Below are 43,447 nucleotides of genomic sequence, written 5' to 3'. Positions count from 1 at the left end.
CCGACCCTCGAGAGGGCACAGATCCGCCCGAGGGGACGGAAAAACCGATATCGGGCACACCCTGCGTCGAACTCCTCCTCCGCCGCCCCGGTATCGAATGTTGTTACGGAACAATGAATCAACTCGATATCGCACCCTTGTCTTGGCTCACCGGGCACCGCCGGCTGACCATCCGCTATGAACGCCATACCGAACACTTCGCCGGCTTCCTCCACCTCGCCGCCGCCGTCACCTGCTTCAAGAAACTCCCCACATGAGACATGCTCTCAGCCTGAATCCGTGGAGTCGTCGTGGGAGCGGCGGCGTGCGAACAGCGAAAGCGCCTACCGTCCTAGAGCTGCTCGGATCGCCGACGAGCGAGCTCGACGCGCACCGCGGCGTAGATGAGGACGGGATGACCCGAATCCGCGGGTGTCCCACCCTCACGCTCGCACTCCTCCAGGAACTCCTCGAGCCGGTCCATCGTCCACTTCTCCAGTCCGGCGCCGCAGCGGTAGTCAGGCATGGCCTCCACTATCCACTCCGCTCCGAAATCCGTCGCACCGAGGAGCCTCCGGCAACTCGGGAACGCAGATACGCGGATACGCGAAGGCCGGTATAGCGTGCAGTGCCGGTATCGGCACCAACCCTTGCTATTCCCGATCGCCGACCGGATCGCCGCACCCGTACTCGCCGCTGCCGACAGGTCGATCACCTCCGCGCGCCCGTCCAGATCCATCCACACCGCCGTCATGTTGTTCCTGTGCTTGTTCACGTGGTTCGACGGGCTGTGGCCGGCGACACCCGTGCCGTCGCACTGGGGCCAGCCGCCGATCTCGCTATCGGTTCCGGACGCTGACCTTGGGTCACGCACGGAGGGCGGATCAGCGTCGAACGAGAGCAGCCTCCGGGAGGTGGTTCCCCTCGAGGAATATGCGTTCGTGCTCGCGTACGACGGAGGCAAGCCGGCGATGGAGAGCTCGTCCGCGGGTGCTCAGATAGACGCGAACCTTGCGTCTATCGACCGCATCGACCTCGCGATAGACGGCTGCAACGGACACCAGCCGGTCGACGATGCGGGTCAACGTCGCACCGTTCGCACCGGTCCGGACAATCAGGTCCGCCATCGTCAAACCACGCTCTCGAGCGAGGGCCTCGAGCACCAACCAGTGATCGATGGCAAGACCATCCGGTTTGAGTGCCGCTTCGATATCGGCAGCGAGGCGTCGAGACGCGCGGGTCAGCGACACCGCCAGGGACTCCGGCAGTTCGTCGTTCGGAATCTGTCTCTTCGCCATCTCAATCCTCCCCTATTGCCGAAACTGCATTCATGGCAAATACTTTTATTTGAGATGATATACGTACCCGGACGTACCCGGTCGCCGGACTGGACAATCGCGATGGTGGTACCCCTGCAGGGGCCCGCCGGCCTTTTCGGGCCCTCATGTGAGGCGATGAGCGAGCTGGTTGCCCGCGACCTGAACGACGCGGGCGGCATTCTGGGCCGCGAGGTCCGGATAGAAGTGGTCGACGGCGGTGGTGATCCCGCGCGAGTTGCGGCCGAAGTGGGTGCGCTGGTCGATCAGGGACGCATCGATGCCGTCACCGGCTGGCACATTTCCTCCGTACGCCACACTCTCGCGCCGGTGCTCGCGGGCCGCGTTCCCTACGTCTACCCGGCGTTGTACGAAGGCGGGGAACACCGACCTGGTGTCTACTGCAGCGGTGAAACGCCACGACTACAGATCGAACCCGCGTTGCGCTGGATGCGCGAACACATGGGAATGCGGCGGTGGTATGTCGTCGGCGACGACTACGTCTGGCCGCGACGCTCCTCGGCGGCCGTGCACGCGTTCGCCGACGAAATCGGACTGGACATCGTCGGTCAGTCCTTTGTCGGCCTCGGTGGCCGGAACATCGGGCGCGTCGTCCGACAAATCGCCCAGACCGAGTGCGATGGAGTGTTCATGCTCCTGGTCGGACAAGACGCTGTGGCCTTCAACCGTAGTTTCGCCCGCGCCGGCCTTCAGGACCGACTGATCAGGTTCACGCCCTTCATGGAAGAGAACATGATGATCGCGAGCGGAGCCGGCGCGTTGGTGGGAATGTTCGCGGCCGCGTCCTACTTTCGGTCGAGGGTGGATGCGAACTCGATGGCTCTGCTGGGCAGGTACGTCGACCTCCACGGACCGGACGGCCCACCGATCAGCGCTGTATCGGAGTCCTGTTATGAAGGCGGGCAGACCCTGGCGCACCTCATCGGTCGCGCCGGCAGCCCCTCGATCGCCGCCATCGACGCTGCGATCGACGGGACCGCGTACGAGGGCCCCCGCGGCACCGTCGAATTCAAAGGCCGCAGGGCGCACCAACCGGTACACCTCGCGGTCGCCAATGGGCTCGATTTCGACATCCTCACGACCTTGCAGCCTGCAAAGCGGCCTGGCTGACTCTCGCGCAGCGAAGGTCTCCACCGCAGGCCGGCGACAGTCGGCGGTCTCGACGACGACTCGCGCATCGGCGTGACCTACACACGTCTCTGACGACGACGCCGCTCTGCCCGACCACATCGTGCCAGTGGCATTGGACCGGCTCACATCGTCGTCACCGGCGGCCGCGCACTGCGAAACAGACGCCCTGGGGGAGAGACGTGCACTCCCCACCGAATGCGTTAACAACCCGAAGGACGCCAGTCGATTGACGCAGGTTCACACTCGGTATATTTTTATGTGAGAATGTTTCGGTTTTCCGCTCGCTCGGTCACGCTCCTGGCATCCTTGCCGATCGCGCGTGCCCGGAACATTCCCCCAACTCGCGGGACGACGATGTCCACACTCCCTCGATGACCAATCAGGAGAATCATGCGACACGGCGACATAACCTCCAACGACGACACTGTCGGTGTAGCAGTGATCAACTACAAGATGCCGCGGCTTCACAGCCGGGCCGAGGTGCTCGAGAACGCCGCCAAGATCGGCGAAATGGTCCGGGGCATCAAATCCGGCCTGCCCGGCCTGGACCTGTTGATCTTTCCGGAATACTCCACGCACGGAATCATGTACGACCAACAGGAGATGTTCGACACCGCTACAACGATTCCCGGTCCCGAAACGGCGATCTTCTCCGCCGCGTGCCGCGACGCGGGCACCTGGGGTGTCTTCAGCATCACCGGTGAGCAACACGAGGATCATCCGAACAAACCCCCGTACAACACCCTCGTGTTGATCAACGACCGCGGGGAGATCGTGCAGAAGTACCGAAAGATACTGCCGTGGACTCCCATCGAGGGGTGGTACCCGGGCGGGGAAACATACGTCGCCGACGGCCCGAAAGGCCTCAAGGTTTCGTTGATCGTGTGCGACGACGGCAACTACCCGGAAATCTGGCGCGACTGCGCCATGAAGGGCGCCGAGCTGATCGTGCGCTGCCAGGGCTATATGTATCCCGCCGCAGAGCAGACGGTCACGATGGCCAAAGCTATGGCTTGGGCCAATAATTCGTACGTTGCCGTGGCAAACGCCGCCGGTTTCGACGGTGTTTACACCTACTTCGGCCACTCGTCCATCATCGGGTTCGACGGCCGCACCCTCGGGGAAACCGGCACCGAGGAGTACGGAATGCAATACGCGCAATTATCGGTGTCCGCAATCAGAGACGCCCGACGGAACGATCAATCCAGCAATCACCTCTTCAAACTGCTTCATCGTGGGTATTCCGGCGTGCTCACTGCGGGCGAGGGCGATAGGGGAATCGCCGACTGTCCCTTCGATTTCTACAAACTATGGGTCACCGACGCCCAGAAGGCGCGCGAACAGGTCGAGGCCATCACCCGCGACACGATCGGCGTCGCCGACTGCCCCGTCGGCGAGATCCCCCACGCGAAGGTCCTCGGCGCGTAGCAATCCGAAGCAATGATGGGCGGCCACGAGCTTTCCGCACAGGAACTTCCCCCGGTGCGCGCCGCCGGGCGTTGACCGTGTCCCGGCCTGCCTGTGGCGTCAGAGCTGCGCGGCAGCGTCTGGGTTCGGCTTCAGGATCCGCGCCGGGCCACCACCGCCTCGACGATCGCGACGAGACGTTCGCCGACGCGGTCCACGCTTCCGTTCTGCGCACTCACCTGTGCCCCTTCCAGGGCGAAGGTGACCTCCGCCGCCGCGCCCTCGGGGTCGGTGAGGCCGGCCGCCGAGCACATAGCGGCGATGCGGCGGAACTGCCGCGCCTTGTGCGCTTCGATCACCTGGCGCGCCGGGTGCGAGCGGTCGGGTAGCTCGGCGATCGAGTTGATGAAGGGGCATCCGCGATGCGAGATCGCCGACAGTCCGTCGGCGATGAACGCCGCCACACCGAGAATCTGGGCCCGGGGGTCGTCCGGCCACCGCTGCTCGATCTTGTCGAACGCGGCGGCGTAGTCAGCCGCGACGATCGAAAGCCATTGCGCCACCAGTGCGTCCTTGGTACCGAAATGCCGGTACAGCGCGGCCTTGGTGGTCCCGGCCTTGTCCGCGACGGCCTGCACGCCGACCCCGCGGATTCCCTCGGAGTAGAACAGTTCCTCCGCCGCGTCGAGGATCCGCTCGCGCGGCGGCAGGGTGGCCACCCTGTCCGCGCGGCTGGGCCGCACTGTGTCCTCCATGCCCACTCCTCCTGTTCGAATCGCTCCCGGCAATTTCCGGTGATGCGCCGCCACCCACAATACGGTACCGTTCAGTGTCATGCGATACCGAGCGGTATTGCATGACACTGATCGGTTCCATTTGTTGGAGGAGTTCTCATGAAGTTGTCGGAGTACGTCAAGCACGACGCCGTCGGGCTGGCGGCGCTGGTCGCCCGCGGCGAGGTGACCCGCACCGAGCTGGAGACGGCCGCCCTGGAGGCGGTCGCCGCGGTCAACCCCCTGATCAACGCGGTCGTCGAGACCTGGCCCGCCGAGGGCGGGGAGGAGCCGGACTCGGGGGCGTCCTCCGACGGGGCGGTGCTGGCCGGGGTGCCCTTCCTGATCAAGGACCTGGGCGTCTCCATGGCCGGCAAGCGGGTCGAGCTGGGCAGCCGGCTGGCGGCCGGAAATATCGCGGCGGAGGACTCCTCGCTCATGCGGCGGTTCCGCCGGGCCGGGCTGGCGACGTTCGGCCGGACCTCGACCCCGGAGTTCGCCTACAGCACCACCACCGAGCCCGTCCTGTACGGGCCGACCCGCAACCCCTGGGATCCCGCCCGCACCCCGGGCGGCTCCAGCGGCGGCTCCGCGGCGGCAGTCGCCGCCGGCATCGTCCCGGTCGCGCACGCCACCGACGCCGCCGGCTCGATCCGCATCCCCGCCGCCAGCACCGGCCTGTTCGGCCTCAAGCCCACGCGCGGGCGAGTCTCCATGGGCCCCGACGTCGACGAGATCTTCAACGGCCTCGCGGTCCACGGCTCCGTCAGCCGCACCGTCCGCGACAGTGCAGCCCTGCTCGACCACATCCGCGGCCCCGAGACCGGCGACCCGTACTTCGCCACACAACCCGACCGCCCCTATTCCGAGGAGATCACCCGCCAGCCGGGCAACCTCCGCATCGGCGTCCTCACCCAGGGCGGCGGCCGGCGCCGCACCGACGGCCCGGTCGCCGACGCCGTGTCCCGGACCGCGGAACTCGTCGCCTCGCTCGGCCACCACGTCGAGGAGGCCACACTCGACCTCGGGGTGAGCTGGGAGGAGTTCGTCCTGGCCAACGCCCGGATCTGGACGTCCAACCTGGTCCCCTGGCTCGACGCCCTGGCGGCCGCGTTCGACCGCCCCATCGACCCCTCCACCGTCCAGACCGAGATGCTCGCCAGCTACGCCTTCGGCCGCCAGGTCACCGGCGCCGACTTCGTCAGCGCGCTCGGCGTGCGCAACACCGTTGCCCGCAGCATCGGCCGTTACTTCACCCAGTACGACCTGCTGCTCACCCCCACCCTCCCCGAACTGCCGCCGCTCCTGGGCGTCTACGCCGAGGGGGTCGAGAACCTCGACGGCCTCGGTTGGCTCGACCGCCTCTTCGACCGCTCCCCCTTCACCGCCGGCTTCAACGTCGCCGGCACCCCCGCGATGTCCGTACCGCTCTCCACCGACCCCGCCACCGGACTCCCCATCGGCCTGCAGTTCGCCGCAGGCTACGGCCGCGAGGACACCCTCTTCCGCCTCGCCGCCCAACTCGAACAGGCCGCACCCTGGGCCCACCGGACCCCCGCCATCTGGGCAGGCACCCACTCCGCAGGGGCCTGACAAGGCCGCGCGATATCCCTGGCGAGCCGTCGGCAGGGATATCGCAGAACCACGCGCCGAGGCCTGGCCTGCACAAGTGCCACCTGAGCTCACGCTCGGCTTGCGGCGCCGTCCGTGGCTGCGATACCTTGATGGTTGATCCGTCGTAGGACTATCGAACCATTGTGTGTGGAGGAGGCTCCGTCATGGCCCGTGACGCTCCGGTTCCATTGGACACCCAGGTGGAGTTGTTCAAGGCCATGGCCGACCCGGTCCGTCTGGATCTGCTCAAGCGCATTGCTTCGGTGCCCGAGATGGCCTGCACTGATCTGGTCGAGGAATCGCATGTTGCGAAATCGACCGTCTCGTACCATATGAAGGCTCTCCGTACCGCAGGCCTGATCGAAGTGCGCAAGGAGGGCAGGAACTTTCACTACACCTACCGTCCTGACGCAATGAAGATGCTGGCATCGACACTTGGGGAGATCGGACGATAAGGATCCGTTGGCCACCCGTCGGAGTGGTCGGCACGGACGCGTGACCTCAGTTCGCGCCGCTCCCCGGGGCACCAAGATCGGTCCCCGGCGACATCCACCGTGGCCCACGCCTGTCGGACATTTTGAGAACTGGTGCCGCATCCGGGCACCGCGATCGCCGCTCGAGGGGCGGCGCCGCATCGTTCAGTGCGGCTTAGGGTTCGGCTTCGCCGGCAAGGGCAGCGCCGAGTCGGTTTCTCGGCCACGCCGCCGTACCGCGTTGGGATTCGTCGAGCGACCACATCGGATGGCAGGACCTGCCCTGGTTCCGGTCGGTTCGGTGGCGAATCAGTGACCTCGGCGCTGCTCGCATCGATCGAGGTAATCGCCGAGTAGTTCTGCTGTTCTGGTGGGTTGTTCGTCGACGAAGAAATGTCCACCATCCACGGCGGCTGTTTCGAGCTCGGCGCATCGGCGCTGCCAGGTTGCCGTGATGTCGTATTTGCGGGCCATCAGTCCCCGCGTTCCCCACATGGCGAGGGTGGGGCAGGTGATCGTGCGGTGCAGATCGGCAGCATCGTGTTCGAAGTCGATCGTCAACGCTGCGCGGTAGTCCTCACAGGAGGCGCGGATCATCTCGGGGTTGTTCCAGCAGCGGCGGTATTCCGCGAGTTGCGCCGGGTCGAACTTGTCGATGGAGCCCGCTCCCCAGGTTGCCACGCTGTTGGTGAAGAAGAGGTCGGGATCGTGGCCGATCAGGGTTTCGGGCGTCGGGCTGGGCAGACTGAGGAAGAACCAGTGCCAGTATCCAGCCGCGGTCTGGTGGTCGATCGATGTGATCAACGTGTGGGTCGGGATGATGTCGAGTACAGCCAGTGATCGAATGACATCGGGATGGTCCAGCGCTGCTCGGTGTCCGGCCCGGCCCCCGCGATCATGGCCGACGAGGTGGAAGGTGGTGAATCCGAGGCCCCGCATCAGTTGGACCTGATCGGCGGCCAGGGCGCGAAACGAATACGTCGAGTGGTCGGGTTGGGAAGCGGGCTTGCTCGAGTCGCCGTACCCGCGGAGATCGCTGCAGACGACGGTGAACCGACGAGCGAGTATCGATGCGATCGGAGCCCACATTGCCGAGGTCTGCGGAAGCCGGGCAGGAGAAGTACCGGGGGTCCGTCACCGGCGACACGGCAGTGTATTTCGGCTCCGTCGACGGAGAGCGTGAGGTCCTGAAATTGCGCAAACAAGACCATTGATCCGATCGCCTCATCTCTGAGTAGGTACCGGCCGTCGCCGGCACTTGCATCGCGCGGGTACTGCAATCGCTCCCTGACCCGGCCGAGAGGATTGCCCGCGGTGAACGTCTAGGCCCGGACAGGGCCGACGCCTCGAGATTGCTGTTTCAGCCCCGGGAACGGCGCCCATTCGATGCGAGCAGAGCACGGAAACTGCAGTCGACGACTGCTCCTCGCCTTGGACGGTGCATCTTCGCCGGTGGGAACCCGCTCGACGCGGGATCCGGCCCGGCAAAGGGGGCCTGGAACCGGCGCTCGGGGACGGTTGTGGAGCTTGCGATCCTGGAATTTGGTGACCACCGCAAAGGGGAGGACTGGCCGCGTGCAGGCGAGTTCGAGAACGGCGAACCGCCGACGGGAGCGCCGGTAGTGACACCGGCGCTCCCGTTGACCTCAGACGGTGTGACACCGAGCGCGGTTACTCCGACGCGCCGGATCGGTGCCGTCGTCGTTCGCTATCAGGCTTCGTGGGACTTCTCGTGGGGGAGCTGTCCCACGGGGCAGTCGGCGACGCCGATCGTGCCACGCGTGATTTCTTCGACCTTCTCCCGCGCCTTCTCGGCGTCGGTGACCCACAACCGGTAGAAGTCGAAGGGGCATTCTGCGACGCCACGATCCCCGTCGCCGGCCGCATTGACACCGGAGTAGCCGCGGTGGAGCAGTTTGAACAAGTGGTTCGTCGACTGATCGCTTCGGCGAGCCTCGCGAATGGCCGACACCGACAGTTGCGCGAACTGCATGCCGTACTCCTCGGTCCCGGTTTCGCCGAGGGTCCGGCCATCGAAACCGATGATCGACGAGTGCCCGAAGTACGTGTAGATGCCATCGAAGCCCGCCGCGTTGGCTACCGCAACGTAGGAGTTGTTCGCCCATGCCATCGCCTTCGCCATGGTCACGGTCTGCTCGACGGCTGGGTACATGTAGCCCTGGCAACGCACGATCAGTTCCGCACCCTTCATCGCGCAGTCCCGCCAGATCTCGGGGTAGTTGCCGTCGTCGCAGATGATCAGCGAGACCTTCAGCCCCTTCGGTCCCTCGACAACGTAGGTTCCGTCGCCGGGATACCAGCCCTCGATCGGTGTCCACGGGAGGATCTTGCGGTACTTCTGGACGATTTCGCCCTGATCGTTGATCAGGATGAGGGTGTTGTACGGAGGCTTGTGGGGATGGTCTTCGTGTCGCTCGCCGGTGATGCTGAACACTCCCCAGGTTCCCGCGTCGCGGCAGGCCGCGGAGAAGATTTCGGTTTCCGGCCCGGGGACGGTTGTTGCCGTGTCGAACATTTCCTGCTCGTCGTACATGATTCCGTGGGTGGAATACTCCGGGAACACGATCAGATCGAGTCCGGGAAAGCCCGACTTGATGCCGCGCACCATCTCCGCGATCTTGTTCGCGTTGTCGAGAACCTCCGCACGGTTGTGCAACCGGGGCATCTTGTAGTTGATGACCGCGACGCCTACAGTGTCCGGGCTCGAGGTGATGTCTCCGTGGCGCATCTACTTACTCCTTTGTTGGGTTTCTCTGTGGCCCTGAACTATTGGTGTAATGACGAACGTTGAGCGAATCGTCTATTCCGCGTGCGCAAAATTGTTGCGTGTCGCAAGTGCCGGTTTGACGGAAGACCGTGCGCTCACCGCCGCTGCGATACCGACGAGACCGAGGACCGCAACAGCGGAAACCGCTGCGGTAGCCGGTGGCGGTTGGTATCCGGCCAGCAAGGCCAGCGCGGGGATCGTGCAGGTGGGCTGACTCAGGAGGATGGTGGTCCACCCGGTGAATTTCTGAATTCGCGTGCGACCGAGTGCAAAGAGCATGAAGAACAGCGCCCAGAGCAGCGCCCAGCTCAACCACAAGACACCGAAGAGGGAATCGTCGAGCAGTGTGAAAGATATCCAGGCGTAGACCGAGGCCACAACGGATACGAAGAGCGAGAACCACCCGATTCCGGTGGGGTCCAGGCCGCTCAGCCCGGCGATTCCCACGTAGAGGTAGGTGAATCCGAAGAGGTACAGGCCGGAGGCCTGCAGCAGGAGCCCCGGGTCATTGTCGGCCTGAATGATCAGCATGGTCGGGATCAGGCACTGCAAGGTGCCGACGAAGAGATTGAGAGGAGCAGCTGCACGCAGAGTGATCACCTCCAGGAGTACCAGCCCGTTCAGAAGTAGGACTGCCCCGACGTATAACAAACCGATAGTTGCCATCTCGTGCCACCTTCAGGGACTTTTCCCCATTTGAGTTTGTTTCAAATGAAAATATGTGACCCCTGCCACGCTGTCAAGGGGCTCCCGCCCCCGCCCTGCGTCACCACGGGGCGTGAGGGTCACAACGTTCGCAACGGCAACGTTTTCTTCGCGATTCGGTTCAGCCGTGGAGGTGGAGGTCGTTCGCGCAGTGGAGAATTCGACGCTTGCCTCGTGGGGTGTACGGTCGGCGCCGCGCCGGCCACTCGGCTCGGTCGGCGACGAATACGGGCGTCGGGTACCGCGGCTATCGCGGCGAGGCGCGCGCCCACCTCGCCGACGGGCAGTGGAGCAGCCACCTCGAACGCGGGGGCGCCGAGGGGGTAGCAGCGGCGGACGGGAGCCTCGGTGGCCGCAGGTAGCGAAACTCGGAGATCCATGTTCGCCCTAATTCTGCCTCGCAGCAATACTTTTGAGCCATCCCGGCCGCACACCAGCACCGCCCGGCAGGAAGGATTCCTTGCGGCATCAGCAACCCGTATGGTTCCATAGTTCAAATCCCTTCGAACTATTTCTTCAGGAGAGTTCTCCGTGACCCTGCTCGACGACCAGCGTCAACCCGTTTCCGATCCTCACGTCGACATCCCCGATGTCGGGCACCTGCCGCCCGTGGGCGTCGTGCCCCCGACGATGCACGCACAGGTCATCCGGCCCGGCCACTACGGCGATCCCGCGACCGCGTTCCGCCGGGAGGTCGTACCGACACCGCAGATCGGTCCCGGCGAGGTACTGATCGCCGTCATGGCGGCCGGGATCAACTACAACAACGTGTGGGCCGCGCGCGGTTACCCGGTGGATCAGGTCGCCACCCGCCAGAAGCGCGGCGAAACCGAGGACTTCCACATCGGCGGCTCGGACGCGTCCGGGATCGTGTACGCCACCGGCGAGGGTGTCGAGACCGTCAACGTCGGCGACGAGGTAATCGTCCACCCCGGCGTCTGGGACGAGCACGACCCGTGGATCACCGCCGGCCGCGACCAGATGATCGCCCCGAGCGCCCGGATCTGGGGATACGACACCAACTACGGGTCCTTCGGGCAGTTCGCGCGCGTGCAGGCACACCAGGTACTCCCGAAGGCCCCGCACCTGTCCTGGGCAGAAGCAGCCGCACCCACCCTGGTCGGCACCACCGCGTACCGGATGCTGCACGGCTGGCAGGGCAACACCGTCCAGGACGGTGACCTCGTTCTCGTCTGGGGCGGTTCGGGTGGTCTGGGGACCCAGGCCTGCCAGCTCGTCCGTGAGGCGGGCGGCCGGGCCGTCGCCGTCGTCTCCGACGACGAGCGCGGCGCGTACGCGATGAAGTACGGCGCCATCGGCTACATCAACCGCCGCGAATTCACGCACTGGGGCATCCCACCGCTGGTCGACGACAAGGACGGCCAGAAGGCGTGGACCGCCGGCGCCCGCGCGTTCGGGAAGAAGCTGTGGGAGATCGCCGGGGCGAAGGAAGACCCCGCGATCGTGTTCGAGCACCCCGGCGCGGCGACCATCCCCACCAGCATCTTCCTGTGCCGTCCCGGCGGCATGGTCACGATCTGCGCGGGCACCACCGGCTTCGACGCCATGGTCGACCTGCGCTACCACTGGACGCGGCAGAAGCGCCTGCAGGGCTCACACGGCACCAACGACGAGCAGGCCATCGCCTACAACCGGCTGGTCGTCGACGGGCGCATCGACCCCTGTGTCGGCCGCGTGCTGACGATGGACGACATCCCGCGCGCGCACGCCGAGATGGGGCGCGGCGAAGAGGTCTTCGGCAACACCGTCATCCTCATCGGCTCCAGCACGCCGGACCTCGGCAAGCACTGAGATCGGCGGTGCCAGCGATGCGCTCGTGGCATGTACAGCGGCACGGTGACCCGCGCACGGCTCTGCTGTTGCGGGACACCGAGCCGCCGCAACCCGCGCCCGGACAGATCCGGGTCCGGGTCGGTGCGACCTCGTGCAATTTCGCCGACGTGCTGCTGTGCCGCGGGAAGTATCAGGCCAAGCCCGATCTCCCGTTCACGCCGGGGCTCGAGACCTGCGGCGTCGTCGATTCGGTCGGCGACGCCGCCCAGGCGGATCTCCTCGGCGCCCGCGTCGTCGGGCAACCGGTGCTGCCCTACGGCGGATTCGCGGAGTTCGCGGTCATGGACAGCGCCGCAGCGCTCACGGTGCCGCCCGGCATCCCCGACGCGTCGGCGGCGACGTTGCACCTGACGTATCTCACCGCGTGGCTCGGCCTGCACCGGCGTGGCGCGATGGCGGCCGGGGACGTGGTCGTCATCACCGCCGCGGCCGGCGGTGTCGGCTTCGCCGCCGCGCAGGTGGCGATGGCCGCCGGCGCCACCGTCATCGGGATCGTCTCCGGTCCGGAGAAGAAGGCCCTGCTCGAGGCGCACGGTGTACCGGTGGTCATCGATCGGACCGACGGAGATGTCGTGGAACGGGTACGGGCTGAATCCCCCCGCGGGGGCGCCGACATCGTCTTCGAATCCGTCGGCGGCGACGCGTACCAGGAGGCGACGAAATACATCACCTTCGAAGGTCGCATCATCGTGATCGGCTTCGCCGGCGGCACGATCCCCCAGCCGCGGCTCACTCACGCGTTCATCAAGAACTACACGATCGCCGGGCTGCACTGGGGGTTGTACTGGAAGCACCGCCCCGACGTCCTACACGAGGCCCAATCCGACATTTTCGAACTCTTCCGACATCGGACCATTACGCCGCTGATCTCGCGCACCATTCCGATCGACGACGTCGCGGACGCGCTCCAAGACCTCGCTGACGGCCACACCCATGGCAAGTCAGTGATGATGCCGTAACCGCATTGCTCGAACGCCGTCTCGCCCCCTCACCAAGGAGGAATCCCCGTGCACCCCACCGCGGAACTGACCCGACCGAAATTCGCTGACTACCAACACTTGCGGGTCGAACCGCACGGCTCGGTAGTGCTGATCACCCTCGACCGACCGGCGGCGCTCAACGCGCTCTGCGACGCGCTGACCGTCGAGTTGACCCACGCGCTCGATGTCACCGAGGCCGACGACAGCATCGGCTCCGTGGTGCTGACCGGCAGTGCCAAGGCCTTCGCCGCGGGTGCGGACATCACGGAGATGCAACCGAAGTCGTTCACCGACGTCTACCTCGAGGACTTCATCACCGCGAGCTGGGAACGGGCCTCGACGACCCGCAAGCCGATCATCGCCGCCGTGGCCGGGTACGCACTCGGCGGCGGCGCCGAACTCGCGATGAGCTGCGACTTCATCATCGCCGCCGACACCGCGAAGTTCGGTCAGCCCGAGATCACCATCGGGATCCTGCCCGGCGCCGGCGGCACCCAGCGGTTGACCCGTTCGGTCGGCAAGTCCAAGGCGATGGACATGGTGCTGACCGGGCGGATGATCGACGCCGAGGAGGCGGAGCGGATCGGGCTGGTGGCCCGGGTGGTGCCGGCCGACCGGCTCATCTCGGAAGCGCTCGACGCCGCGAAGAAGATCGCCGGTTTCTCCCGCCCCTCGGTGCTGCTGGCGAAGGAGGCGGTCAACTCCGCGTTCGAGACCCCGCTGCGGGAAGGGCTGCGGTTCGAGCGGCGCCTGTTTCACGCCGCGTTCGCCACCGACGGCCAATCCGAGGGCATGACCGCATTCCTCGAGAAGCGCGACCCCGAGTTCAACAATCGCTGAAAGGCCTACGTGCGCATTATGTCCTCTATCCCCCTCCCCCGCCTGATGCGGACCGGCAGCGGCGCGGTCGACCAGATCGGTGACGTCGTCGCCGGTCTGGCGCCGCCGCGGCCGTTCTACACCCGGCAGATGACTGCCACCACCCGCTGGCAGAACGACACCCCGGTCCGGGCCGACTTCTCCATGCCGACCCATGAGTGAAATCGACCAGGTCACCTCGGCGCCCGGGACCGCTGCGGTGTGCACCGTCCCGGACGCCGAGCGGCACGTCCTCACCGCGGTCGAGGGGTCGATTGGGTCCATCCGGCTCAACCGGCCGCGTGCCCTCAACGCCCTCACCTCGGAGATGGTGGCCGACATCGATGGTGCGCTGCACGCATGGGCGAGCGAATCGCTGACCGCGGTGGTCATCTCCAGCACGAACCCGAAAGCGTTCTGCGCCGGCGGGGACATACGCGCTGTGCAGGAGAACACGCTGGCCGGGGACTACGCGGCCAGCGCACGGTTCTTCTCCACCGAATACGCGCTGAACCTGTACCTGGCCCGGTACCAGAGTCCGCTCGTGGCCCTCATCAACGGCATCTGCATGGGCGGCGGCCTCGGTGTGTCGGTCCACGGCGCTTTCCGGGTCGTCACCGAGAACGCGGCGCTGGCGATGCCGGAGACCACTATCGGGTTCTTCCCCGATATCGGTGCCAGCTATTTCCTGTCCCGGCTGCCCGGTGGGCTCGGCGCCTACATCGGTCTGACCGGCTATCGGCTCGATGCCGCGGATGGGCTCTACACGGGTCTGGCCACCCACTTCGTGCCGTCCATGGACATCGACTCGGTCCCCGGCTTCCTGGCCGCGTCGCCGCGGGCGCCGATCGACGAGTGTCTTCGCCGGCTGGCCCCGCACACGCTGCCGGCCGACAGTTACCTCGCCGCACACCGCCCCGGCATCGACCGGTGTTTTTCGGCGCCGACCGTCGCGGAGATCACGCGGCGGCTGCGCGCCGAGTCGAGCACCTGGGCGAGGCAGACCCTGGAAGTTCTCGAGACAAAGTCGCCGCAGAGCCTCGAGGTCACCAGTGCGTTGCTGGCCTGGGGACGCCAGCACGATCTGGGACGGTGCCTGGACGCCGAGCTCGACGTCGCCCTCGAGATGACCCGCACCGCGGATTTCGTCGAAGGTGTCCGCGCGGCGCTGGTCGACAAGGATCGGACGCCGCGGTGGTCGCGGACGCAGTTCTCCGGTTTCGACGCGTTCGGCAAAAGCCAGTGGGTCGACGTCAGTTGACCGGCTGGGCGGCGGCCGGCCCGCTGGGCACCCGGCGTCCTCCGACCGCCACACGGACAGGACGGGAGGTCAATACCCAGATGGCACATCTGATTTGGGCGGGAGCGCACCTGCTCACAGGCGGCGAGGGCACGCTGCTTCTGAGCGAGTGGGCCGGACCGACGGGCGGGGCCGGCAGGTCGGAGGCGCCGGCCGTATCGGCGGAGCTCTACTCGGATCGACACTCGTGGCGACCGGGACCCTGGCGTGCGCACGGGCGCGACCACTGTCGGGGTAGCAGTGCTGACCCGTCGGCGAGGCTGTCAGCGACATGAGTATTCGAGCACCACTGCACCCCAGGGAAGGACACGTGAGCGATCGAACCGGACATGACGAGCCGGCACCGCGCTCGACCGGTAGCTCCCGCGTCGGCGCGGACAGCCAGGCAGAGCTACCCCCTCGCTCCTCGCTGCCGGCGGCCTCCCGGGGTGCCTCACTGCAGGGCATGACGATCATCGGCCGGACTCTGGTGCACATGAGCGGATGGTGCTGGGTCCTGACGGGGGCACACGCCGCCCTCGAGAGTGCACCGACGCTCAGACGCCGGGTGGACCCCGAACGCGTCGTCGTCGGCGCGGGCCTGCTCGGCTGCGACGCCGCCGGCGCACTGCCCGCGCAGGCCCCGATACCCGGACAGCGCCTCCTGGTCGTCGAGTTCGCCGACGGGAAGATCATCCTCACTCGGATCGTTCCCAGCCAGATGGTGGTGGCAGAGAGTTTCGTCCACAGAATCAACCACACCGGACCGCACCAATCCCCGCCCTAGCTCACCGCGCACCCCGCAGAGGTGCGCACTGCAGTGCTCGACCCCGGCGCATCCAGGGCATCGGGCTGCGAGAGAAAGAACTACGCCAGAAAGCCGGTTTCCATCATGACCGTATCCGCATACCAGCACATGCATCGCCGCAGCCTGCACGATCCCGAATCCTTCTGGGCCGACGCCGCCAAGGACATCACGTGGATCACCGCGCCGACCAAGACCCTCGAAACCACCTCGGGCACACCCGGGTACACGTGGTTCGTCGACGGCACCCTCAACACCAGCTTCAACACCCTGGACCGGCACGTCCAGCTCGGGCGCGGGTCGGCGACCGCACTGATTTACGACTCACCCGTCACTGAGACCCGGGAGACCTACACGTACTCCGAATTGCTTGCCATGACGGAGACGTTCGCCGGGGCGCTGCGCTCGCTCGGCGTCGGGCGGGGCGACCGGGTGCTGATCTACTTCCCCATGATTCCCCAGGCAGTCGTGGCGATGCTGGCGTGCGCGCGGATCGGCGCAGTCCACGTCGTCGTCTTCGGTGGCTTCGGGGCCGCCGAGCTGGCCACCCGCATCGACGATGCGCAACCGAAGGTGATCGTCGCCGCGTCCTGCGGGGTCGAACCCAAGCGCGTCATCGAGTACAAGCCGCTGCTCGATCACGCCCTCGAGCTCGCCACCCACACCCCGCAGCGGTGCGTGATCCTCCAACGCCCGCAGGCTCCCGCCGAGCTGACAGACCGCGACATCGACTGGAACACACTGTTGTCCTCCCCTGATATCGAACCGGCCGGCTGCGTCGAACTGGACTCGACCGACCCGTTGTACATCCTCTACACCTCCGGCACCACCGGAAAACCCAAGGGCATCGTCCGCGACAACGGCGGACACGCCGTCGCGCTGCAGTGGTCGATGAACAACATCTTCGCCATCGGCCCCGGCGACGTCTTCTTCGCAGGCAGCGACATCGGCTGGGTGGTCGGCCACTCCTACATCGTCTACGCACCCCTGCTCGCCGGGGCCGCCACCGTCCTCTACGAGGGCAAACCCGTCGGCACCCCCGACGCCGGCGCATTCTGGCGACTCGTCTCCGACTACCGGGTCAACGGCCTGTTCACCGCCCCCACCGCGATCCGGGCCATCAAACGCGACGATCCGGACGGGAACGCGATCGGCGACTACGACCTGTCCACACTGCGCGGGCTGTTCCTCGCCGGCGAACGCCTGGACCCCGACACCTACCAGTGGCTGACCCAGATGCTCGACGTTCCGATCGTCGACAACTGGTGGCAGACCGAAACCGGCTGGCCGATCGCCTCCTGCCTGCTCGGCCTCGAACCCATGCCCACCAAACCCGGCTCGGCCACGGTGCCGGTCCCCGGCTACGACGTGCAGATCCTCAACAGCGACGGCACCCCCGTCCCGGCCGGCGAGGAGGGCGCGGTCTGCATCAAACTGCCCCTTCCCCCCGGTGCTCTCGCCACGGTGTGGGGCGACCACGACAGGTTCGAACGTTCCTACCTGAGCACCTATCCCGGCTACTACCTCACCGGCGACGGAGGCTACATCGACTCCGACGGCTACCTGTTCATCCTCGGCCGCACCGACGACGTCATGAACGTCGCCGGCCACCGGCTCTCGTCCGGACAGATCGAAGCGGCCGTCGCCGAACACCCCGGCGTCGCCGAATGCGCCGTCATCGGCGCACACGACGAGCTGAAGGGACAAGTACCGCGCGCACTCGTGGTCCCGACGACCCTCTACTCCGATCGCGTCGACACCCTGCCGGCCGAGCTCAGTGACCTGGTCCGCGCGAAGATCGGCGCCATCGCCTCCCTCTCCGGAGTCGACATCGTCCCCGGACTGCCGAAGACCCGATCCGGCAAGATCCTGCGCCGCACGCTACGGCAGATCGTGGACGGGCAAACACCCGATATCCCCTCGACGATCGAGAATCCCTCCGTCGTGGGGGAAATCGTCAAGGCCCTCCGCCCCTGACACCGCCCTCCGAGGGAGCGAGAACACCACGCATCGGCTCCCCGGCCTCGGCACCCGCCGCAACCACGCCGAAAGCAGCGCCAGGTGATCATCCGCCGAGGTCACCTCCATCCGTGCCTTCGCCAATGATAGTTCGGCCCAACACACAGAATCGACCACGATGCCGCTTCCCGTCTTCGCACCACACAACTGCACCACACCCGATCCACCGACAGCACAGGCCAGCACAGTGATCCTGCTACTGCACGGCCTGACCGCCGTGTTCCGGCTCATCGCCGGCGCCTATGCACCACGGCGGAGCTTCGAGCACTGGTCCGCGATGAACAGTGCAAACCCTGTCGACCACTGACACCAGAACCCACCACCACCCCCTCACCCCGGGAATCCACGATGACCACTGCCGGCACCCCACGCGCCGCGAACACCACACGCCGCACCCCAACCCCCGAAGAGATGAATCGACCGACCCGCACCTACGGGGTCAGGCCAGAACAACATTCCCGGAAGAACCAGCTCCACAGCGCCTTTCGCACTCCTTCCCGCGAGATACGCGAGGCCCAGAAGACCATCGAACTCGCCCACACCTGGGTCCCCTACGGAGGAGTGCCCGCCGAACTAACGTTCCAGACATTCGGGATCACCACACGCCAGTTCGTCGACAGACTCTGGCAAGCCGTCCAGGCCACCAACTGCAGCTATCCCGTCGTGCGCGATCTGAGCCCGGTCTACCCCCGCAACGGGCATCGCGCCATGCGCCTCTCCGACAGCTGACACCCTCCACTGAACTGCGGCAACGACACCGCCCCCGGGGATCCGGGTCCACGTCCGCCCGTACCACGAAAGACTATCGGCGGCACCCGGGCGATCTCCTCGGCGGTCAGGATCTCCCCGAGCGGCGACGATGTGGGTGCTGCATTCTCGGTCAATTGCATCTCCCCCATTGTCAGAACTCGGACGTTGTGGACAGTATCGCGTTGTGTGCGTGTCCCTTCGGACGTCGCGGGACATGTCATCTGCTGAGGTCAGCAGGTTGAGATGCCTCCGCGAGACAGCAGGCCTCGGCCGCATCTGATGTTCGGAAGCCGATCGCCATCCGGTGCCTCGATAGGCGATCTCTACTCGCGCCGGCGCAATCCGTCGAGGACGATGCTGAGCAGGTGCCGGGCTCGAGTGTCCCATTCGTTCTCGTCGAGCCGGGACAGGTAGCCGATGAGGAGGATGACGTCACGAGCGTCGACATCGGAGCGGATCGCTCCGGCGGCTTTGCCGGCCGCAAGGAGCATTGTCACCGCATCACCGATCGGACCGAGGCTGTGCGCGGAGAGGTCCCGCCATACCGCCGTCTCGACTGCGGCGAACACTCCACGCTTGATTCGTGCATAGTCCGCCACCCGGTTGAACCAGCAAGCCAGCGCCTTGAGCGGCTCATGCTCGGCGAGGAACGCCGGCGCGGCCGCAACGAGCTGTTCGACATCGTTGCGATAGACCTCGGCCAGCAGGTCATCTCGAGTCGGAAAGTGGCGGTACAGGGTGCCCTGGCCGACCCCTGCCTGCTTGGCAATCGCGTTGAGCCTCAGCTCGTCTGAGTTCGCGATGACCGTTCGTGCGGTCTCGATAATCCGAGCGCGATTCTCGGCAGCGTCGGAGCGGCGGCGGGGTGCGTTCATCTGTCCTCTGCATGACGACTTGAGTAAGCGGACACGTGTCCGCTAACTTGAAACGTAAGCGGACACATGTCCACTTTAATTGAAGGGATTCCACATGTCAGCCATCAACGGCAAGGTTGTCGCCATCACCGGCGCGAGCAGTGGCATCGGTGAGGCAACCGCCCGCCTGCTCGCCGAGCGCGGCGCGGCGGTCGTCCTCGGTGCGCGTCGGACCGAGCGTCTCGACGAGCTCGCCCAGGGCATCCGTGAACGTGGTGGACGTACTGCCACCTGCACTACTGATGTCACCCGCCCCGAGGACCTCGAGCGGCTCGTCGGCCGCGCCGTAGAGGAGTTCGGCAGACTCGATGTACTGGTGAACAATGCCGGAATCAGCAAGATCGGGAACATGGCAGACCTTGACGTCGACGGCTGGTCGGCGATGATCGACGTCAACCTCCGTGGGGTGCTCCACGGCATCGCCGCGGCACTTCCGATATTCCGTCGACAGGGCGAGGGGCATCTCGTGACCACCGTGTCGACGTCCGGCCTGAAGATCGTCCCCACCCAGGCGGTCTACGCCGGAACCAAGAACGCCGTCCGCACCCTGTTGGAAGGACTGCGGCAAGAATCGACCGACGGCGTACTGCGGACAACGTCGGTGTCGCCCGGCGTGGTCCGCACCGATCTCGCCGATTCCATCGACGATGCCCAGGTCCGCGCGCAGATCCAGCGGAACATGAACGAATTCGCCATCCCGCCGGAAGCCGTCGCCCGCGCCATCGCGTTTGCCATCGAACAACCCCACGACGTCGAAATCGGCGATATCACCATCCGCCCAACCGTCCAAGGCTAGGTGCCGTTGCCCGATCTCAAGGCATTCGCCCATAGGCGATCACCTTGCGGCCACCCGGTGATGTTGCGCCTGTCTCTTCGTGCAACGAGTCAGGCGGCGACGCGGTGCAGTTTGGTGCCGGTCCGCTGCGAGAGATCTTCACCAGCCCGGAGAACGCCTCATCGGCGGTGATGGTGTGCATCACCATCAGCATGCCCTTGGCCTGGTCGATCTCGGCCCGGGACATCAGCACCGTCTCGAGTTGGCCGACCTTGTGCATCTCGTTGCCGACACCGGGTGTGCCGCCTGCGGTCGTTCTCGGACATCCCGCCCCACGTTCCGTACGGTTCGGCAACGGCCAGGGCATACTCACGGCATTCGGTGAGCACCGGGCAGTCCTGGCAGACGCGCTTGGCGTGCGCTTCGCGCCGCGCCCGGTCCCGACCACGCTCCCCCTCGGGAGAGAAGAACAACGACGACGAGGCGTTCCGGCACGACCCCAGGATGCGCCAATCTCCGCCATCACAGTCGACGGGCCGTCCGGTCCGCGGCGTATCTTCACGGCGGGAAGCCGGCACAGCGCTCGGCGCGCGAGCGGGTACGGCAATCATCGGATCGGTGTCACTCATCTCAGTTTCCTGGTCTGCGCGGCGAACGTGCCGCGCGTGGTGAAATCGGTTGAACAGCCACATAACCCACCGGGCAGCCTGTTGGGTGATCAGGTGCCCAGCCAGAGCCGTCGACGGGCGACGGTGGTCATTCGCTCGACCAGCACCGGCCGCAGCGGTGCCGGCGCCCCGACGTCGAGGTACCCGACCAGGGTCCGGAAGAACGCCGCGGTGTCCATCCCGAAATCCGCCCTGATCACCTCGGGAGGGCCACCGCCATGGGCGCACCACCGCAATGCGAAGGCCACCATCCGGCTCAGCTCGGTCACCTCGGTCGTGTCCGCGGTCAACGCCGCCCCTGGCGGTCCTGTGTACCGGTTGCCGCACAACGGGTCCCGGCCCAGGCCTGGTGCGAACTCAGGTGCCCGGGGCCAGTGGCGTCGCCGGTGACGGCCACCGGGTCGAGGTTGTGGGTGCTCAATCGGGTGGCCCACACGGCGGCAGAAACAGTCGATCGGCGCGGTGCTGCTGCTGTCATCGGGCAGCGCTCTGCCCTGCGGGGCGACCGGGGCCGATCGAAGAGATCGGATCCTGCCGGCCGGCGCACCTCTGGGGTGCGCGGGCACCGTGGAATGCTGCGGCGACGGTGGCGAAGCAGGGCACCGCCGCACCGAGGCCGATCCTCCTCAGGATCGAGCGCACCTCGGCGGATGCCGCCACGGTCAGGCGGCACCGCTGCGCCGACAGATCGGTCGCGGTGTCGTGCAACGCGGCGAACCCGGGGCAGCCGAGGAACGGAACATCCAGCAGGTCGACGACGACACTGTGCCCGGTGAGCACCGATTCGCGCAGGCACGCCGACAGCACCGGTACGGTGCCGGCGTCCACGTTTCCGGCCACCCGGATCACCACTGGACCGCCGGGGGGCTCGTCGATGTCGATGCGGAATTCGGTGGCCCCCGCCGCCGCGGTGGTGTTCGGGCGCCAAGTGTCCGTCAACCAGGACTGCACCTGTTCCGGTGAGTCGAGGACGGAATGGAAGTAGGTCATGAGGTTTCCTCCGGGGTGGGACCAGCCCGAAAACCCCAAAAGAAAGGCCGAGAATCGTAGCCGGTGACGGACAAATGCCTGCCGGGCTGTGTACTCAACCTCTGTCCTCAACGGTAACGCTCATTTCTCAGGAAGCAACCCATTGGCCGGATTCGAGGCGCGACCGGGCGAACCGGCGGCGTGTCCGCGACTCTGCGGCAGTGAGGCGTGGGGGCTACCAGCAGAAAGGCCCACCCTCCCGGGACACGGCATACCGTCCCAGGCACCCATCCCAGACTGTTGCCGGAGAGCCTCACCCCGTCCGAGCAGTGGTTTCCCCGCGTTGGACGGGGTCGCGTCACACATGTTCCACCCGCGTCGGGCGGGGCGGGTCGGGACGAGATCCGTTGGTGTGCTTCTTTTTCCGATCAGTGTCGAACCGAACCGCCCCTCGATACCATGAACCTGACGGGTGCCCGCTGCGGCGTCAGCTCGCGTGCGCGTGCCGGGGTGAGGGGAGTTGGGTGAGGAGCTGCTCCCATTCGTCGAACCGGACGGCGTTCGGTGTGCGCCGCCCGGGCGAAGCACCGGCGGCGAGGTCGACCAGATGCCGAGCGGCGCACCGACCACGGCCAGGTGATGACGGCGGGAAACGTCGAGGAGTTCGTCGAAAGCCTGCGCGTCGCTGCAACAGGGTGGCCATCAGGATGCCCTTCGCGGTGGCGAGAAGTCCGCGACCGTCGGGGCCACGCCGGGAATCAGGCGCGTGGGGGCGGGAATCGGGGTGAGCGGTGATTCTGCGGCGTCCTCGAACATGGGGTGTGTCCTTTTGCTCTCACCCAACGGTCGATGCACACCCGCATTGGCCGTCTGAATGAATGTCATGGCCATACGCTGCCGGTCATCGATGATCACTCGACCAAGATAGCGCAATTTTGTACTACAGAAACCAGTGATTTTGTAGTACAGTATTCGTGTGGCAGTCGAATGGGCGAACAGCGCCGACAAGCACGGGATCGACCACGAGGACGCGTTGTACGCGATCGAGAACGCACTCTACGTGGAGCAGGAGTTCGACGAACCCCGCGTCCCCGGTCACGCGAAGCCCTGGCTGTTCATCGGTCCCCCGCGGACACTGGGTGGGCCGCTGCTCGAGGTCATGGTGGAGATCGTTCCACCGAGGGGCATGGTGGTCTTCCATGTGATGGAGGCGCGGGAAAAGCACCTTGCTCGCATGAGGGACCGTCCCTGATCCGTCAGGTGCCGGGGCGAAGGCGTCCGGCGCCGCAACCCGATGCACCACCGATCCACGCGGGTATCCGAAGGGATCACCCAGCACCACCACCCCAAAGAGGTGACATACCGATGAACAGCAACGATAAGAACACCGATTACGACGAGCTCGCCGAGTGGGCCGAGCACCACATGACTTTGCCGAAGGACTCGGCGACCGCCAAGCGCGGCGAGGACGCCGCCGCCGCCGGCCGGGCCCTGCTCGAGCGGGTCGGCGCCGGCCGCCCGTCCCTGGCGCAGGAGGCGGGTATCAGCGGCGTATCACCCAAACGCCAGGTCCGGCTTCCATTGCCGCTGAGCAACAAGCTCGACGAACTCGCGCAGCGTCAGCACCGCAAGCCCAGCGAACTCATGCGCGAGGCAGTCGAGGAGTACATCCAGAAGCACTCGGCCTGAAAGACCTCCGCGAGCTTTCCGAGGCCTGCTGGACAACGTGCGGATTTCGATTTCGTCGCACAATCGAAGGAAGGGGAAGCGGAGATCCTGCGGGAGGTGACCATGCGTCGGGGAGAACCGGCACCAGTACCGGTGGCCAAGGCCGATCCGGTGGTGGCGGCTGCGCCCGTGGAGCCGCAACCACCTGATGCGCCGAAGCGACCGCTTCGAGGCCACCCTCATCCTGCTCGCTGCGGCGTGGTGCTGCTGCTGATCCCTGTCGCGGCCGCGTTCGGAAGCGCGACGCACACCCGGCTCGAACAGCAAGCCCAGGCGCTGCGCGCCCGCGTGGACCACGTCCCCGCGGTGTTGCTCGAGGACACCTATCTCGCCCCTGACTCCCCCGAGTACACAATTCGTCCCGCCGGCAGCCGGAGCACCGCCCGGGCCTGCTGGGCCACTCCCCACGGGGAGCGCGTCGGCGCCGTGCCGACCGACATGCCCGCGAAGGCCGGCCAGACCGTCACCATCGACGTGGACGCCGACGGCAACCTCACCGGGCCCGTCCCCGACAGCCGGGAAAACACCGTCCTGGCCCTGACTGCCGCCTGCGGAGTGTGGGCACTCGCGGCCGGCGCCGTCCTGCTCTCCACGGCACTCGCACGCAGACTGTTCACCCGAAACCGGTTGCGGCGCTGGGCACAGGAGTGGAATCAGTTCGACATACCACCGAGAGAACCCCGGTAGCGCCGGGGCACGTACCCCCGCCCGGAAGCCCACAGCGAGTACACCTGTGAGGTGGGTCGGCGTCGATGGTCCGCGCTTGATGCTGTTGGCGGAGCCACATCGCTTTCTTGGCTCTCCCCGGCGCGGCGTCAGTGCCACCCAGCGTAAGCGCCATCTCGAGGACGAATGGTTACCGTGCCCGACCGATGGAGACCATCACACTACAACCGTGGGTCGACTGGCTCGGACTCGAGCGCAAGGACCGCGAACACCGGCTCGTGCACCCGCCACAGCGGGTCCCCCTCGGTGAGCCGGGTCAAAGCTTCCAGCCCGAGTGCATGTTCACGCAGGGCCATCGATCGTTTGCGGCCCAGGGACCGGTCGCGCAGCACGTCGAGATGCTCGGTGTAGTCGGGACCGTAGATGATCCGCAGGTACTCCTGCCCCGCACCTTGATTCCGGGCTGAATCCGCCTGTGCGCCAGTTCCGCGGGTGTCGAGCCGAGGGGTTTGACCACCATGCCCTCACCGCCGGCGTCGGTCAGCCCCGACCACCAGGCGGTCGCCGCATCGCGGGATGTATCCGAGGTGAGGTCGACGAACTGGTGTCTGGTTTCGGCGATGAGCGGGTCGTCGAGCATCGCCAGCTTCGCCAGATGCCAGGAGTGCGGTTCGGCGACCGCGGGCGCCCCGCCTTCGCAGGCGAGGATCTGGAACGGTGCCAGTCGCACCCCCTCGAGGCCGTCGACCGGCCAACAGTACCGGGCGTATGCCTCCCGGAACCGACGGGCGTTGTCCGCGCGGGTGCGCGTGTGGGTCAGCAGGTCGCCGACGTCCAACCCCCGCGTCGCGGCGCGCTCGAGCGCGGCAATCGCCTCCGGCAACGCCGCACCCGCCGCGGCACCGACCGACGCGTACTGGCTGCGGATCAGCTCTCCCGCCTTCGCCGACCACGGCAGCAATTCGCAATCGAGTACCAGCCACGACGACCCGAGGTCCTCCATCAGCGGGCCGCACGCGGTGCGAAGCCGGTCGATCAGTTCGCTCATCCGGGTCGGATCGTCGAAGAACGGCCGGCCGGTGCGGGTATAGACGATGCCCGAGCTGCCGTCGGTGATACCGAATCGCTTCGCCGCGGTCGCGGCGTCGCGGGCCAGCACGACGATCGCCCGGGAACCCATGTGCTTCTCCTCGCACACGATCTCCGTGACCCCCACCGCCGCGAACTCGGCGAAACCCTGGGCGGGATGCTCGAGGTAGCCGTCGAGGTCCGAAGTGGCCGGTGGAGCCATCGTCGGCGGCAGGTACACCAACCAGCGTGGGTCGACGGCAAATCGGCTCATGATCTCGAGCGCGGCGGCGGCGTTCTCGCCGCGCACCTTGATGCGCCCCTTGTTGTACCGGACATCGATGTGCCGTGTTCCGGCCACGTCGTCGATGGACAACAGGGCCGGATCCCGCTGCGCCGGGTGACCCGGCGCAGCCGAGCCGGTGCCGAGTGGTCGCACCGGTGCGAACCACACCCGCTCTGCGGGAACGGACACGATGTCCTTGCTGGGGTAGCGCAGCGCGGTCAGCCGGCCGCCGAACACGACACCGGTGTCAAGGCAAATCGTGTTGTTGATCCACTCGGTCTCCGGGACCGGGGTGTGCCCGTACACGATCACGGCCCGACCGCGGTATTCGTGGGCCCACGGGTAGCGCACCGGCAGACCGTACTCGTCGGTCTCGCCGGTGGTGTCGCCGTACAGCGCAAACGAGCGCACCCTCGCCGACGCGCGGCCGTGATAGGCCTCCTTCAGCCCGGCGTGCGCGACCACCAGATCGCCGCCGTCGAGCTCGTAGTGACTGATCAGGCCATCGATGAAGGTGTGCGCGGACCTGCGGAAGCCGTCGGACTCCGCAGCAAGCTGATCGAGCGACTCCTGCAGCCCGTGCGAGGTGGCGACCTTCCGGCCGTGCAGCGCCCGGGCAAGCTTCTGTTCATGGTTACCCGAGACACACAGCGCGGTTCCGGCCGCCACCATGCCCATCACCAGGCGCAGCACCCCGGGAGTGTCGGGTCCGCGGTCGACGAGATCGCCGACGAACACCGCGATCCGGCCCTCGGGATGGGAGGCGCCCCCGCCATCGGGTTCGAGCGTCCAGCCGAGCTCACGCAGCAGCGTCTGAAGTTCGCTCCGGCAGCCGTGCACGTCGCCGATGAAGTCGAACGGGCCGGTCAACTCCCGTTTGTCGGTCCACGCCTTCTCGGTCGATACTGTCGCCACAGCGATCTCGTCGACACCGGTGAGCACGTGCACCCGGCGGAAGCCTTCGCGGCCGAGCTTCGGCAGCGACCGTCGAAGGTCCTCGTGCTGGCGGCGAATCACGTGCGAACCGAAACCGCGGTCCGGTCGGGCCGCGTTGCGCTCGATCGCGACCTCGTCGGGAACGTCGACCACGATCGCATCGACCAGGACGTCGTGCGACTTGGCCAGATCGACCAGCGCCTTGCGTGACTCACGCTGCACGTTGGTGGCATCAACCACGGTGAGCAGGCCGCGGCGCAGCCGGGTCCCGGCAATGTAGAGCAGCACGTCGAAGGCGTCCCTGGTGGCAGACTGATCGTTTTCGTCGTCGGCGACCAGCCCACGGCAGAAGTCGGACGACAGCACCTGTGTCGGCGCGAAATGGTGTGCGGCAAAGGTGGATTTGCCGCTGCCGGAGACTCCCACGAGCACCACCAGCGACAGCGCCGGCACCGAGATGTCAGTCATCGCCGCCTCCCATCCGTGTGAAGACCGCCATCTGAGTCGGTGAACCGACCTCGGGGTCGTCATCACCCACCGGACGGAAGTCGACGCTGTAGCCGTGGACATCGCAGACCATGGCCGCCCACGACCGGAATTCCGGCCGCGACCACTCGAAGCGATGGTCCCGGTGACGCATACCGTGCAGGTCGGTGTAGCGCACGTTGTACTCGGCGTTGGGCGTCGTCACGAGCACGTGCCCGGGCCGGGCGGTACCGAAGACCACCTGTTCGAGTGCGGTCAGCCGCGGCGGGTCGATGTGCTCGATGACCTCCATCAACACGGCCGCGTCGTAGCCGGCGAACCGCCGGTCGGTGTAGGTGAGCGCCGCCTGGAACAGCTGCAGTCGCTCCCGTCGCCGCTCCGGCATCCGATCCAACCGCAACCGGCGTGCCGTGAGTGTCAGCGCTCGGGTCGACACATCCACACCCACGATTTCGGTGAAACCGGGATTGTCCAACAACGCGGAAACGAGTTGCCCGGAACCGCATCCGAGGTCGATGACTCTGCGCACGTCCAACTCGCCGAGGACCCCGAGGACCGCCTCGCGCCGAAGCACAGTCAGCGGCGTCGGCACAACGGTGTCCGCCGCGGGCACCGTGTCACTGTCGGGCTCCTCGTCGACCGGCGGTGCCAGCTGCTCCTCGACGTCGTCGCCGAGTTCGGCGAGCCGCTCGAAGGCCGAGCGCGTGAGAGCGGACTGGTGCCGCAGGTAGCGGTCGGTGATCAGGGTCCTGTCCGGGTGCTCCGCGAGCCAGGAGGCACCGGCCCGGATCAGCTTGTCGACCTCGTCGGAGGCGACCCAATAGTGTTTGGCGTCGTCGAGCACCGGAAGCAGCACGTAGAGGTGATTCAGTGCGTCGGCAAGGCGGATGTCACCACTCAGGGTGAGCCGCACGTAGCGGGAATCACCCCATTCCGGGAACGCGTCGTCCAGCGGTACGGCGTCCGCCTCGACGGCCCACCCCAACGGGCGGAAGAGGCGTTCGGCCAACTCCGGTCCACCGCGACACGGCAGTGCGGGCAGCGAGATCTCCAGGGGTAGCGGTGTGGCGGCAAGCTCGGGTCGCATGGCGCACCGGCCGGCGCGGGCGGTGCGGAAGACGTCCGCCAACGCCACCGACAGCAGCGACGACACCGCGTACGGGCGGTCCTTGACGTACTGGCCGAGCGCGTAGTCCGGTGTCGACCCGCGGGAGGTGCGGGCGAGCCGAATCGCATCGACATCCAACAACAGCGCCGCCGTGCAACGATCCTCGTTCGCCTCCGGGTAGAACACCCGGGCAACACCGCAGGATTGGGTGAATTCCTGAACCCGGTCGGGGTGCTTGTGCAGCAGATAGCCGAGGTCGGTCGCCGGTCGTGCCGTCGTGGAAATCGTCAGGATCACCAGGCACAGTCTGCCGCAGGCACGACCCCCACCGCAGCCACATTTCCGGCATCGCGAGTTCCGCAGCCCAGGGCGGACCACTGGGTGTCGTGTGCGGTGACGAATGTTATCGGCCGTTGTTGCAGCCGAATTCACAGACCTCGACGACCGTCCTGTCAGAGGCTCCGGGCGAGGAGCAGCTCGCCCCGGGGCGGCGTATCGCACGTGCCGCGACCGCGACGACGGTCCCCGCCGTGCAGGCAGGCGAACACAGCGCAGCTGGTGGCGGCCGTATTGGTGGAAGCCTGAGTTACGGTGAGCATTGACTCGCTGAGGGGCCGCCAGGTGAACCAGCTGAGCATGATCACGCAATGGTTCCCCAGGCGGCGGGTCGTGGTCTTCAGCCGAGAACCCGGGCCTGCCGTGCGGCACGCAACCAGTCCGGGTACTCGCTGAGCAGCAACTCATACAGGGCCGCGTCGCTGAGCGTGTCGACGTTCTCGACCGCGAAGAACCCCGCATGCGGCGAACTGGCTGCACCAGGACTCGAACTAGACACCCAGGGTCAGGGTTTCGATGCTGTGCCCATCCCCACGCTCTACCCGAACCACAGGGCCTCGGCGTTGCGGAAACCCACGCATTCGGCCGCATTCGCCGGAAGCGCGGCGAGAAAGGTTCGGATCTGCCGGCCTCGGGTGTCGACCGCGTCGGCCCGTGCCACGGCGTCGGTACCGACCACAAATCGATCCGGTTCCCGCGCAACGAGTCTCACCCAGTCCTCGTCTGCACCGCTCTCGTCGGCGATACGGTCGAGCAACACCCACGACAACTCGACCGTCAGATTGCGATGCCGTTCGATCATCCGGCGCACCAGATCGAGCTGTCCGGACGGGTCGACCTGCCGGGACACTCCCGCGTGACACCAGACCACCGACGTCGACGGATGACGCTCGAGTGCACGCTCGAGACTTCCGACGTATTCGTGCCGATCGGGCATCCCGACGGAACTCGAATCATGGTGGAGCGAGATCGGCACGTCGTTCTGCGCACAGAAGTCCAGAACGGGATCCATCGCGACGTGATCCGGTGACGGCACCTCCCCGAACGTCAGGTTCGTCAGGTCGTCGTGCCGGAACATCACCTCGCCGACACCGGCCCAGCGGTCGGACCGGCTCCACACGAACTCGAGGTGCTCGATCGCCAGCAGGTCGGTCGGGTCGAACCCACAGACCAGTGGGGCAACGTCGAGCGAGCCGTCCGATTCGAGGTCCGGGAGGACGTCGAGGACCGTCGCGTCCGTGAGCGAGTGATAGTGACACGGCGCGTTGTCGTCGAGGTAGTAGTCCGGACGCACAGGTTCGGCCGTCGACCATTTCTTCTTCACCGGCAGTCCGAACACCACTGCCCGCGTGGCGCCGTTGCGGACGAGACCGTCCCGGAGGTCGGGCATGGGCCCCGGCCGCTGCAAGAAGTCGACGAGATGGACGTGCGTGTCGATCCATGTAGGAGAAACCATCCATCCGATGTACCAGCAATCGACCCGGCTGTCCGCGTCTCTCGCCCTCTTACGCGCGCACTCGACCCTCCGCATTCCTTTGCCACCGCAGCCGCACGGAGGGAACAGGTGATGCACGGTACCGGTCGCACTCGAGATCCGCCGCAACCGGCAAGGTCCACGCCACCGCCGCGGGCACGGGACACAGGGGTACGCGACCCCGAAGGCGACGGATACCGCGCTGGCGGCGATCCCACCGGCGACACTCGCAGCCAGGACGGACGGTGGTACTTTGTCTTCGGCAAGGCACTGATGTTCCGCCACTACGCATTCGATCCCGGTTGATCGTCCTCGATTCCGCGAGTACTCGTCTTCACGTCCTCACACCGCGCTGCCGCGGCGGGGTGATTGTCTCGTTCGGGCCCGAGTTGGGCAATGCGTCCCCTATGACGTACGAATCACCTGGAGAGCCAACTCGCATCCTCATGATGGGTCACGGCCTCACCGGATTCGAATGGGCACCTCGCCAAGGTGGTCACGCGGCCATCACCTCTACGCCATGCCGAACATGGCCACCCGCTGGGCCGCGGCTCTCTCGCCTACCTCCCCGCGATCTGCTGTTTCCCGCCCAGTCGTGTCGATCGGGCTGGCCACCGACAAGTAATCGCGGTTCTCCGCGGGCGAGGCGCTTCGAGCACCGACGTGAAAATTCGTCCCACCGAGGAAGGAAGAACGCCTCCGTCGAGGGGAAGGCCCTCACCCTGACCCGCACCGAGGTCGGCGACGAGTACGAGGGCACGGGATACACCGGCCAACTGGTGCAGCAGACGCTCGACGATGCCCGCACCCGTGACCTCGCGATCATCCCCGAATGCACGTACGTGCAGAACTGGCTGCGCAAACGCCGGACCACCGCACGTTGGTCACCGCCGAGGACCGTGAACGATCCGATACGGAGAGGGAAATCCTGATGCGGTTATGATCGCTCAACCCAGCCTGCCCGGCCGCCTCGTCCCACCCGGTAGGCCCGTACTCGTCGGCCGGGAGAAGTCGAGAAGCGGCAAGGGGCCAGTCGGTCCCACCCCAGCAGAGCAGATTGGCCATCTGGACCGGGCTGTGATCGAGTTCAATTGCACCAGAGTCTATTCGGTTGATTTTCACGTTCGAGACGGAACCGGCGAGGTCCGCTGATGTCGTGGGCGTTGATCACGACACACTTGACGCTGGCCACGGACATACCCCGGCATTGCTGATGTGCTGTTGAGCCTGTCCCCACGGCTGACACACACGACGGGGCTCCGAGTCTCAGCGCGCGGGGTGGGTGGCGGCGTAGGCCTCCCGAACCTCGGCACTCAGTTGCCCGCGGTCCGAGACGGTGAAGCCGTGGGTGTGGGCCCAGGCCCGGACCTCGGCAGTGGGCGGTGGTGTAGGTGAGGCAGCGTGGGCCTTCCAGATCTCGGCGCTCAGTCGCCCGCGGTCCGAGACGGCGAAGCCGTGGGTGTGGGCCCAGGCCCGGACCTCGGCAGTGGAGGGTGTGGATGCGACGGCGTTGCCGTCGTCTGCGGCGGGGGCATCGTCGGCCAGTGCTGCCGTCGTACCGTTGTCGGTGTCTTCGTCGGCGCCGGTGTCCGGCTGGGCGTCGTGTTCGGATGTGTCCGGCGGTCGGCGCACTCGTCCTCGTCGCATGACTTCTCCGCTTTCGTGCATGCGCGCCGCCGCTACACGATCACCGGTGGCGGTGGTTTCGATGCCGTCGACGACGGGTCCTGTGGTGTCGGCGGCGGCGACTTCTCCGGTCGTGTCCGGGGTGTCCTCGACACTCTCGTGGGTAGTCTGCGGAGCCTCGTCACTAGCGCCGGCAACCTCACCGTCGGCCTCGATCCGGGCGGTGACGGCGGCCATGGCCGCCATTCTCACGGCGTCGAGGAGTTGACCGCGCACCGATTCGTCGAGGGCGGCGAACTCAGGTGATGTCTCGAGCAGGTTCGTGGTGTCGTCGACCATCTCCTGCGGGCTCCCGCCGAGGTGTCCGGCACTCGCCGCGGCAAGCGCCATCCCCGGCTTCGTGGGGTAGGACCGCCCCAGCCAATAGCCCGCGACCGCCGCGATCGCGACCTGCAGACTGATCATCATCTTTGGCTCCCACGGATGGATTTTTCTGACTGTGCGGGCTACTCGAATGGACTACCCCCAGGTGCGCACGCTCAATCGACTGAACGCAGTGGTGGGGTTGCTCCTCGGGCGGGTCATCCGCGTCCGACGACAGGTCGATTTCCCCAAGACCTGCGGGTCAATGACTTTCTGCGCTCGTGGATCTCTTACGGCGGTGAGCTACTGCTCGAGCGCTACCGCGGCATCGCGGCCGCCGTCCACGCCGTGCCGAGGGACCATCGGAGCCCGGAGCGGGGTTTACCGCCAGTCGCCGTCGGCACCCGAAACACACATCGACCGACGAGAGGTCTGGTTCCCAGTGCGCGCAGTTACGTGGCAAGGCAAACGAAAGGTCAGCGTCGACACCGTCGCCGACCCGAAGATCGAACAACCGACGGACGCCGCCATCAAGGTCACCACGACGAACATTTGCGGGTCCGACCTGCACCTGTAGAGCTCTACGGCGAGGGGCCGGGAGGACACGCCGAGTACCTGCGCGTGCCCCAAGCCCAGTTCACCCACATGAAAGTCCCAGAGGGCCCGCCGATTCCCGATTCGTCTATCTGCCCGATGTGCTGCCGACGTCATCCGCGACGCGACCGACGGTCGCGGCACCGACTCGGTGATCGACGCGGTCGGCATGGAGGCGCACGGTTCACCGATCGGCAAGCTCGCCCAGCAGATCGTCGGGTACCTCCCGGACGCGGTGGCGGCGCCGCTCATGCAGAAAACCGGTGTCGACCACCACCGATCTCCGACGACTCTGATTCTTACCCCGATTGACCTCCGGTCACCCGGGTACCCGTCTGTGTGCCCACGAGAGGAAGGAAGCACTCATGACATCGGCACAGACACTTCGCGGCCGCAAGGTCGCGATCCTGGCCACCGACGGCGTCGAGGAGGTCGAACTCCTCGAACCCCGGAAAGCCGTGGAAGACGCCGGCGCGGAAGTCCGGCTGATCTCGTTATCCCCCGGCAAGATCCAGGCCATGAACTCGGACGTGCACGAGGCCGGCACCTACGCCGTCGACGACGTCGTCGGTGACGTGTCCGCCGCCGACTTCGACGCACTAATCCTGCCCGGCGGCACCACGAACCCCGACCACCTCCGGATGGACGAGTCGGCCGTCGGCTTCGTCCGCGACTTCGTCACCTCGGGCAAACCAGTGGGCGTGATCTGCCACGGACCCTGGACACTCGTCGAGGCGGACGTCGTGTGCGGCCGCACCCTCACGTCGTATCCCAGCGTGCGCACCGACATCCGCAACGCCGGCGGCAACGTGGTCGACGAGGAAGTGGTGGTCGACAACGGGCTGGTGTCGAGCCGCAACCCCGACGACCTGCCCGCGTTCTGCGCGAAGATCGTCGAGGAATTCGCCGAGGGCCGCCACCCGCAGTAATGTCCGCCGGGACAGCAATACGGCCTCCGGAACCGCCACCACCACGAGTGTTCACGCCGCGGGACTCGCGGCGATCTTGGACAGCTCGATCAGAATGCTCGGGGGCGCCGAGCCGAGTGAGTTCAGTGATCACGAGCTCGGCGCCAGGACGACTGGTGACCCGCAAAACCTTTTCTCGAGCGCGGCCCGGCAGGCCATTTTACCGGGGATCTGAGCGATACGCCCTGCCCGCAACCGACCGCAGCGAACTCACTGAGCATCGAGATCCTCGACCTCGAGACCGACTCTTACTGCGTGCCGCCGAAGACCACACATCGATTGGCCAGCGATGATCCAGGAACCGGACGTCTGAAACTGGACGGCAATGCACGACCCATCCATCGGTCCGGGAATTGGGGGGTTCGAGCCGAGCTCGACGCATCCCGGATCGTCTTTCATCCGGCGTTCCGACAGCGCACGGTGGGGCGGGAAATCCTCGGCTGCGGGTGATCCCGAGAAGGCAGACGAATTCACCTCCCCCAACACCTCATGCACCCGGGCAGCGATCGTGCGCGAGCGGCCAACCTCCTCCGGCACGGTACCGGGCCTCCGGAAACTCCGACCACTGCCGACCCGACACCGGCACCCCCAGCAGAACCCGCAACGTCTCAGTGACTCCTCAGCGGTCTCCTCCACCGACCTCTACGCCTGCCGAGCCTGCTCGATCCGCAACCGCGAAACCGGCTGTGCCGGATCCTCACCCACTGCCCGCGTCTGCCCCAACGCAACCGTCATCGTTGTCATCACACACCGTCGACGCCACGTCCACCCCCAACGCGTGTCGTAAAATTCACACTCCGGAGATCAGATGTCCCAAAAGTGCTCAACTGCAATATATTTCACCCACATGGCTGGGACGTAGAGTTGCAGACAGTCACACGAGTGAGGCCGAAACCGGCTTCGCAACCGGCCATTCGACGATGGAACCGACCGCCGACGGAGCTCCCCCCGACGCCGATCAGAGCGGGGGCAGTTCCTTTTCGCCCAGCCAGGTCTCCCACAGCCGGCGCAAGGGCGTGTCGGTGTAGTGGGCCGCCATTTGCGTGAACTGCTCGGCGGTCACCGAGGAATGCCGATGGGTTTGCGTCCAGCACCGCAGCAGCGCGAAGAAGTTGTCGTCACCGAGCCGGGACCGCAGCACGTGTAGCGCGAGGGCACCGCGTTTGTAGATGCGGTCGTCGAACATCAGATACGGTCCGGGATCGCCGACAATGAGGTCACGCGGTTTGCGGGCGAGGCCCTGGTACGCCGAGACCGCCAGCTGGTGCGCGGACTGCCCGCCGGAGTTCTCCGACCAGAGCCACTCCGCATAGCAGGCGAAGCCCTCGTGGAGCCAGATGTCGCGCCACTGCCGGATCGTGAGGCTGTTGCCGAACCACTGATGGGCCAGTTCGTGCGCGATGAGGCGTTCGCCCACACGCCGTCCGGTGCAATGATTGGCCCCGAAAATGGAGAGCCCCTGCGCCTCGATCGGAATCTCGAGGTCGTCGTCGGTGACGACGACGGTGTAGTCGGCGAACGGGTACGGGCCGAAGAGCTTGCCGAACACCTCCATCATCCGCCGCTGGCGGCCGAAGTCGATGTCGAAGGATGAACGCAGCCGCGGCGGGTGCACCGCGAACATGGGGACGCGTCCGGAAGGGACCTTCCGGTGCTCGTACGGCCCGATCTGGATGGTGGCGAGGTAGCTCGCCATCGGCTCGGACTGCTCGTACACCCACGTGGTCCGGCTGGCGCGGGTCCGCTTACGGACCAGCGCGCCGTTGGCCACCGCATGATACGGCGGATCGGTGGTGATCGCGATGCGGTAGGTCGCCTTCGAACCGGGGTGGTCGTCGCAGGGGAACCACGACGGGGCACCGTTGGGCTGACCGGCGACGATCACCCCCTCCGACAGCTCCTCCCATCCGACCTCGCCCCAGATGCTGCGGATCGGCTTGGGTGAGCCGGCGTACTCGACAGTGACGACGAGTGCGCCGCCCGCCGGGATCCTCTGCGCGGGGGTGACGACGAGCTTGCCGCCATGATGCCGCCAAGTGGTACCCCGGCCGGCCCCCGCAGTCACCTTCGTCACGTGCAGGTTCTGTGCCAGATCGAATGCATACCGGGATCTGCTCTCGGTGGTCACCGCGGTGATCGTCGCCTTGCCCGTCAGCCGGTTGCTGTGCACCTGGTACGTCAGGTCCAACTCGTACCGCGACACCCGGTAGCCGCGGTTGCCGTTCCGCGGAAGGTAGGGGTCGACGGGCTCGTCGACGTGTTTGCCGAACCTCACGTCGCCGCCCACGCAGCGATCGGATTGCCCTGCCACCGCGGCGACGCCGGGACGGTGTCGCCGCGCATGACGAGCGGCCCCTGCCCGACCGTCGCGCCGGCACCGATTCCCACGGCCGCCAGCCCGACACAGCGCGGGCCGACAGTGGCGCCCGCCCCCACAGTCACGGTGTCGATGGACATGATCCGATCATGAACCACCGATGCCCTCGTCGAAACCGTTGCCGCACCGTCGGTCGTCCGCGGCTTCGTGGACCTGGCCCACCCCACTCACGGCGGTGCAAAACGGGATCGCGTCGATCAAGGACCACGCCCCGACCGTCGAGACGGAGAACCTGACGTGCCACATCGACCCGACCCCTGACGATCCCCCGATCAGGTATCCCGCCCCCAGCACCCGCCCCGAACCCGCCGCCTGGACCTGGGAAGGACAATCCGCCTCCACAGAGGCGCACCTCCTCAGTCTCAGGTGATGCCGGGTTGTTCCGGAGCGCCCTCGCTCGCGTCGTCGGTGCGGGTGAAAAACGACACCCGGCCGTTGGTCTCGAGCACGGCGAGCTCGATCTCGTCGAACCGGCGGATACCCTTCTGCCGGGCATCGGCCATCAGGTCGTCGAGTGACATCCGCTCGGTGGACAACCGGTTCAGGTCGGGTACACCGTCCCGCACGATGATGACGGGAATACCGTGCGTGATGCCACGAACGCGGGGGAACCGGGCGTTCGCCCAGGCCAACGCGAGGGTGAGCAGGGAAAACACCCCGACCGCGAGGAGAGCGGAGGTCACCGAGTAGTCCTGCTGGGTCACCCCCTGCTGCACGAGGTCACCCATGACGATGTAGAGCACCAGCTGGAAGGTGCTCAGCTCGCCGACGGTCGACCGACCGACGATCCGCGTGATCGCCCACAGGAACAGGAACAGGACCGCCGCCCGGATCACGATCTCCATCAGGGCACCAACCAGGTGGTGAACTCCAAGGTGACCACGTCGACTCCCCTCTCCGAGATCGATACCGCGCCCGGCGCGCCGAGCTGGCTGGACGGCTGAATGTAGGCGTCGAATCCGAGAGTGAGGGTGTCGCCGGGCGGCGGATCGACGGTCATATAGGTGCGCGATGCGTCGCTGGTCTCGGCAGACGGCTCCGGTGTCCAGCCCTGGGTCTCGAACATGTCGAAGTACTCGGATTCGACGACGATGACCACCGGCTCGGTGAATCCACCGGCCTTGCGGACCGTGAGATCCCACGGCACGTCCAGGCCGGCGCGCGCGAACCGGGGATAGGTGAGGGTGAGCTCGTAGCCGCCGCCGGCGGTGTACACGGTCGCGCTGCGAACACCGAGCAGTCCCACCGCGCCGAGCGCCACGATCACCGCGAGCACCGTCACCGCGCCCCGCCGGAGCCGCGCGACGGCCGGGGAACGAGCACTGCCGCGGACGTCGTCGAGCACCGAATCCGGGATGCGCACGGCGGGCCTCATCGTTCCAACCTCTCACGACCCGACAGCGCATGAGTGCAACTCGCCACCGCCGAACCGCTCGATCACTGATTACATGCAGGAAAAGCTGTACGAACCGCTCGGCATGACCTCACCTGGGCACTGGTTGGTCGACTCGGCCGGCATGGAGGTCGCTTTCGCGGGCCTGAACATGACTGCCCGGGTATTTCGCAAAGCTCGGCGAGCTGTACCGCAACGGCGGCACGTCGGCGCCCACAACCTTTGGCGACCATGGATTCAGCGCACTGAGCGTTTGTGGATGCTCTTCGCCGAACCGCACGGGCACCATCATTCGGGCCACTCGTGGGAATCGACCGGCCCCAGCACGCGGTTTCCTGCGGGTGCCGGGCGGGCAATCGTGCCGTCGAGTTCTTCAGCCGAACGAAAGGACACAAACATGGCGGATATCGGTCCCGAGCACGACGTCTCCCCCACACCGGAAAAGGATCCAGACGACTGGATCACCGGTGACGAACCGATGACGGGACCCCAGCGTTCCTACCTCCACACCCTGGCGCAGGAGCTGGGCGAGACGGTCCCCGACAACCTGACGAAGGTGACGGCATCGAAGTTGATCGACGAACTGCAGCGGCGCTCCGGACGCGGCGTCCGCGGGGAGGACACGTCCAGTACCTGAGATCAAAGTGGAAAGACCACGAGATGCTGCAACCTCGCGCGATAAGTTCCTCCACCAGCTGCAGGGGAACCCCGACGACCATCTCGGCCGACCGCGTCTGTTCGAACCGTGAGATTCGGCACCGTAGGTCCGATCCCGTCCGACGCACACACCATGTCATAGGCGTACCCAGGTTGCCGTCTGCCGTCGGATTCAACGAAGGCAGACCGTGGTCATCCCCGACGGGATGACGACGGCGAAACCCTCTGCGTCAGAACGCAACGCACTGACAGAGCCTGACCAGGTGGTCCTCGCCCGGGTTGGTGTCCCTGCGCGAGAGGACGGTGTCGTCACCGATCACACCACAGCACCGTCCTGGGGTTCTCGCGACGCCTGCCCGTTGCGGTGCGCCCGGGTCAGTCGCCGGTAGACGTCGATGTAGGCGTCGACCATGACACGGTCGGAACAATGCTGTTCTGCCCGGGCGCGGGCCGCCGTACGGGACAGTCCCACGGTCTCGGGATTGCTCGCATCAAGGCGTCGAGTTCATCGGGTGGGACCAGCCGGCCGCAGTCCGGGGTGAGCACCTCCGGGATCCCGCCCCGCGCGAACGCGACCACGGGGGTGCCGCAGGTGAGTGCTTCGGCGACGACCAAGCGCAGCGGGCCTTTATGGCGGGGAAGAGTTCCGGTGGTGGAGGCCGATGCCGGATTGGTCTGCTCATCACTATGAGGTACCCGATCCGACTTTCCGCCCCTCGACCTTCGTTCCCGCCGCCCGTAAGGAGCCGACGCCTTCGGGTGCGACGCGCCCCGGGGCACAGAACGGATCCGATTACCGGCCACGTCGGTGGGTATTCGGCAGCCAGGGCCGCGGTCGCCGTCCGCCGTCCGCCGTCCGCCGTCCGCCGCAGGTCGATCACGAGGACGAACTGGGAGGAAGACCCTTTGCCGACGATCACGATCGACGGACACCGACTGAACCTGACGCACCTCGACAAGGTGCTGTATCCGGACACCGGTACCACCAAGGGTGAGGTGATCGAGTATTTGAGGGACATCGCACCGGCGATGGTGCCTCACCTCGCGCAACGTCCCGTGACGAGGAAACGGTGGCCGGACGGCGTCGACTCGAACTTCTTCTTCGAACGGCAGGCGCCGGCATCGATGCCGAAGTGGGTTCCGCGCCTGTCTGTTCGGCACAAGGATCGCACCGTCGAGTATCCCCTGATCGACTCGCCCGCCGGTCTGGTCCTGATGGGACAACTCGCCGCACTGGAGCTACACGTACCGCAATGGACCGTCGTCGACGGCAAGCCGGGGCCCATCACCCGGCTGGTGTTCGATCTCGATCCCGGCGACGGCGTCGAACTGGGCGACTGCGCCCGCGTCGCACTGGCGGTGAAGGAGCAACTGACGGCGGCGGGGTTGTCGTCGTATCCGGTCACCAGCGGCAGCAAGGGCATCCACGTGTACGCCGAGCTGAAGACGGAACTCGACACTGATCCCTCACAGTTCGCCCGGAAGATCGCGAAGCAACTCGCGAAGGACTGGCCCGACCTGGTGACGGCCACCATGGCAAAGACAGAACGCGCGGGCAAGGTATTCGTCGACTGGAGTCAGAACAACCCAGCCAAGACGACGGTGGCACCGTACTCGCTGCGCGGGCGCGCCGAACCGACGGTCGCGGCGCCCCGGGAGTGGACCGAACTCGAAGACGAGGGACTGCGCCACCTGCGTTTCGACGAAGTGCTCGAACGGTACCGACAGGGCGGCGACCTGCTGTCGACCTCGCTGAACTCGCTCCGCACCTACCGATCCAAACGACGCCGCGGCAAGACACCCGAACCGATACCCGACACCGCCCCCGACACCGACACGTCGACGCCCGACGAATCGACTCCCGACGGCGAATTGAGCTTCGTCATCCAGGAACATCACGCCACCACCCTGCACTGGGACTTCCGACTCGAACACGACGGCGTTCTCGTCTCCTGGGCGGTACCGAAGGGTGTACCCGTCAGACCGGGACCCAATCGCCTCGCCGTGCAGACCGAGGACCACCCCCTCGACTACCGGACGTTTTCCGGCACCATCCCCGACGACCAGTACGGCGGCGGCCGCGTCGAGATCTTCGACGCCGGCAATTACCAACCCATCAAATGGGAAGCCGACAAAATCGTATTCGAACTCCACGGCGACCGAATCCGCGGGCAGTACGCCCTGATCCACACCAAGGCCAACCAATGGCTCTTGCATAAGATCAAGAAGGCCAACGAACGCCCGGTTCCCTCGAGCAACGGCGGAAGCGCATCGCAGCCGGCGTCGGAGAGCACCCCGCTGCCCCGGGACCTGAAGCCGATGCTCGCCACGCTGGGAACCACCGAGGACCTCACGTCCATGCCCGAAGACGAGTGGTCCTTCGAGGGTAAATGGGATGGCGTACGCGCCGTCGGCGAAGTGCGCGACGGAAAGCTCCGCCTCCACAGTCGTTCCGGCCGGGACCTGACGTCCACGTACCCCGACCTCGCCTGGATCGGCCCGGCGCTCGGAGAACACAAAGCCGTCCTCGACGGTGAGATCGTCACCCTCGACGCCGACGACGTCACCAGTTTCGCCGCACTACAGAATCGCCTCGGCCTGACGCGAAAAGCCGACATCGAACGCGCGGCGAAGAAGTACCCCGCCGAATTCTTCCTCTTCGACATCCTGTTCCTCGACGGAACATCATTGCTGACGAAAAAGTACGTCGACCGACGCCACATTCTGGACGAGCTGGCCACGTCCTGCGACGGCATCACCGTCCCCGCCCGCCTGAGCGGCGACGCACAACACGCCCTGAACGAAAGCCACCGACAAGGCTGGGAGGGAATCGTCGCCAAACGCAACGACTCCCCCTACCTACCCGGCCAACGCGGACGAGCCTGGATCAAGGTCAAGAACCAGCGCACCCAGGAAGTGATCATCGGCGGCTACCGGCCCGGGAAAGGCTCCCGCGCCGACACCCTCGGCTCACTACTCCTGGGTGTCCCCGACGAGAACGGACTGCGCTACATCGGCCGGGTCGGCACCGGATTCACCCAACCGATGCTCGAAACCCTGAGCGGGAAACTGCAACGCCTCTCCCGCAAAACCAGCCCCTTCTCCGCCGAACTCAAACCCGCCGAACGCAAGGACGCGGTGTGGGTGACACCGCGCCTCGTCGGCGAAATCTCGTTCACCGAATGGACGACCGCGGGACTGGTCCGGCACCCCGCCTGGCGAGGACTGCGACCGGACAAGCCACCCGACGAGGTCCGGATCGAATAGCCGAACGTTCTGCCGGTGCCGACGGCACGTTCCCGTGTGAGACTCGATAGGTGACGAAAGCGCCTGATCTGGGACCACTGGCGGTCGAGGAGAACCCCGGTGGTGACAGCGCGCGCACGGTGATCATCGCGTTCGGCGCCAATCTCGGGGTGGCAATCGCCAAATCGGTGGCGGCGATGATGACCGGCTCCGCGTCCATGGTCGCCGAAGCAGCCCATTCCTGGGCCGACGCCGGAAATCAAGTGTTCCTGCTCATCGCCAACCGCAGAAGCGCACGCGCGTCCGACGAAGAACGGCCTCTCGGCTACGGCCGTGAGGCGTACGTCTGGTCACTGCTGGCGGCGGTGGGGCTGTTCGTCGTCGGGGGAACGGTGTCGGTGTGGCACGGACTGACCGAACTGCTCCACCAGCCCGACAGCGGCGAGGACTACCTGATCGCCTACATCGTGCTCGCCGTCGCGTTCGTCCTGGAGGGAACGTCGCTGCTGCGGGCCATCCGGCAGCTGCGCGGGGAGGCCCGCAGCTACGACCGCGACCTCTTCGACTACGCCCTCGAAACCTCGGATCCGACGGTGCGGGCGGTGTTCGCCGAGGACAGCGCAGCGCTCGTCGGCATCGTCATCGCTGCCGCCGGAGTCGGGCTGCACCAGATCACTGGTGCCGCCGTCTGGGATGCGATCGGGTCGATCCTCGTGGGGGTGCTGCTCGGCGCGGTCGCGGTCGTGCTGGTCGACCGGAACCGTCGATTCCTCACCGGGGAGCCGGGTTCGAGCGAATTGCGCGACGCCGCCGTCGCACGAATCGCCGAACTTCCCGACGTGGCCACGGTCCTCTTCGTGCGGCTCGAGTACACCGGCCCGAAACAGATCTTCCTCGTCGCCAGCGTCGACCTGGTCGGTGATCACGCGGAATCACAGGTCGCCCGGACCCTGCGCAAACTCGAACGCGAACTCGAACGCAATCAGCACATCGTGGATGCCGTGCTCACGATCGCGGCGCCGGACCGACACGACCTGGATGCCGGCGACCATCACCTACCGTGACATACCGGCATCAGAAGTTCTCGTCGATGCAGGCCAGGCGATCACCGGCCATGCCGGCCTGGCCGGGCCCGGTCATGGTGCGCTGTGCGTGCAGCACGACGGAGTTGGCCTCGCCGTCACGGAACTCCCAGTCGACGGTCGTCGAAGACTGGGCGTTGCCGTTCGCGTCGGTGGTGACGTCGAGCCAGATCTCGTTCTGTGGGTTCGCGTAGGCCGGGTCCGAGGACGGCTTCTCCGGGGTGGCCGCGGGGTCGGCAGTGTTCTGATAGTGCGGCCCGGAATCCGATGGTTGTGGCCCGCACGGCCGCGTGTGCGCGTGCACCCCGAAGTCGCGGTTGGGGGCGAGGCCGGTCGCGTTGAACGTGACGGTGGTGCGGCCGTCCTTTCCCTCGGATTCGATGTTCACGGACGAACCCACCGGAACGGCGGCTTGGTCGTAGGTGAAGGCGTTGTCCTCGCCGCCAACCTCCCCCGGCAGCTCGAAGGCTCCCCGCCCCCCAGGCAGCGGCGGGGCGGTCGTCGTCTCGGCAGAGGTGGGGGGCGTCTGCACGGTCGCCGACACCTCCGACGACGAATCGCCGTCGCCGCACCCAGCGGCGGCGACGAGAGCGGCCAGGGAAACGCCGGCGATCAGGCTTACACGTCGAATGTGCATGCCACCGCATTACCCGCAATACCCTGCGTTGAACCACACGACAAAGGTTGCCATCCGACCATGAACCCGACGGCGGGACACCGACACCCCTGACGGTCGAGAAGTCGACACTTGGTTGCTTGCATTACGGGGGCGTGTCGCCCCCGGGTCGGTCACGGCCGACTATCGTTTCGAGACCCATCGCCGCGAAATCCGTTGCTCTGCAGTAGCGCCTGCGGACCAGCGCGTGAAGTGAAAAGATCCGGTCAACAACCGTTTCCGACCCCATACCGAGTGTCCGGGGCGGTGCGCGAAGTGGTCGATCGATGTGGCACCCAAGCTGTCGTGATGATGTTCCT

General features: G+C 66.4%; 43 protein-coding genes and 5 pseudogenes. 25 read left to right on the top strand and 23 right to left on the bottom strand.

The features are described 5' to 3' along the window. Positions 1-257 (top strand): annotated as a pseudogene (locus tag JWS14_RS48960) (hypothetical protein); the annotation flags it as partial. A 74-nt stretch (positions 258-331) separates the two neighbouring features. Here the strand turns inward: JWS14_RS48960 and JWS14_RS48955 are convergent. Continuing rightward, a complete protein-coding gene (locus tag JWS14_RS48955) occupies positions 332-505 on the bottom strand; it encodes a hypothetical protein (protein ID WP_181450632.1) in 174 nt (57 codons plus the stop codon). Positions 506-863: 358 nt separating this feature from the next. After that, a complete protein-coding gene (locus JWS14_RS51645) occupies positions 864-1,106 on the bottom strand; it encodes a hypothetical protein (protein ID WP_338051854.1) in 243 nt (80 codons plus the stop codon). Positions 1,107-1,331: 225 nt separating this feature from the next. Between JWS14_RS51645 and JWS14_RS48945 the strand changes: the two genes are divergently transcribed. Together JWS14_RS48945 and JWS14_RS48940 are read left to right on the top strand one after the other, a co-directional pair. Then, positions 1,332-2,426 (top strand): substrate-binding domain-containing protein, encoded by a 1,095-nt coding sequence (locus tag JWS14_RS48945; RefSeq protein ID WP_206017308.1) that lies wholly within the window; start codon positions 1,332-1,334, stop codon positions 2,424-2,426. A 411-nt stretch (positions 2,427-2,837) separates the two neighbouring features. Continuing rightward, positions 2,838-3,875 carry an aliphatic amidase gene (locus tag JWS14_RS48940; protein WP_141476360.1) on the top strand — a complete coding sequence of 346 codons (1,038 nt, stop codon included), beginning with the start codon at positions 2,838-2,840 and terminating at the stop codon, positions 3,873-3,875. Between the two features lie 131 nt (positions 3,876-4,006). Here the strand turns inward: JWS14_RS48940 and JWS14_RS48935 are convergent, their stop codons facing one another. Further along, positions 4,007-4,609, bottom strand: a complete 603-nt coding sequence (locus JWS14_RS48935; RefSeq protein WP_206017307.1) for a TetR/AcrR family transcriptional regulator — start codon at positions 4,607-4,609, stop codon at positions 4,007-4,009. A 138-nt stretch (positions 4,610-4,747) separates the two neighbouring features. Between JWS14_RS48935 and JWS14_RS48930 the strand changes: the two genes are divergently transcribed. Both JWS14_RS48930 and JWS14_RS48925 read left to right on the top strand, forming a co-directional pair. Next, positions 4,748-6,220 carry an amidase gene (locus JWS14_RS48930; protein ID WP_206017306.1) on the top strand — a complete coding sequence of 491 codons (1,473 nt, stop codon included), beginning with the start codon at positions 4,748-4,750 and terminating at the stop codon, positions 6,218-6,220. A 185-nt stretch (positions 6,221-6,405) separates the two neighbouring features. After that, entirely contained in the window at positions 6,406-6,696 is a 291-nt protein-coding gene (locus tag JWS14_RS48925; protein ID WP_206017305.1) for an ArsR/SmtB family transcription factor, read from the top strand. A gap of 327 nt (positions 6,697-7,023) precedes the next feature. Here the strand turns inward: JWS14_RS48925 and JWS14_RS48920 are convergent, their stop codons facing one another. The 3 genes from JWS14_RS48920 to JWS14_RS48910 all read right to left on the bottom strand — a co-directional run bounded on the left by JWS14_RS48920 (position 7,024) and on the right by JWS14_RS48910 (position 10,168). Beyond that, positions 7,024-7,803, bottom strand: coding sequence for an alpha/beta fold hydrolase (locus JWS14_RS48920; protein ID WP_241031942.1), 780 nt, complete (start codon positions 7,801-7,803; stop codon positions 7,024-7,026). 622 nt (positions 7,804-8,425) lie between these two features. Continuing rightward, a complete protein-coding gene (locus tag JWS14_RS48915; protein WP_141474551.1) occupies positions 8,426-9,463 on the bottom strand; it encodes an aliphatic amidase in 1,038 nt (345 codons plus the stop codon). A gap of 72 nt (positions 9,464-9,535) precedes the next feature. Beyond that, positions 9,536-10,168, bottom strand: coding sequence for an AmiS/UreI family transporter (locus tag JWS14_RS48910; RefSeq protein ID WP_141474552.1), 633 nt, complete (start codon positions 10,166-10,168; stop codon positions 9,536-9,538). 206 nt (positions 10,169-10,374) lie between these two features. Between JWS14_RS48910 and JWS14_RS48905 the strand changes: the two genes are divergently transcribed. From JWS14_RS48905 to JWS14_RS48860, 10 genes are all read left to right on the top strand, one after another. Further along, the gene (locus JWS14_RS48905; protein WP_206017304.1) at positions 10,375-10,569 is read left to right on the top strand and encodes a hypothetical protein; all 195 of its coding nucleotides are present in this window, start codon (positions 10,375-10,377) and stop codon (positions 10,567-10,569) included. Between the two features lie 175 nt (positions 10,570-10,744). Continuing rightward, the gene (ccrA, locus tag JWS14_RS48900; protein WP_420855188.1) at positions 10,745-12,019 is read left to right on the top strand and encodes a crotonyl-CoA carboxylase/reductase; all 1,275 of its coding nucleotides are present in this window, start codon (positions 10,745-10,747) and stop codon (positions 12,017-12,019) included. A gap of 17 nt (positions 12,020-12,036) precedes the next feature. After that, the gene (locus tag JWS14_RS48895) at positions 12,037-13,020 is read left to right on the top strand and encodes an NADPH:quinone oxidoreductase family protein (protein WP_206017302.1); all 984 of its coding nucleotides are present in this window, start codon (positions 12,037-12,039) and stop codon (positions 13,018-13,020) included. 48 nt (positions 13,021-13,068) lie between these two features. Beyond that, on the top strand, positions 13,069-13,881 hold the full coding sequence (locus JWS14_RS48890; protein WP_275957912.1) for an enoyl-CoA hydratase: 813 nt from the start codon (positions 13,069-13,071) through the stop codon (positions 13,879-13,881). A gap of 18 nt (positions 13,882-13,899) precedes the next feature. Beyond that, positions 13,900-14,082, top strand: coding sequence for a hypothetical protein (locus JWS14_RS48885; protein ID WP_206017348.1), 183 nt, complete (start codon positions 13,900-13,902; stop codon positions 14,080-14,082). After that, the gene (locus JWS14_RS48880) at positions 14,075-15,160 is read left to right on the top strand and encodes an enoyl-CoA hydratase/isomerase family protein (protein ID WP_206017301.1); all 1,086 of its coding nucleotides are present in this window, start codon (positions 14,075-14,077) and stop codon (positions 15,158-15,160) included. The genes JWS14_RS48885 and JWS14_RS48880 overlap by 8 nt, the downstream gene beginning before the upstream one ends. Before the next feature lie 349 nt (positions 15,161-15,509). After that, entirely contained in the window at positions 15,510-15,965 is a 456-nt protein-coding gene (locus JWS14_RS48875; RefSeq protein WP_206017300.1) for a hypothetical protein, read from the top strand. 105 nt (positions 15,966-16,070) lie between these two features. Next, positions 16,071-17,960 carry an AMP-binding protein gene (locus tag JWS14_RS48870; RefSeq protein WP_206017299.1) on the top strand — a complete coding sequence of 630 codons (1,890 nt, stop codon included), beginning with the start codon at positions 16,071-16,073 and terminating at the stop codon, positions 17,958-17,960. 160 nt (positions 17,961-18,120) lie between these two features. Continuing rightward, positions 18,121-18,309: a hypothetical protein gene (locus tag JWS14_RS48865; RefSeq protein WP_206017298.1), complete on the top strand. Its 189-nt coding sequence runs from the start codon at positions 18,121-18,123 to the stop codon at positions 18,307-18,309. A 41-nt stretch (positions 18,310-18,350) separates the two neighbouring features. Continuing rightward, positions 18,351-18,731 (top strand): hypothetical protein, encoded by a 381-nt coding sequence (locus tag JWS14_RS48860; protein WP_206017297.1) that lies wholly within the window; start codon positions 18,351-18,353, stop codon positions 18,729-18,731. Between the two features lie 344 nt (positions 18,732-19,075). Here JWS14_RS48860 and JWS14_RS48855 read toward each other — a convergent pair whose 3' ends face one another. Further along, a complete protein-coding gene (locus tag JWS14_RS48855) occupies positions 19,076-19,627 on the bottom strand; it encodes a TetR/AcrR family transcriptional regulator (RefSeq protein WP_206017296.1) in 552 nt (183 codons plus the stop codon). A gap of 94 nt (positions 19,628-19,721) precedes the next feature. Between JWS14_RS48855 and JWS14_RS48850 the strand changes: the two genes are divergently transcribed. Continuing rightward, entirely contained in the window at positions 19,722-20,462 is a 741-nt protein-coding gene (locus JWS14_RS48850) for an SDR family oxidoreductase (protein WP_167114164.1), read from the top strand. A gap of 16 nt (positions 20,463-20,478) precedes the next feature. Here JWS14_RS48850 and JWS14_RS48845 read toward each other — a convergent pair whose 3' ends face one another. From JWS14_RS48845 to JWS14_RS48830, 4 genes are all read right to left on the bottom strand, one after another. Further along, entirely contained in the window at positions 20,479-20,655 is a 177-nt protein-coding gene (locus tag JWS14_RS48845; RefSeq protein ID WP_241031941.1) for a hypothetical protein, read from the bottom strand. Beyond that, complete coding sequence (locus tag JWS14_RS48840) at positions 20,621-21,070, bottom strand: WhiB family transcriptional regulator (RefSeq protein ID WP_241031946.1); 450 nt, start codon at positions 21,068-21,070, stop codon at positions 20,621-20,623. Before JWS14_RS48840 ends, JWS14_RS48845 begins: the two co-directional genes overlap by 35 nt. Positions 21,071-21,159: 89 nt before the next feature. Beyond that, positions 21,160-21,360 carry a DUF3263 domain-containing protein gene (locus JWS14_RS48835; protein WP_206017339.1) on the bottom strand — a complete coding sequence of 67 codons (201 nt, stop codon included), beginning with the start codon at positions 21,358-21,360 and terminating at the stop codon, positions 21,160-21,162. Between the two features lie 223 nt (positions 21,361-21,583). Next, on the bottom strand, positions 21,584-22,099 hold the full coding sequence (locus tag JWS14_RS48830; protein WP_241031939.1) for an STAS domain-containing protein: 516 nt from the start codon (positions 22,097-22,099) through the stop codon (positions 21,584-21,586). A gap of 955 nt (positions 22,100-23,054) precedes the next feature. On the opposite strand from JWS14_RS48830, the gene JWS14_RS48825 reads away from it, so the two are divergent. From JWS14_RS48825 to JWS14_RS48815, 3 genes are all read left to right on the top strand, one after another. Next, positions 23,055-23,330, top strand: coding sequence for a hypothetical protein (locus JWS14_RS48825; protein ID WP_206017294.1), 276 nt, complete (start codon positions 23,055-23,057; stop codon positions 23,328-23,330). A gap of 113 nt (positions 23,331-23,443) precedes the next feature. After that, a complete protein-coding gene (locus JWS14_RS48820; RefSeq protein ID WP_206017293.1) occupies positions 23,444-23,767 on the top strand; it encodes a ribbon-helix-helix domain-containing protein in 324 nt (107 codons plus the stop codon). Positions 23,768-23,869: 102 nt separating this feature from the next. Further along, the gene (locus JWS14_RS48815) at positions 23,870-24,493 is read left to right on the top strand and encodes an Rv1733c family protein (protein ID WP_241031938.1); all 624 of its coding nucleotides are present in this window, start codon (positions 23,870-23,872) and stop codon (positions 24,491-24,493) included. A gap of 200 nt (positions 24,494-24,693) precedes the next feature. On the opposite strand, the pseudogene JWS14_RS48810 reads toward JWS14_RS48815, so the two are convergent. The 4 genes and pseudogenes from JWS14_RS48810 to JWS14_RS48795 form a co-directional block, all read right to left on the bottom strand. Continuing rightward, positions 24,694-27,230 (bottom strand): annotated as a pseudogene (locus JWS14_RS48810) (polynucleotide kinase-phosphatase). Beyond that, a complete protein-coding gene (locus tag JWS14_RS48805; RefSeq protein ID WP_206017292.1) occupies positions 27,223-28,653 on the bottom strand; it encodes a 3' terminal RNA ribose 2'-O-methyltransferase Hen1 in 1,431 nt (476 codons plus the stop codon). The pseudogene JWS14_RS48810 and the gene JWS14_RS48805 overlap by 8 nt, the downstream one beginning before the upstream one ends. Before the next feature lie 379 nt (positions 28,654-29,032). Beyond that, entirely contained in the window at positions 29,033-29,191 is a 159-nt protein-coding gene (locus JWS14_RS48800; protein ID WP_241031937.1) for a VWA domain-containing protein, read from the bottom strand. A 39-nt stretch (positions 29,192-29,230) separates the two neighbouring features. Continuing rightward, a complete protein-coding gene (locus tag JWS14_RS48795; protein ID WP_206017291.1) occupies positions 29,231-30,148 on the bottom strand; it encodes an amidohydrolase family protein in 918 nt (305 codons plus the stop codon). Positions 30,149-30,573: 425 nt separating this feature from the next. On the opposite strand from JWS14_RS48795, the gene JWS14_RS52185 reads away from it, so the two are divergent. Beyond that, positions 30,574-31,098: a GNAT family N-acetyltransferase gene (locus JWS14_RS52185; RefSeq protein ID WP_206017290.1), complete on the top strand. Its 525-nt coding sequence runs from the start codon at positions 30,574-30,576 to the stop codon at positions 31,096-31,098. Between the two features lie 334 nt (positions 31,099-31,432). Here JWS14_RS52185 and JWS14_RS48785 read toward each other — a convergent pair whose 3' ends face one another. Then, a complete protein-coding gene (locus JWS14_RS48785) occupies positions 31,433-32,260 on the bottom strand; it encodes an Lsr2 family DNA-binding protein (RefSeq protein ID WP_241031936.1) in 828 nt (275 codons plus the stop codon). Between the two features lie 337 nt (positions 32,261-32,597). Between JWS14_RS48785 and JWS14_RS48780 the strand changes: the two are divergent. Continuing rightward, a pseudogene (locus JWS14_RS48780) lies at positions 32,598-33,020 on the top strand (hypothetical protein); the annotation flags it as partial. Between the two features lie 94 nt (positions 33,021-33,114). Next, positions 33,115-33,678: a type 1 glutamine amidotransferase domain-containing protein gene (locus JWS14_RS48775; RefSeq protein WP_206017289.1), complete on the top strand. Its 564-nt coding sequence runs from the start codon at positions 33,115-33,117 to the stop codon at positions 33,676-33,678. A gap of 997 nt (positions 33,679-34,675) precedes the next feature. Here JWS14_RS48775 and JWS14_RS48770 read toward each other — a convergent pair. The 4 genes and pseudogenes from JWS14_RS48770 to JWS14_RS48755 all read right to left on the bottom strand — a co-directional run bounded on the left by JWS14_RS48770 (position 34,676) and on the right by JWS14_RS48755 (position 37,469). Further along, positions 34,676-36,004 (bottom strand): M1 family metallopeptidase, encoded by a 1,329-nt coding sequence (locus tag JWS14_RS48770; protein ID WP_241031935.1) that lies wholly within the window; start codon positions 36,002-36,004, stop codon positions 34,676-34,678. After that, positions 35,989-36,189 (bottom strand): annotated as a pseudogene (locus JWS14_RS48765) (hypothetical protein); the annotation flags it as partial. The gene JWS14_RS48770 and the pseudogene JWS14_RS48765, both read right to left, overlap by 16 nt. Before the next feature lie 267 nt (positions 36,190-36,456). Then, on the bottom strand, positions 36,457-36,939 hold the full coding sequence (locus JWS14_RS48760; protein ID WP_206017288.1) for a DUF421 domain-containing protein: 483 nt from the start codon (positions 36,937-36,939) through the stop codon (positions 36,457-36,459). Further along, positions 36,939-37,469, bottom strand: coding sequence for a hypothetical protein (locus JWS14_RS48755; protein WP_206017287.1), 531 nt, complete (start codon positions 37,467-37,469; stop codon positions 36,939-36,941). Before JWS14_RS48755 ends, JWS14_RS48760 begins: the two co-directional genes overlap by 1 nt. A gap of 415 nt (positions 37,470-37,884) precedes the next feature. Here JWS14_RS48755 and JWS14_RS48750 point away from each other — a divergent pair, with 415 nt between their 5' ends. After that, entirely contained in the window at positions 37,885-38,124 is a 240-nt protein-coding gene (locus JWS14_RS48750) for a DUF3072 domain-containing protein (RefSeq protein WP_206017286.1), read from the top strand. Between the two features lie 336 nt (positions 38,125-38,460). On the opposite strand, the gene JWS14_RS52180 is transcribed toward JWS14_RS48750, so the two are convergent. Both JWS14_RS52180 and JWS14_RS52175 read right to left on the bottom strand, forming a co-directional pair. Then, positions 38,461-38,616: a hypothetical protein gene (locus tag JWS14_RS52180; protein WP_420855189.1), complete on the bottom strand. Its 156-nt coding sequence runs from the start codon at positions 38,614-38,616 to the stop codon at positions 38,461-38,463. Positions 38,617-38,681: 65 nt separating this feature from the next. Beyond that, a pseudogene (locus JWS14_RS52175) lies at positions 38,682-38,924 on the bottom strand (hypothetical protein); the annotation flags it as partial. 126 nt (positions 38,925-39,050) lie between these two features. Here JWS14_RS52175 and JWS14_RS48740 point away from each other — a divergent pair. Both JWS14_RS48740 and JWS14_RS48735 read left to right on the top strand, forming a co-directional pair. After that, positions 39,051-41,411 carry an ATP-dependent DNA ligase gene (locus JWS14_RS48740; RefSeq protein ID WP_206017346.1) on the top strand — a complete coding sequence of 787 codons (2,361 nt, stop codon included), beginning with the start codon at positions 39,051-39,053 and terminating at the stop codon, positions 41,409-41,411. 50 nt (positions 41,412-41,461) lie between these two features. Then, complete coding sequence (locus JWS14_RS48735; protein ID WP_241031934.1) at positions 41,462-42,454, top strand: cation diffusion facilitator family transporter; 993 nt, start codon at positions 41,462-41,464, stop codon at positions 42,452-42,454. A 10-nt stretch (positions 42,455-42,464) separates the two neighbouring features. Here JWS14_RS48735 and JWS14_RS48730 read toward each other — a convergent pair whose 3' ends face one another. Next, the gene (locus JWS14_RS48730) at positions 42,465-43,109 is read right to left on the bottom strand and encodes a superoxide dismutase family protein (protein ID WP_206017285.1); all 645 of its coding nucleotides are present in this window, start codon (positions 43,107-43,109) and stop codon (positions 42,465-42,467) included. Positions 43,110-43,447: the final 338 nt, after the last annotated feature.

The sequence above is a fragment of the Rhodococcus koreensis genome (genome assembly GCF_017068375.1).
Lineage (GTDB): Bacteria > Actinomycetota > Actinomycetes > Mycobacteriales > Mycobacteriaceae > Rhodococcus_F > Rhodococcus_F koreensis.
The sequence above is the reverse complement of the archived record's forward strand: the minus strand, read 5'-3'. Positions and strand labels throughout refer to the sequence as shown.

What these genes read in the sequence shown, in the direction of transcription:
- JWS14_RS48955 (WP_181450632.1), bottom strand. Translation starts at nt 505, where the DNA reads ATGCCTGACTACCGCTGCGGCGCCGGACTGGAGAAGTGGACGATGGAC.
- JWS14_RS51645 (WP_338051854.1), bottom strand. Translation starts at nt 1,106, where the DNA reads ATGGCGGACCTGATTGTCCGGACCGGTGCGAACGGTGCGACGTTGACC.
- JWS14_RS48945 (WP_206017308.1), top strand. Translation starts at nt 1,332, where the DNA reads ATGATATACGTACCCGGACGTACCCGGTCGCCGGACTGGACAATCGCG.
- JWS14_RS48940 (WP_141476360.1), top strand. Translation starts at nt 2,838, where the DNA reads ATGCGACACGGCGACATAACCTCCAACGACGACACTGTCGGTGTAGCA.
- JWS14_RS48935 (WP_206017307.1), bottom strand. Translation starts at nt 4,609, where the DNA reads ATGGAGGACACAGTGCGGCCCAGCCGCGCGGACAGGGTGGCCACCCTG.
- JWS14_RS48930 (WP_206017306.1), top strand. Translation starts at nt 4,748, where the DNA reads ATGAAGTTGTCGGAGTACGTCAAGCACGACGCCGTCGGGCTGGCGGCG.
- JWS14_RS48925 (WP_206017305.1), top strand. Translation starts at nt 6,406, where the DNA reads ATGGCCCGTGACGCTCCGGTTCCATTGGACACCCAGGTGGAGTTGTTC.
- JWS14_RS48920 (WP_241031942.1), bottom strand. Translation starts at nt 7,803, where the DNA reads ATGTGGGCTCCGATCGCATCGATACTCGCTCGTCGGTTCACCGTCGTC.
- JWS14_RS48915 (WP_141474551.1), bottom strand. Translation starts at nt 9,463, where the DNA reads ATGCGCCACGGAGACATCACCTCGAGCCCGGACACTGTAGGCGTCGCG.
- JWS14_RS48910 (WP_141474552.1), bottom strand. Translation starts at nt 10,168, where the DNA reads ATGGCAACTATCGGTTTGTTATACGTCGGGGCAGTCCTACTTCTGAAC.
- JWS14_RS48895 (WP_206017302.1), top strand. Translation starts at nt 12,037, where the DNA reads ATGCGCTCGTGGCATGTACAGCGGCACGGTGACCCGCGCACGGCTCTG.
- JWS14_RS48885 (WP_206017348.1), top strand. Translation starts at nt 13,900, where the DNA reads ATGTCCTCTATCCCCCTCCCCCGCCTGATGCGGACCGGCAGCGGCGCG.
- JWS14_RS48880 (WP_206017301.1), top strand. Translation starts at nt 14,075, where the DNA reads ATGAGTGAAATCGACCAGGTCACCTCGGCGCCCGGGACCGCTGCGGTG.
- JWS14_RS48870 (WP_206017299.1), top strand. Translation starts at nt 16,071, where the DNA reads ATGACCGTATCCGCATACCAGCACATGCATCGCCGCAGCCTGCACGAT.
- JWS14_RS48865 (WP_206017298.1), top strand. Translation starts at nt 18,121, where the DNA reads ATGCCGCTTCCCGTCTTCGCACCACACAACTGCACCACACCCGATCCA.
- JWS14_RS48860 (WP_206017297.1), top strand. Translation starts at nt 18,351, where the DNA reads ATGACCACTGCCGGCACCCCACGCGCCGCGAACACCACACGCCGCACC.
- JWS14_RS48855 (WP_206017296.1), bottom strand. Translation starts at nt 19,627, where the DNA reads ATGAACGCACCCCGCCGCCGCTCCGACGCTGCCGAGAATCGCGCTCGG.
- JWS14_RS48850 (WP_167114164.1), top strand. Translation starts at nt 19,722, where the DNA reads ATGTCAGCCATCAACGGCAAGGTTGTCGCCATCACCGGCGCGAGCAGT.
- JWS14_RS48845 (WP_241031941.1), bottom strand. Translation starts at nt 20,655, where the DNA reads ATGCTGATGGTGATGCACACCATCACCGCCGATGAGGCGTTCTCCGGG.
- JWS14_RS48840 (WP_241031946.1), bottom strand. Translation starts at nt 21,070, where the DNA reads ATGAGTGACACCGATCCGATGATTGCCGTACCCGCTCGCGCGCCGAGC.
- JWS14_RS48835 (WP_206017339.1), bottom strand. Translation starts at nt 21,360, where the DNA reads ATGGTGGCCTTCGCATTGCGGTGGTGCGCCCATGGCGGTGGCCCTCCC.
- JWS14_RS48830 (WP_241031939.1), bottom strand. Translation starts at nt 22,099, where the DNA reads ATGACCTACTTCCATTCCGTCCTCGACTCACCGGAACAGGTGCAGTCC.
- JWS14_RS48820 (WP_206017293.1), top strand. Translation starts at nt 23,444, where the DNA reads ATGAACAGCAACGATAAGAACACCGATTACGACGAGCTCGCCGAGTGG.
- JWS14_RS48815 (WP_241031938.1), top strand. Translation starts at nt 23,870, where the DNA reads ATGCGTCGGGGAGAACCGGCACCAGTACCGGTGGCCAAGGCCGATCCG.
- JWS14_RS48795 (WP_206017291.1), bottom strand. Translation starts at nt 30,148, where the DNA reads ATGGTTTCTCCTACATGGATCGACACGCACGTCCATCTCGTCGACTTC.
- JWS14_RS52185 (WP_206017290.1), top strand. Translation starts at nt 30,574, where the DNA reads ATGACGTACGAATCACCTGGAGAGCCAACTCGCATCCTCATGATGGGT.
- JWS14_RS48785 (WP_241031936.1), bottom strand. Translation starts at nt 32,260, where the DNA reads ATGATGATCAGTCTGCAGGTCGCGATCGCGGCGGTCGCGGGCTATTGG.
- JWS14_RS48775 (WP_206017289.1), top strand. Translation starts at nt 33,115, where the DNA reads ATGACATCGGCACAGACACTTCGCGGCCGCAAGGTCGCGATCCTGGCC.
- JWS14_RS48760 (WP_206017288.1), bottom strand. Translation starts at nt 36,939, where the DNA reads ATGGAGATCGTGATCCGGGCGGCGGTCCTGTTCCTGTTCCTGTGGGCG.
- JWS14_RS48755 (WP_206017287.1), bottom strand. Translation starts at nt 37,469, where the DNA reads ATGAGGCCCGCCGTGCGCATCCCGGATTCGGTGCTCGACGACGTCCGC.
- JWS14_RS48750 (WP_206017286.1), top strand. Translation starts at nt 37,885, where the DNA reads ATGGCGGATATCGGTCCCGAGCACGACGTCTCCCCCACACCGGAAAAG.
- JWS14_RS48730 (WP_206017285.1), bottom strand. Translation starts at nt 43,109, where the DNA reads ATGCACATTCGACGTGTAAGCCTGATCGCCGGCGTTTCCCTGGCCGCT.